Origin of the sequence: Paraburkholderia phenoliruptrix (assembly GCF_019511605.1) — a bacterium.
GTDB lineage: Bacteria > Pseudomonadota > Gammaproteobacteria > Burkholderiales > Burkholderiaceae > Paraburkholderia > Paraburkholderia phenoliruptrix_A.
This window is the reverse complement of sequence record NZ_JAEUAV010000002.1, coordinates 506,582-548,736: the sequence shown is the minus strand read 5'-3', so window position 1 is coordinate 548,736 and position 42,155 is coordinate 506,582. Positions and strand designations below refer to the sequence as shown.

Annotated in this window: 38 protein-coding genes and 1 rRNA gene (1 of these 39 cut by a window edge); 16 read left to right on the top strand and 23 right to left on the bottom strand. The window is 63.8% G+C overall.

Features of this window, described 5'->3' with window-relative positions:
• The 8 genes from JNB89_RS06160 to JNB89_RS06125 all read right to left on the bottom strand — a co-directional run.
• Positions 1–107: ribosomal RNA gene (locus tag JNB89_RS06160) — 16S ribosomal RNA — on the bottom strand; the annotation flags it as partial.
• Between the two features lie 510 nt (positions 108–617).
• The gene (locus tag JNB89_RS06155; RefSeq protein ID WP_220361633.1) at positions 618–1,193 is read right to left on the bottom strand and encodes a phosphonate degradation HD-domain oxygenase; all 576 of its coding nucleotides are present in this window, start codon (positions 1,191–1,193) and stop codon (positions 618–620) included.
• A gap of 233 nt (positions 1,194–1,426) precedes the next feature.
• Entirely contained in the window at positions 1,427–2,290 is an 864-nt protein-coding gene (gene phnV / locus JNB89_RS06150) for a 2-aminoethylphosphonate ABC transport system, membrane component PhnV (RefSeq protein ID WP_220361632.1), read from the bottom strand.
• Complete coding sequence (locus JNB89_RS06145) at positions 2,280–3,245, bottom strand: 2-aminoethylphosphonate ABC transporter permease subunit (protein WP_220361631.1); 966 nt, start codon at positions 3,243–3,245, stop codon at positions 2,280–2,282. The genes phnV and JNB89_RS06145 overlap by 11 nt, the downstream gene beginning before the upstream one ends.
• Entirely contained in the window at positions 3,223–4,332 is a 1,110-nt protein-coding gene (gene phnT, locus JNB89_RS06140; RefSeq protein WP_220361630.1) for a 2-aminoethylphosphonate ABC transport system ATP-binding subunit PhnT, read from the bottom strand. The genes JNB89_RS06145 and phnT overlap by 23 nt, the downstream gene beginning before the upstream one ends.
• Positions 4,333–4,446: 114 nt before the next feature.
• Positions 4,447–5,535, bottom strand: coding sequence for a 2-aminoethylphosphonate ABC transporter substrate-binding protein (phnS, locus tag JNB89_RS06135; protein WP_220361629.1), 1,089 nt, complete (start codon positions 5,533–5,535; stop codon positions 4,447–4,449).
• Positions 5,536–5,823: 288 nt separating this feature from the next.
• The gene (locus JNB89_RS06130; RefSeq protein ID WP_220361628.1) at positions 5,824–6,579 is read right to left on the bottom strand and encodes a DeoR/GlpR family DNA-binding transcription regulator; all 756 of its coding nucleotides are present in this window, start codon (positions 6,577–6,579) and stop codon (positions 5,824–5,826) included.
• 384 nt (positions 6,580–6,963) lie between these two features.
• Complete coding sequence (locus JNB89_RS06125) at positions 6,964–7,887, bottom strand: LysR family transcriptional regulator (protein WP_220361662.1); 924 nt, start codon at positions 7,885–7,887, stop codon at positions 6,964–6,966.
• 118 nt (positions 7,888–8,005) lie between these two features.
• Between JNB89_RS06125 and JNB89_RS06120 the strand changes: the two genes are divergently transcribed.
• Genes JNB89_RS06120 through JNB89_RS06105 form a run of 4 tightly spaced genes read left to right on the top strand, consistent with a single transcriptional unit; the run spans position 8,006 to position 10,691 of the window.
• Positions 8,006–8,890 (top strand): intradiol ring-cleavage dioxygenase, encoded by an 885-nt coding sequence (locus tag JNB89_RS06120; protein WP_220361627.1) that lies wholly within the window; start codon positions 8,006–8,008, stop codon positions 8,888–8,890.
• The gene (locus tag JNB89_RS06115; RefSeq protein ID WP_220361626.1) at positions 8,887–9,210 is read left to right on the top strand and encodes a Dabb family protein; all 324 of its coding nucleotides are present in this window, start codon (positions 8,887–8,889) and stop codon (positions 9,208–9,210) included. Before JNB89_RS06120 ends, JNB89_RS06115 begins: the two co-directional genes overlap by 4 nt.
• Positions 9,197–10,267, top strand: coding sequence for a maleylacetate reductase (locus JNB89_RS06110; protein ID WP_220361625.1), 1,071 nt, complete (start codon positions 9,197–9,199; stop codon positions 10,265–10,267). The genes JNB89_RS06115 and JNB89_RS06110 overlap by 14 nt, the downstream gene beginning before the upstream one ends.
• Positions 10,268–10,301: 34 nt before the next feature.
• Positions 10,302–10,691: a DoxX family protein gene (locus tag JNB89_RS06105; RefSeq protein WP_135895791.1), complete on the top strand. Its 390-nt coding sequence runs from the start codon at positions 10,302–10,304 to the stop codon at positions 10,689–10,691.
• Positions 10,692–10,828: 137 nt separating this feature from the next.
• Here JNB89_RS06105 and JNB89_RS06100 read toward each other — a convergent pair whose 3' ends face one another.
• The 4 genes from JNB89_RS06100 to JNB89_RS06085 are packed head-to-tail and all read right to left on the bottom strand — an operon-like array spanning position 10,829 to position 15,934.
• Complete coding sequence (locus tag JNB89_RS06100) at positions 10,829–13,078, bottom strand: xanthine dehydrogenase family protein molybdopterin-binding subunit (protein ID WP_220361624.1); 2,250 nt, start codon at positions 13,076–13,078, stop codon at positions 10,829–10,831.
• Complete coding sequence (locus tag JNB89_RS06095; RefSeq protein WP_135895789.1) at positions 13,075–13,539, bottom strand: (2Fe-2S)-binding protein; 465 nt, start codon at positions 13,537–13,539, stop codon at positions 13,075–13,077. Before JNB89_RS06095 ends, JNB89_RS06100 begins: the two co-directional genes overlap by 4 nt.
• A 59-nt stretch (positions 13,540–13,598) precedes the next feature.
• Positions 13,599–14,966: an MFS transporter gene (locus JNB89_RS06090; protein ID WP_220361623.1), complete on the bottom strand. Its 1,368-nt coding sequence runs from the start codon at positions 14,964–14,966 to the stop codon at positions 13,599–13,601.
• Positions 14,963–15,934, bottom strand: coding sequence for an amidohydrolase family protein (locus JNB89_RS06085; RefSeq protein ID WP_220361622.1), 972 nt, complete (start codon positions 15,932–15,934; stop codon positions 14,963–14,965). Before JNB89_RS06085 ends, JNB89_RS06090 begins: the two co-directional genes overlap by 4 nt.
• A gap of 208 nt (positions 15,935–16,142) precedes the next feature.
• On the opposite strand from JNB89_RS06085, the gene JNB89_RS06080 reads away from it, so the two are divergent.
• Positions 16,143–16,652: a MarR family winged helix-turn-helix transcriptional regulator gene (locus JNB89_RS06080; RefSeq protein WP_041729354.1), complete on the top strand. Its 510-nt coding sequence runs from the start codon at positions 16,143–16,145 to the stop codon at positions 16,650–16,652.
• On the opposite strand, the gene JNB89_RS06075 is transcribed toward JNB89_RS06080, so the two are convergent.
• Positions 16,609–17,658, bottom strand: coding sequence for an AraC family transcriptional regulator (locus JNB89_RS06075; RefSeq protein WP_220361621.1), 1,050 nt, complete (start codon positions 17,656–17,658; stop codon positions 16,609–16,611). The two genes, JNB89_RS06080 and JNB89_RS06075, sit on opposite strands and share 44 nt — an antisense overlap.
• Positions 17,659–17,715: 57 nt before the next feature.
• On the opposite strand from JNB89_RS06075, the gene JNB89_RS06070 reads away from it, so the two are divergent.
• Both JNB89_RS06070 and JNB89_RS06065 read left to right on the top strand, forming a co-directional pair.
• A complete protein-coding gene (locus JNB89_RS06070; protein WP_220361620.1) occupies positions 17,716–18,765 on the top strand; it encodes an SDR family oxidoreductase in 1,050 nt (349 codons plus the stop codon).
• A 168-nt stretch (positions 18,766–18,933) separates the two neighbouring features.
• Complete coding sequence (locus tag JNB89_RS06065) at positions 18,934–19,407, top strand: RidA family protein (protein ID WP_220361619.1); 474 nt, start codon at positions 18,934–18,936, stop codon at positions 19,405–19,407.
• A 143-nt stretch (positions 19,408–19,550) separates the two neighbouring features.
• Here the strand turns inward: JNB89_RS06065 and JNB89_RS06060 are convergent, their stop codons facing one another.
• The 6 genes from JNB89_RS06060 to JNB89_RS06035 form a co-directional block, all read right to left on the bottom strand.
• Positions 19,551–20,399, bottom strand: a complete 849-nt coding sequence (locus JNB89_RS06060) for an isocitrate lyase/PEP mutase family protein (RefSeq protein WP_220361618.1) — start codon at positions 20,397–20,399, stop codon at positions 19,551–19,553.
• Positions 20,400–20,547: 148 nt separating this feature from the next.
• Positions 20,548–20,973: an OsmC family protein gene (locus JNB89_RS06055; RefSeq protein WP_013343058.1), complete on the bottom strand. Its 426-nt coding sequence runs from the start codon at positions 20,971–20,973 to the stop codon at positions 20,548–20,550.
• 377 nt (positions 20,974–21,350) lie between these two features.
• The gene (locus JNB89_RS06050; protein WP_135895782.1) at positions 21,351–21,905 is read right to left on the bottom strand and encodes a carboxymuconolactone decarboxylase family protein; all 555 of its coding nucleotides are present in this window, start codon (positions 21,903–21,905) and stop codon (positions 21,351–21,353) included.
• A 140-nt stretch (positions 21,906–22,045) separates the two neighbouring features.
• Complete coding sequence (locus JNB89_RS06045; RefSeq protein ID WP_220361617.1) at positions 22,046–23,374, bottom strand: aspartate aminotransferase family protein; 1,329 nt, start codon at positions 23,372–23,374, stop codon at positions 22,046–22,048.
• A 31-nt stretch (positions 23,375–23,405) separates the two neighbouring features.
• Positions 23,406–24,461, bottom strand: coding sequence for a C45 family autoproteolytic acyltransferase/hydolase (locus JNB89_RS06040; RefSeq protein WP_431026579.1), 1,056 nt, complete (start codon positions 24,459–24,461; stop codon positions 23,406–23,408).
• A 105-nt stretch (positions 24,462–24,566) separates the two neighbouring features.
• Positions 24,567–25,421, bottom strand: coding sequence for a MurR/RpiR family transcriptional regulator (locus JNB89_RS06035; protein ID WP_013343054.1), 855 nt, complete (start codon positions 25,419–25,421; stop codon positions 24,567–24,569).
• A gap of 172 nt (positions 25,422–25,593) precedes the next feature.
• Between JNB89_RS06035 and JNB89_RS06030 the strand changes: the two genes are divergently transcribed.
• Together JNB89_RS06030 and JNB89_RS06025 are read left to right on the top strand one after the other, a co-directional pair.
• Positions 25,594–27,162 carry a sensor domain-containing diguanylate cyclase gene (locus JNB89_RS06030; RefSeq protein WP_220361615.1) on the top strand — a complete coding sequence of 523 codons (1,569 nt, stop codon included), beginning with the start codon at positions 25,594–25,596 and terminating at the stop codon, positions 27,160–27,162.
• Between the two features lie 244 nt (positions 27,163–27,406).
• A complete protein-coding gene (locus JNB89_RS06025; protein ID WP_220361614.1) occupies positions 27,407–27,706 on the top strand; it encodes a hypothetical protein in 300 nt (99 codons plus the stop codon).
• A 186-nt stretch (positions 27,707–27,892) separates the two neighbouring features.
• Here the strand turns inward: JNB89_RS06025 and JNB89_RS06020 are convergent, their stop codons facing one another.
• Positions 27,893–30,175: an amylo-alpha-1,6-glucosidase gene (locus JNB89_RS06020; protein ID WP_220361613.1), complete on the bottom strand. Its 2,283-nt coding sequence runs from the start codon at positions 30,173–30,175 to the stop codon at positions 27,893–27,895.
• Positions 30,176–30,604: 429 nt separating this feature from the next.
• Here JNB89_RS06020 and JNB89_RS06015 point away from each other — a divergent pair, with 429 nt between their 5' ends.
• Positions 30,605–31,006, top strand: a complete 402-nt coding sequence (locus JNB89_RS06015; protein ID WP_135895778.1) for a hypothetical protein — start codon at positions 30,605–30,607, stop codon at positions 31,004–31,006.
• Between the two features lie 79 nt (positions 31,007–31,085).
• Here JNB89_RS06015 and JNB89_RS06010 read toward each other — a convergent pair whose 3' ends face one another.
• Positions 31,086–32,138 carry a rod shape-determining protein gene (locus JNB89_RS06010; protein ID WP_013343049.1) on the bottom strand — a complete coding sequence of 351 codons (1,053 nt, stop codon included), beginning with the start codon at positions 32,136–32,138 and terminating at the stop codon, positions 31,086–31,088.
• Between the two features lie 194 nt (positions 32,139–32,332).
• Positions 32,333–32,992: an alpha/beta hydrolase gene (locus tag JNB89_RS06005; protein ID WP_013343048.1), complete on the bottom strand. Its 660-nt coding sequence runs from the start codon at positions 32,990–32,992 to the stop codon at positions 32,333–32,335.
• A gap of 414 nt (positions 32,993–33,406) precedes the next feature.
• On the opposite strand from JNB89_RS06005, the gene JNB89_RS06000 reads away from it, so the two are divergent.
• Together JNB89_RS06000 and JNB89_RS05995 are read left to right on the top strand one after the other, a co-directional pair.
• The gene (locus JNB89_RS06000) at positions 33,407–34,993 is read left to right on the top strand and encodes a DHA2 family efflux MFS transporter permease subunit (protein WP_220361612.1); all 1,587 of its coding nucleotides are present in this window, start codon (positions 33,407–33,409) and stop codon (positions 34,991–34,993) included.
• A 136-nt stretch (positions 34,994–35,129) separates the two neighbouring features.
• Positions 35,130–36,044, top strand: coding sequence for a glutaminase (locus JNB89_RS05995; RefSeq protein WP_220361611.1), 915 nt, complete (start codon positions 35,130–35,132; stop codon positions 36,042–36,044).
• 131 nt (positions 36,045–36,175) lie between these two features.
• Here the strand turns inward: JNB89_RS05995 and JNB89_RS05990 are convergent, their stop codons facing one another.
• A complete protein-coding gene (locus tag JNB89_RS05990; RefSeq protein WP_220361610.1) occupies positions 36,176–37,054 on the bottom strand; it encodes an NmrA family NAD(P)-binding protein in 879 nt (292 codons plus the stop codon).
• Between the two features lie 354 nt (positions 37,055–37,408).
• On the opposite strand from JNB89_RS05990, the gene glmS reads away from it, so the two are divergent.
• The 4 genes from glmS to JNB89_RS05970 form a co-directional block, all read left to right on the top strand.
• Positions 37,409–39,247, top strand: coding sequence for a glutamine--fructose-6-phosphate transaminase (isomerizing) (gene glmS, locus JNB89_RS05985; RefSeq protein ID WP_135895773.1), 1,839 nt, complete (start codon positions 37,409–37,411; stop codon positions 39,245–39,247).
• A 133-nt stretch (positions 39,248–39,380) separates the two neighbouring features.
• Positions 39,381–40,913, top strand: coding sequence for a N,N-dimethylformamidase beta subunit family domain-containing protein (locus JNB89_RS05980; protein ID WP_220361609.1), 1,533 nt, complete (start codon positions 39,381–39,383; stop codon positions 40,911–40,913).
• A gap of 480 nt (positions 40,914–41,393) precedes the next feature.
• Positions 41,394–42,131, top strand: coding sequence for a helix-turn-helix domain-containing protein (locus JNB89_RS05975; protein ID WP_135895771.1), 738 nt, complete (start codon positions 41,394–41,396; stop codon positions 42,129–42,131).
• An 11-nt stretch (positions 42,132–42,142) separates the two neighbouring features.
• Positions 42,143–42,155 carry the 5' end (the start) of a hypothetical protein gene (locus JNB89_RS05970; protein ID WP_220361608.1) on the top strand. Its footprint extends 248 nt past the window's final position, so only the first 13 of its 261 coding nucleotides appear in the window; the start codon lies at positions 42,143–42,145; the stop codon falls past the right edge of the window.

Genomic DNA, 42,155 nt, shown 5'->3' with positions numbered 1-42,155 from the left:
CCCGTTCGCCACTCGCCGCCAGGCCGAAGCCCGCGCTGCCGTCCGACTTGCATGTGTAAGGCATGCCGCCAGCGTTCAATCTGAGCCAGGATCAAACTCTTCAGTTCAAACCTGTTACTGTTTTCGGGCTCTTTCGAACCCGGTCGCTCACTCAACGTACTGACGAATGATCTTTCCATCTTCCGACAGAAAAACCTTCCTTTCATTACTGTGTGAGACTTGATACTTTCGCTTTGCGCCAGACTCCGAAGAACCCGGCTCGCGTCGCGCATCAAGCGCCCACACTTATCGACTGCTAGTTTTTAAAGATCGGTCCGCATACTCCGCAGCGCCTGCTACAACCACCCGGCACTGCTTCGTTCTGCGTTACTGCATCAGCAGCAGAGAAGCGAGATTATGAAGAACTTCCGCCGCACCGTCAACAGGTTTTTGCTACTGCCTGAACCTGCTACCGCCGCTGGAAGCCTTGCCACCACTGGCTTTCCCGCTTCCCGTGCCCCGGCGTCCGGAGCACGAAAGAGCGAGATTCTAGCGAGCCTCGAGACACCTTGCAAGCGTTATTTCGACCAGCGCGAGCCGTGCAGGAATAGCGCGAACGATCCGGCACGGCAACCGGACTACGTCGCTCGAAACCGCGCAATCGAGCTTTTACTCATGACGCGTTCGACCACGCCCAGGTAGTGACTGAGATCCCGCGTTGCGCGATCCGGTTGTTTCGCCTCATCGTCCCATTTCCGCAGACGCAGCGCGTCGTGCGCGTAGGCCTGCTGCAGAAACGCGTCCGCTTCGTCGCGACTGAATACGCCGCCCTGCAGGGCCAGACTGCGCAACGAATCGGCGGAAAGCTGGCGGATATACGTGTCGTCGATGGCACAAAGGCAGCGTTTGGCGTCCACGTGCAGGCGGATTGGCTCCAGTACCGCGTCCGGTAGCACGGCTCGCAGAAACGGCAGCGCAAAGTACTGATGCAGATCGTCGACGCCCCGCTCCGTAGGCGTATCCCCTTTCCGATTGAGCAGATGCCCAAGATCATGCAAAAACGCGGCGACGACGAGTTCGTCACCAGCGCCGGCTTCCTCCGCCAACGCGCCGGTCTGCAATGCATGCTGGAGTTGCGTAACCGGTTCGCCGCTATAAGCAATGTCGCCGTATTGCTCGAACAGGAAGCGGATGTCGCGTATGGTCAATGCCACGCTGGTGCTCCACGGTAATCGAAACGTATCCAGTGGATAACAAGCTTCGTCGCGCGATTGCCGTCGTGATACTCAAAGCTGTCACCGCAAGCCCGCACACATTCGGCCGGCCGCAAGATTCCGCGAGATCCGAAAAGGTTTGCCCGAAGCCGCTCATCGTCGAAAAAGCCGACACTCACCGACAAACGGCAGCACACACCGACAAACGCCGGCAGCAAAACCAGCCGCCCCGCTCAATCGCGCCGCCGCCGCGGCACACGCGCTGCGATCAGAATCAGCGCCGCGAGCGACACCAGCAGCAGTATCAGCGACAACGCGGACGCCGGCAGGTAGTACCCACGCTCCACCTGACCGACGACGACAATCGGCACCGTCGCAAACCCCGGCGGATAAACGGTCAGCGTTGCACCCAGCTCGCCGAGCGACAACGCGAAACCCAGCGCGAGACTAGCGCGAATCGCCGGCACCAATTGCGGCAACACGACCCGGCGCAGCACCATCGACGCAGGCGCGCCAAGGCTCGCCGCTGCTTCGCGCAGCACCGTCAGTTCGGGGCGCAACGCGGCGGCCGCACAGCGGTAACAGAACGGCAGCACCAAGGCGAGCTGCACCAACACCACGATCGCCGCCGAGCTCGACAGATCGACCGGCCGCTTGTGATACGCGATCAGCACCGCGAGCCCGAGCACTACGCTCGGCACGCCATTGGGCATCATCGCGATGGTGTCGACCCACGCGCCGAGGCCGCGCCGGTCCCGTCCTTCGAGCGCAAGCGCCAGCCACAGGCCGAGCATCGTGCCGAGCACCGCGACGCCCATGCCGATTCCGAGGCTCGTCGTCAGCGCGTCGAAGTCGCTCGATGAGAGCCGCTCGAACCAGCGTGTGCTGAAACCGTCAGGCAGAATGGTGCCCGACCAGTGAGCGGCCACGCTCGAGAGCGCAACCACCACCACCGGCAACACGAACAGCCAGAAACACAACAGCGCAACGAGGCCGAGGAACAGACCACCAAGCAACCGCGCGACCGCACTCCGGCGCACCGGCCGCGCTTTCACGTGCATGACCGGCGGCAGCGCATGGTCGAACTCATCGGCCATGACCCGCTCCTCTCAGCGCGCGACCGTTGACCTGGCGATACAGCGCGTACAGCGACAAAGACACGAACAGCATGACGACCGCGCCGGCGGCGGCCGTCGGCAGATCGAGGTCGACGGTGGCCGAACTATAAATGGCGACTGGCAGTGTGATGAGATGCGCACTGCCGAGCACCAGCAGAATCCCGAATTCGTTGAGCGTGAGAAGAAAGCACAGAATGGTCCCCGCCGCGATGCCTGGCCAGGCGAGCGGCAGAATCACTTTGAACGCGACCATCCACATGCTTGCGCCCAGACTGCGGGCCGCTTCGATCAGGCGCATATCGAGCGTGGCAAACGACGCCAATGTAGGCCGCACGACGAACGGCGCATAGAACACCACTTCTGCGAGAATTACGCCGCCCGCGCCGAACAGGAAATCGAGCGGCGCCTGCAGATGAAAAAGCCGCTGCAATGCAATGCTGACCGAGCCTTGCGAGCCGTACAGAAAGATCAGCGTAAAGGCCACCAGGAACGATGGAAACGCGACGAACAGTTCGAGAAAGCGCGTGACGATGCGCGCGCCCGGAAACGGCTTGAAGAACAGCAGCGACGCGAGCGTCACGCCGAGCAGCGATGCGAGCCCCGCGCTCGCCAACATGATCCACAGCGTCGTGCCGATTACGCCGCGAGTCTGCGGATTGCCGAAAAACCCCGCATATGCCTGCAGGCTGACGCCTTGCGGCCCGTTCAAGCTCAGCGCCACGAGCCGCACGAGCGGATAGACCACGAGCGGCCCGAGCACGAACAACGCGATGAACAGCAGATGCCATTGCGCCCTGCGCTCGCGGCGCCTCGCCGCGAGGCGGTGCGAAGCGACGCTCGCGCGGCGGCGAGCATCGTTGTCGTCCGCGGCGGCGGCGGCGGCGGTCAAGGCGGCAACGGCAGCCGGCGCCTCAGGGCTTGATAAGGACGACATCGTCTGCCTCGTAACGCAGGGAAACACGCGCGCCTTTCTCCGGCGTCATGCCGTGACCGCGCTGCGTCGTGACGAGCACCGGTTCGCCGGGCATTGCGTCCAGTTCGACCGACACCGACAACACGGCGCCATACCATTCCACCGAAGCGATCGCGCCGTGCAACTGCCCCTGCCCGAGCGGCACGAGGCGCAGCGCTTCAGGCCGCAGGCACGCGAGGCGCTCACGCTCGCTGTAGCGCACATCGTCCATGCCGAATGCGACGTGCGGCGGCAGCAGGTTCGCCGCGCCGAGATAGCGTGCGACAAACGCGTCGTTAGGCGTGTCATACAACTGCTGCGGCGTGCCGAGTTGCGCGATGCGGCCATCGCGCATCAGCAGCGTACGGTCCGACAGCACCAGTGCATCGTCCTGATCGTGCGTCACGCAAATGATGGTGAGGTTCGGCAGCCGCTCGTGCAGCGCCTTCAGTTCCGAGCGCACTGAGGCGCGCAGATTGGCGTCGAGCGCGGAGAGCGGCTCGTCGAGCAACAACACGTCCGGCTCGATCACGAGCGCGCGCGCGAGGGCGACGCGCTGCTGCATGCCGCCGGAAAGCTGCGCGGGCATCACGTGGCCGGCATCTCCCAACTGCACCAGTTTGAGCGCGTCCGCCACGCGTCGCGCGATTTCCTTTGACGATATGCGGCGCGCGCGCAAGCCGAACGCAACGTTCTCGAACACCGACAGATGCGGAAACAGCGCATAGCTCTGAAACAGCAGGCCAAGGTTGCGCTTGTGCGGCGGCACATGGGTGAGATCATGCCCCGCAACGCTTAGCGTGCCCGACGATTCGTCAGCATTAATGAAACCGGCAATGAACCGCAGCAGCGTGGTCTTGCCGCAGCCGCTGCGGCCTAGCACGGTGAGCAACTCGCCGCGCCGGATCGACAACGACAGATCGTCGAGCACGATACGCGAGCCGAAGCGCACGCTCAGATGGTCAATCTGCACGCCGCCGGGCACAACGGGGCCCGCGGCGTCATCCGCGTCCTGCGATTGCGGCGAGACGCGGAGCGTGCCGCGATGTGCAAGACTTGCAGAGTTCACCCGATTCATCCTCCAGGCAGGATCGATGCGTGCGCAACGAAATAGCGGTTCACGAACGATCGCGACGACGCTGGATACCTCGACTATCCCGTCGACCAAACAGCGAGGAGCAACTTACTTCGGCTTGACGACTTCAATCTGCTTGCCTGAGGAGCCGATCACGTCGTTCTTCCACCGTGCGGTCCAGTTGGCTTTTTTCGCCATGACCTGATTCCAGTCGACCGGAATCAGCTTCACCCCCGCAATCGCCTGCTTGACCGTTTCGCCGTTCTTGCCGGCGAGCGGCACGTCACTGCGGCCCGGAATGCCGAAGATGTCCGGCACCCTGGACTGCACTTGCGTCGACATCAGATAGTCGACCAGCTTTTTGCCCTGCTCCTGGTTCGGACCGTTCTTGATCAGACCAATCGCGTAGGGCAACTGGAACGTGGTCGGCTGGCCGCCAGGCGCCGCAGCGAGAAACACGGGCTTGAGCGACAAACCGCCGTTGGCCGCGTCGTCGAGGTCCATCTGCAAGTCGCCGTTGGCAAACGCTATTTCGTTGCGCGAGAGCAGCACGTCGAGGTAGCCGGTACCCTTGGTGTGGAATCGGGCGCTTTGCTCCAGCTTCTTCAGATAGTCAAAAGCCTTGTCCTCGCCCATCAGCGACGATGTCAGAATGATCACGGCCATGCCGTCGCCCGCCGTCGCCGGATTCGAATAGGCGATCTTGCCGCTGTAGTCCGGATGCAGCAGATCGGCAAATGTTCTAGGTTCGTTTTTCGTAACCTCGGGGTTGATCGCGAACGAGAAGTAGTTGTTCACGAAGGTCGCCCACGCGCCGTCGGGCGCCTTGGCGATTGCCGGGACGTTCTTGTAATTGACGCTTTGATACGCCTGCAGCAGGCCGCTTTGCTCCGCCTGCTGGATGAACGGCGGCAGCGTCACGATGACGTCGGCCTTGGGCTGATCTTTCTCGATGGTCGCGCGGTTCACGACTTCGCCGCTGCCCGCCGTCACGATGTTGACCTTCACACCTTCTTTCTTTTCGAAAGCCGGCAGCACGTCTTTGTAAAGATTTTCGAGGCCGTCGGCGGTGTACAGCACCACGGCATCGGCCGCGTAAGCCTGCATGGCCGCGCCGCCGAAGACCGCGGCGGCGCCGAGCGCCGGCAACAGTTTGCGCGCGAGACCCGTGGTCTGAGCGGAAGTCGTCCTTGTCATGTCGCTTCTCCGAAGGCAAAAAACCTGACGGCCGGGAGGAACCCCGATACCTGTTGTGATGGCATGGCCCGCGGAGCACGACTGCCCAGGCACATGACATTCGCGCTATCTGCCCGGCGCGAATGTGAGTCGCGAGAGAATCACAGGTTTAAGTGACAAGGCTATGACTAGTGGGTCGAACGGGAGAGGCGACACGCGTCGCAAACAGTGGTCGGGGAAGAACGGTGAGCGCAGTGAAGCCTGAACGGCGCCGCCATGCCGCCTGGCTGCGCGTGCCACACGCACCGCCTACACAACTACGATCTCGGGGCCGTGCGCGGTGATCGCTCTCGCGAGCGAGCGCTCGGGCGCCTGCTCGGTTACCAGATAACGCGCCGACTCGATGCCGTTGATACGCACCGGTGTGACGCGCCCGAACTTCGAATGATCCGCGACGATCACCACTGTGTCCGCCGCGGCAATCATGCGGCTGCGCACTTCGGCGGCCATTCGGCTGTAGTCGGTAAGGTAGCCGTCAGGCGAGATTCCGCCTGCGCCAATGAAAGCGAAATCCGCGTGGTACTGCGTGAGTTGATGCACTGTGTCGAGCCCAAAGGTGGCGTCTTCGATATCGGAGAGCTCGCCGCCCAGCAGCGTTACGCGGTTCTCGTTGCGCCGGCCGAGCAGCAGCGCAATGCGCCAGTCGTTCGTATAGATCGACAGTCGGTGCCGATCGAGCAAGGCTCGCGCGACGGCCTGCGTGGTGCTGCCCGAGTCGACGATCAGTGACGCGCCATCCGGAACGAATTCGGCCGCGCGTTCGCCGATTGCGCGCTTCGCACCCGCGTTCGCGGCCTCGCGCGTGTCCAGATCGGGCTCGCGCCGGTCGCTGGAAAGCGCGCCGCCGTGCGTCGTGACGAGCAGGCCGCGCCTGGCCAGCGCGTTCAGATCGCGACGAATGGTCTCGCGCGATACGTTCAGTTCGCGCACCAGCTCAGCCACGGAGAGTGCGCCGTTTTTGGCGACTTGCGCCAGTATGTATTGGTGACGTTGTTCTGCCAGCATTCAGGACGTTTCCTTCGTCATTTGCTATGAGGTGCGTCGAGCGGGTACTCATGCATCAAAACCCGCCCGCAACGGCTGACAGCGCTCATGGCCGACGTTCGCCCGTCGACGGACGGATGCGTCAGCAGATACCGGCAGAATGGCCCGCCGCGGCTATGCGTCTGAATTGGCCAAATGGCAGGACGTTCAAGCGCGCCGTGACGCTGGCGAAGACCTTGCCGCCCACACGCAGCGCATCCAACCGCCTCCGGGCGGCTTTGTCGCCGGAATCATACACGGTGCGGCAGCTCTGCGAGGGCTTCCTCACACGCCACATTGAAAGGCACCGGCGTCTCATGACCAGAATTGCGCCTATTGCACGTTTGCCGCCTCCTTCCGTCACACTTAAGCGCCACGCAGGTTCCACGAGGTCTGCAAACCGGCCGACTCCATATGCTCGCGCAGCGCCTGCGCGAATACCCGAATCTTCGCCGGCTGATGCCGTCGGCTCTGGTACGCAAGATTGATGATGAGCGGCGGCAACTGCCAGTCCTCGAGCAGCGGCACGAGCCGCCCTGCGACGATGTCGTCGCGCACGATGTAAAGCGGCTGGATCAGAATGCCCATGCCCGCACGCGCTGCCGCGCAGATCACCTGCCCTTCGTTCGATTCGAACACGGGCGCGATGCGTACCTCTCGCGACTCGTCGCCTTTGCGCAGATGCAGCACGTACGGATCGGTCGCGAGCGCATACACCAGAAGGTCGTGCGAGGTGAGCGCTTCGGGCGTGTCAGGCCAGCCGCGGCGCGCCACATAAGCCGGCGACGCGGCGAACACGCGGCGCGTCTGCGCGAGCTTCTGCACCATGATCCCAGAATCGCTTTCATGCTCGCGCGTGCGCACCGCAACGTCGATGCCCGCCTCGATGAAGTTCGGATAGCGGTTGGCCGCTTCGATGTGAACGCGCAACTCCGGATTGCGCTCGCGAAACCGCGGCAGCCACGGCGCGATGTGCAGCAACGCAAACGACACCGAGCACGTGACGCGCAACACGCCGCGCGGCCGCGTACTCAATTCGGCCGCCGCGGCATCTGCGTCGGCGGCTTCGGCAATCAGCGCGCTGCAGCGGCGGTGATACTCGCGGCCCGCGTCGGTGAGCCACAGGCGCCGCGTGGTGCGCTCGACCAGCCGCACGCCGAGCCGGTCTTCCAGCTTGCTCAGCATCCGGCTCGCCGCTGCGTTCGACAGGCCGAGCCGCTCGGCCGCGCGTGTCATGCTGCCAAGATCGGCGGTCAACACGAAGAATTCCATCTGTGCGAAGCGATCCATCATCGACCCTTAATTCGAGTGCCGCTTTTTCCGCCGCGCGGAACAATGTTTTCCACGACGATCATATTTCTCGAAGTGCGGCACGATTACAGTACCGGAACATTTGCGGAGGAGACCCATGCTTGATATCAACGAAGACACCATCACCCAGGCCGTGCTCGCGTCCATGGCGCGCTGCAGCGACGAGCGCCTGCGCACCGTCATGACGAGCCTCGTGCAGCATCTGCATGCATTCGCGCGCGACGTGAAGCTCACCGAGGACGAGTGGTTCCATGCCATCCGTTTTCTCACCGAGGTCGGCCATATCACCGACGACCGCCGGCAGGAATTCGTGCTGCTGTCCGACACGCTCGGGCTCTCCATGCTCGTGACGACCCAGAATCACCGCAAGCCAGCCGCGTGCACGGAAGCAACCGTACTCGGCCCATTCTTCGTGCCCGACGCGCCTGAATACGCGCCTGGCGACGACATCGCGAACGGCGCGCTCGGCGCGCCCTGCTTCGTCAGCGGGAGCGTCGTCGGTATCGATGGCGAGCCGGTGGCCGGTGCGCAGCTCGACGTTTGGCAATCGGACGAACACGGCTTCTACGACGTGCAACATGCCCCGGACGCCGCAGGCCGCATCGAGCCGCGAGCGCGCGGCCGTCTGCGCACCGCTGCGGACGGCACGTTTCACTTCCGCTCGATCCTCGCGGAGGCTTATCCGATTCCGCACGACGGCCCGGTCGGCAAGATGCTGGAGGCGCTCGGCCGACATCCGTGGCGGCCCGCGCATCTGCATTTCTGGATTCAGGCCGACGGTTACGAGCCGTTGATCACCCACGTGTTTCGCAACGGCGATCGCTACCTCGACTCCGACGCGGTGTTCGGCGTGCGCTCGTCGCTGGTGGTCGACTGGAAGCGGCACGAAGCGGGCGTCGCCCGCGACGGCACGCCGATGAACGTGCCCTTCTACACGGTCGATTACCGCTTTGTGCTGAACCCGCGAGGAGACAAAGCATGATCCGCCATGTCGTGATGTGGAAGCTGCGCGGCGACTCGCCCGTTGAGCGCGAGGCTGCGCGCCGGCTCGTGAAGACGTCGGTAGAAGCAATGGAAGGCGAGATTCCCGGCATGCTGTCGATCGAACTTGGACTGGATACGAGCGGCGTCGACTATGCATGCGACGCAGTGCTCGTCGCCGACTTCGAATCGCAGAGCGCGCTCGACGGCTATGCGACGCATCCGGCGCATCTGCGCATGAAAGCGGCGCTCGGCGACATTCGCGTCGCGCGTTTCCAGGTCGACTATGAAATCGGGGACACGCGTCATGCACACTCATGAGTTCGTCTACACCGGCCGGGCCGCGCGCGTCGTCTTCGGTGCAGGCAAGCGCGCGACGATCGGCGACGAAGTGCGTCTGCTCGGCGCCCGCCGCGCACTCGTTATATGCGGTCTGGAGCAGCGAGCCCTGGGCGAATCGTTGTCGGCAGCGCTCGAAGGCGCGAGCGCAGGCCTGTTCGATCGGGCCGCGATGCACGTACCGGCCACGCTGGCTCGCGAGGCGCGCGAACTTGCCGGGCAACTGCGCGCCGATTGCCTGATCGCAGCCGGCGGCGGGTCCGCCATTGGCCTTGCGAAAGCTGTCGCCTTGACCAGCGGATTGCCGGTGATCGCCGTACCGAGCACTTACGCAGGCAGCGAAATGACGCCGATCTACGGCATCACCGAGGGGGGCCTCAAGCGCACGGGCAGCGACTTGCGCGTGCTGCCCCGAACCGTCGTCTACGATCCCGAGCTGACGCTGAGTCTGCCCACCGCGCTGTCGCTGACGAGCGGCATCAATGCAATCGCGCATGCCGCCGAAGGCTTGTATGCACGCGATGCGAATCCGGTGACGAGCCTGTTCGCGCACGAGGGCATTACTGCCCTCGCCCGCAGTCTGCCGACGCTCGCGCGCGAGCCGTCGAACCTCGACGCGCGTGCCGATGCGTTGTACGGCGCGTGGCTGTGCGGGTCGGTACTCGGCTCTGTCGGAATGGCGCTGCATCACAAGCTCTGTCATACGCTCGGCGGCAGTTTCGATCTGCCGCATGCGCCCACCCACACGGTCGTGCTCCCCCACGCGCTTGCGTACAACGCGAGCGCTGCGCCGCAGGCGATGGCGCGGATTGCCGACGCGCTGGGTTGCGACGATGCGCCCGCGGGCATCCATGCACTCGCGCGCGAGCTCGGGGTGCCGGTGTCGCTCGCCGCACTCGGCATGCGCGAGGCCGACCTCGACCGCGCCGCCGACCTCGCTTGCCAGAACGCGTACTGGAATCCGCGCCCGCTCGAACGTGCGCCCATTCGCGCGCTGCTGCAACGGGCGTTCGACGGAGCGCCGCCCGCGCTGTCCTGATGTTTCACTGTCCACCTATAAGACAACTTCGACGATGAATACGCTCTCCATGCATCCCGCCAGACTGCGCATTGCCTGTACGCTGATGGCGGCGCTCTTTCTGATTTCCGGCATCCGCAAACTGCTCACGTGGTCGGCGACAGTCGGCTATTTCACGAAACTCGGCCTGCCGATGGCCGAAGCGATCGTGCCGCTCGTCATACTGCTCGAGATCGGCGGCTCGCTGGCTCTCATCTTTGGCTGGCGCGTGCGCGAAGTCGCGGCGATTCTCGCCGTCTATACGCTGATGACCGCGTTCGTCGCGCATCGCTTCTGGGACGCCGATCCGGCGCAGTTCAATCCGCAACTGAACAACTTCTTCAAGAACATCGCGATGGTCGGCGGATTTCTACTGCTGATCGGGCCGCGGTCGCGCAGCGAGTGATTGCTCAGCACGCGCGCTTGTCATGTTCAGTAGGCTAACGGCCAATTGACCTTAGAGCGCGGCGCCGGTCGATCCGGCGCCGCGCTGCGAAATGCAAACCGCGTTTGAACCTCCTTTAAACCGCGTTCAATCCGCCTTCAAACCGCGGCGAATGCCGCCTTGACCCGCTGCGGCGTCATCGGCAGATCGCGCACGCGGCCGCCTGTCGCCGCCGCGACTGCATTTGCCAGCGCCGCCGCAGCCGGGCCCACCGAGAACTCCCCCGCACCTAGCGACGGCATCTCCGGCCTGTCGATCAGCACAATGTCGACAGGCGGAACGTCTTCGAACGTGAAGATTGGATAGTCGGCCCAGCCGCGCGTCGTGATTTCGCGGCGGTCGAAACTCACGCGCTCCTTGAGCGACCAGCTGAGCGCCTGCAGCACGCCACCTTCAATCTGGTTTCTCGCGCCGTCCGGATTGATGACGCGACCGAGATCGGCCGCAATCGTGACGCGTTCGATTCTGACCGCGCCGCTCTCGCGTTCCACATCCACGTCCACCACCACCGCCGCATACGCCTGAATGCTCTTGTAGCGCGAATACGCGAGACCGCGCCCGCGTCCCGGCGGCAACTTTTCGTCCGCGCGCCAGTTCGCTTTCGCGAGCGCAGCATTCAGCACGGCCAGCGCACGCGGATCGCTCAGGTGAGCGCGGCGGAACGCGGCTGGATCAGCGTTAGCGGCGCTCGCAAGTTCGTCCATGAACGACTCGATCGCGAAAATGTTGCCGAACGCGCCGAGCGTGCGCAGCGAACTCGTGCGGATGGGCGAATCGAGCAGCAGATGATTGACCACGCGTTGCCGCGGCAACGCATACACCGACACCGCGTTGCGATCACCGTTGCCGTACGGCTGAGGAATGCGCAGGAACGGGGATGGGGTGAATGGCTTTTGCAGATGCCACGCTGCGAGCAGATTGATGCCGCCGGGCTGCCCCGGCCGCGCCGCGTGCGTGTTGCTCCACACTTCGTACTGCCAGTCGGCGATGCGGCCCTGCGGCGAGAGCGCGGCCCGGATGCGCATGGACATGGCAGGACTGATCGGCGCCCACGCAAATTCGTCGTCGCGCATCCATTGCAGCTTCACGGGCCGGCCCGCGACTGCACGGGCGAGCAGCGCCACGTCGAGTGCTACGTCGTCCGCGCCGTTATGGCCGTAACAACCCGAGCCCGGTACGTGCACGACATCGACCGAGTCGACTGGCATGCCGAGCACCGTCGCAAGATCGGCGCGCAGCGGGTAAGCCCCCTGCGTGTGCGACCACACGGTCATATGCGCACCTGTGAACCATGCAAGCGCACACGAAGGTCCAATCGAAGCCTGCGACAGATACGGCCGCGAATAGTCCGCTTCGATCCAGCGGACGTCCGCCGGCACCGGTACGTCCTGACCGGTTGCCGCTGCAACCGTGTCCTCGCTGCGCCAACTGCGCAGCGCGGCCGGCAATGCGTCGACATCGGGAAGATCGGCGTGCGCGTCGTTCCAGCGGGCAGCGTTCGCGAGCACCGCGCGCGCGGCGATCGCCTGTTCTTCGCGTTCGGCAGCGAGCGCGAGGAAATCGCCGTCGCGGACCACTGCGACGACGCCCGGCATGGCCCGCGCCTTCTCCAGATCCACGGCGATCAGATTCGCTCCCGCACGAGGCGGGCGCACCACGCGCCCGAACAGCATGCCGGGCAGGCGCATGTCCTGCACGAACGCGGCGCCGCCGGTGAACTTCGCAGGCAGATCGATGCGCGGGATCGAATGGCCAATCAACCTGTAGTCGGCGGGCCGCTTGACGGGCGCATCGGCCGTTACCTCGCGATCCAGCAGCGAGCGCTCGCCGCGCACGAGATCGGCGTAGGGCACGCTGCGGCCATCGGGCGCGTGGACCACGCCGCCGCGTACGCTCAGGACATCGGCGGCGACGCCCAGTTGCCGCGCCGCCGCGCCGACCAGCACCGCGCGCGCCTGCGCACTCGCAGCCTGCAGAGCAGCGCCGCTTTGCTCGACCGACTGGCTGCCGTATGTGTAGCCCTCGTTCGGACTGCGGGACGTGTCGGCGGAGACGATCGTCACGCTCGAAAAATCGACGTCCAGTTGCTCCGCGGCGATTTGCGTGAGCGCGGTCAGGATGCCCTGCCCAAGTTCGGCCTTGCCTGTGAACACGGTCACGCGGCCCCGCTCGTCCACGCGTATCCAGCCGGTCAACCGCGGGTTCGCGCGAAAGCTGACCGGCGCAGACGTCTGCGCGGGGCAAGCGAACGGCGCGAGCGAAAACAGCGCCACCAGCGCGCCCGCCTGTTTGCCGAAGCGGCGGCGCGACGCGGAAAAGCCTGGCGATCGTATCTCGAAGGCGTTCATGCGCGCATTGCCTCCGCGGCCCGCAACACGGCGCGCACAATCCGGTTGTGCGCGCCGCAACGGCACTTCTGTCCCGCAAGCGCGCTACGCACGGCCTGCTCGTCGGGGTGCGGATTCGCGTCCAGCAACGCCTTGGCCGCCATCAGCATGCCGCTCGAACAGTAGCCGCACTGTGCCGCCTGTTCGTCGATGAAGGCCTGCTGCAACGGATGCAATTGCCCGGACGTGCCGAGCCCCTCGACGGTCGTCACGGCCTGGCCGCGCACCGCGCCGACCGGGAACACGCAGGAACGCACCGGCGTCTTGCCGAGCATCACCGTGCACGCCCCGCATTGCGCCTGTCCGCAGCCGAACCTGACGCCATTCAGCGCAAGGTCGTTGCGCAGCACGTACAGCAGCGGCGTGTCGGGCGACGCGGGAACCGTGCGCCGTTGCCGATTCACCAGCAGCGAAATCGTCATCGGAATACTCCAGTGGGAAAGAAAGAAGTACGACGGCGAGGCGAGCGGCGCAGGCGCGCTCAGACTGCTTCCGTCGAAGGCTTGCGCGTCAGCATGAGGCGGCGGTCACGCGACATTGCGTACAACATGAGGGACGACAGCAAAGCCGGAATCGCCGCCGCGCAGAACAGTTGCTGCGCGCTCCAGTGCAGTTGCATCAGCGCGCCGGCAACCAGCGGTCCGACAATCGAACCGGCACGGCCGATGCCTAGCGTCCAACCCACGCCGGTCGCGCGCAGCGTGACCGGATAAAGCGCCGCCGAGAGCGCGTTGTTTGCCGGCTGCCCGCCGACAATCGCAAAGCCGCTCGCTGCGACGACCGCCAGCAGCATCGCCAGTGAAACCGCAGCGACGTGGCTGATGGACAGGATAGTGAGCGTCGCGATCAGACAGGCAGGCACGAGCACGCGAAAAAAACCCCAACGGTCGATCAGCGGTCCCATGGCGAGCGTGCCGATCACGCCGCCTATCTGCAGCGTCGTACCGATAATGGCCGCATCGGCGACGCCGTAGCCGAAGTCCGTCGCAATGGTCGGCAGCCAGTTCGCGAGAAAGAACAGGTTCAGCAGGTTCATGAAGTTGACGCCCCACGCGAGCAGCGTGACCCGCGCGCGACCGTCGGCAAACAGCGCCGCGACCGGACTTCCGTCATGCGTGCGCAGCGGTGCGACAAAGCGCGCGGACGCAGCGACGTGTACGGAAGGCGCGACGCGTTGCAACAGCGCGGCGATGCGTTCGGCCTGCGCGCCGCGCGCAATCAGAAACTGCATCGACTCGGGCAGCGCGAACGCCATCGCCGCGGCGATCAGCAGCGGCACCGCGCCGCCGAGCGCAAACACCGCGCGCCAGCCGGCAAGCGGAATCAACACCGCCGACACGACGCCGCCGAACGCCGCGCCTAACGTGAAGCCGCACGACACCCACATGGTGAGCGTTGCGCGTTTGCGGGCCGGGCTGTACTCGCTCACGAGCGCGACCGCATTGCCCATGATGCCGCCAAGGCCGCAGCCGGTCACGAAACGCAGCGCAAGCAATTGCGCGAGCGAGCCGGCGAACGCGGTTGCAATCATCATCGCGCCGACGAATGCGGTGCAGCCAAGCAGCACCGGACGACGGCCGATCCGGTCGGCGAGCGGCCCCATCGACAGCGCGCCGATCAGCATGCCGACGAGACTCGCGCCGAACACCGGCCCCATCGCCGCGCGCGACACGTGCCACGATGCAATCAGCGCGGGGGCGACGAAGCCCATCGACTGCACGTCGAATCCGTCGACCACCACGCACAGCGCGATCAAAACCATCAACCGCTTCTGGAAGGCGCCGACCGGCTGCGCGTCGATGGTGGCGGCGACGTCGATTGCATGCGACTGTTGCTCGCGCATGTTCATGCGAGACCGAACAGACGGCGCGCGTTGTCCCGGCCGATCTTGCGCCGGTCGTTCTCGCTGATTTCGCAGCGGTCGAACCAGCGCGCCGCGTCCTCGTGCTTTTCAAACGGATAGTCGACCGAGTACATGATGCGGTCGCTGCCGACTTCGAGCATCGTCGAAAGCAGTGTCGGTGTGCGGAAATTGCCGCTTGTCGTGATGTACACGTTCTCGCGCAGGTAATCGCCGATCTCGCGTTCGCACGGCATGCCGCGGCGGCCCTTGCGCAGGATGTGGTCGATGCGCCAGACGTTGGACGGAATGCCCTCGCCGAAATGGCCGAGGATCATCTGCAACTGCGGATGGCGATCGAAGAGCCCGCTCGACAGCAGACGCAGCGCATGCATGCTGGTTTCCGCGGCAAACGCCCACGTCGGGCCGGTCAGCCAATGCGCGCCGTCGAATACCTTTGCGTGCGTCAGCAGCGGATCGCGCGGATGCATGTAGAACGGCTTGTTCAACGCGGCAGCGCGCGCCCAGAATCCTTCGAAGCGCGGGTCGTCGTAGTAGACGACGGTGTCTGCGTCGCCAACCTGCGAAAAGCCGTTCACCAGAAAGCCGTGAAATCCCAGTTCGTTCACGCAGCGCTCCAGCTCGCGCGCGGCGAGTTCGGGATCCTGCATCGGCAAGGCGGCGAAGCCGCCGAAGCGCTTCGGATGGCGGCTGATCTGTTCGGCAAGCACGTCATTGGCGCGGCGTGCCACGTCATAGGCGCGGCCGGCATCGGGAATCGCCTGCACGGCCGGCGAATTCAGCGACAGAATCGAATACGCGGTGCCCCACTCTTCCATCTGCTCGAGGCGCTGCTGCTCGAAGTCGAGCAGATTCGCGCGCAGCGTCGTCCACACTTGCGCACGCGCATATACCTGTGAATCGCCGATGGTCTGGTCGATGGCGAAGTGTTCTTCCAGCGCAATCTTGTCTTTCATAGCATGGCTCTCACGGAAATTTACTTGAAAAATCATCTAAATTTCCGGCCAGTATATATTTGATTTTTCAACTATGAATCAGGGAATACCCGCGTGACGCTCGGCTCCACCACTGTCGTTAAGTCCGGAGTAAACGCGACAAATAGCCGAGTTTGGCCGTCCCGTAGCCGATGGTATATACTTGCAACTTCAACTATTACGCCGCGGTATGAATATGAAGAGGCCGAACCCGCCGCTCATCGAGCACGACCTGGAACGCGCAATTCCCTACCTCGTCGCGCGTGCGGGCAGTCGTATGGGCGGTTCGTTTTCAAAAGTGCTGCGCCACTATGGCCTGTCGCTGAGCGAATGGCGCGTGTGCGCGTCGCTCGGGCACCGCCCGCATCAGCGCCTGTCGGAACTGGTAGACCGTGCCTGCGTGGACATGTCCGCTCTGTCGCGGATCGTCGATCGACTCATCGCGCAGGGTCTGGTGCTGCGCGAGAAAAGTTCGTCGGACGGGCGCGCCGTGCAGCTATCGCTCACCGCCGAGGGCGCGAAACTCACGCGCAAGATCGTGCCGCTCGCGAAGCACTTCGAAGTGACTGCGTTGAACTGCTTTAGTCAGGTGGAAATCGACTTTCTGCGGGATCTACTGGAGCGCCTGTACGCGAACGCCGAATCGCTCGAGCATTTCACTGAGGTTCCAATGGAAACGGCTGCGGACTCGAACCGTTAACCGCCTGTTGCGAGCGAACGCTGCTGCGTCCCTGGTTGACGTCTTCCGACGCAGCGTTCCGTGCGACCTGCCGGTATGCCTTCGGCGAATGTCCGGTCATGCGCTTGAAGGCGTGACTGAAAGCACTTTCCGACGAATAGCCAAGCGACTGGGCCACCACGGCGACCGGCGCGTTTTCCTCGCGCAAGCGGCGTTGCGCCAGACGCATGCGCCATTCGGCGAGATAAGCGAGTGGCGCGACACCGGCGCTCGCCCTGAAGTGCGAAGCGAACGTGGTCCGTGACATTGCGCAGGCGCTGGCAAGTTCGTCCAGATGCCATGAGCGTGCCGGATCGCCGTGCATGAGGCGCAGCGCGGGCGCAATGCGCGGGTTGCCCAACGCGCGCAGCCAACCTGTCATGGGACTGGATGTTTGCAGGTGAGCGCGCAGTATCTGAATGAAGAGTAGCTGCGACAGCTGGGCCGACACGAGTTGCGCGCCAGGCAAATCGGCCGCGCGCTCCTCCACAAGTTGCTCGAGAAGCCACCGGAACTTTGCTGCCTGCGGCGATGTGGCCGGTACGTGAATCCACGGCGGCAGAACGCCTGACAGCAAGCTGCCGCTGGCCGGATCGAGCAGCACGTGTCCGCCGATCTGTGCGAAGTCATCGCCGTTGCCCAGTGTGACCGTGGACCTCCCTGCGCCCGAGAACAACGCCATTGCGTCGACGGGCACAACAGAAGGATCGCTCGCGAGCACAAAGGACCGTTTCGCCGTCAGAAGACCTACATCACCGCTTCCAAAACAGAAGGGTTCGTCGTTGCCGTCTATAGAAACCCAGCATGTGCCTTTCACCACGGCAAAGAATTTGATCTTGTCCGGTGCCGGAAAACGGATGGCCCACGCGCCGCCGGCCGAGAAGCCGCCCGTCGCCAGCGATTCGGCATTTGTGAATTTGAGGATGTCGGAGAAGGGATCGCCACTCATGATCGTACGGTCGCGCAAGTAAATCGCACTATAGAGCATTAACAATCCGCAGGTCGGGTCTTAATCTTCCGGTTCTTCGTCCGGGACATTCACGACATGAACAGCAATAGCAAAGACGTATCCGTTCTCGTCACCGGCGGTACGGGCTTCATTGCACAACACTGCATCCTCGCGCTGCTGGATCGCGGGTATCGCGTGCGAACCACCGTCCGCTCGCTGACGCGGCAAACGCAGGTGCGCGAACAACTCAACGCAGGTGGAGTCGAGCCGGCGGATCGTCTGTCGTTTGTTGCAGCCGACCTCGCTTCCGACGAAGGCTGGCAAGAAGCAGTTGCCGGCTGCGCCTACGTCATGCATGGAGCGTCGCCGACGCCCACCGGAACGCAGACGAGCGAAGACGACTGGATCAGGCCCGCGGTGCAAGGCAATCTGCGCGTGCTGCGCGCCGCACGCGACGCGGGCGTGCAGCGCGTGGTTCTGACCTCCGCTTTCGGTGCGATCTGCGCTGGGCACGGGCCAATGAAGCGGCCCTTCAACGAGAGCGACTGGAGCGACCTGACGAAACCCGATGTGTGGCCTTATCAGAAGTCGAAGACCTTGGCGGAACGCGCGGCCTGGGACTTCGTCGCGCGGGAAGGACGGGGTTTGCAACTGTCTGCAATCAACCCTGTCACGGTTGTTGGACCTGTGCTCGGCGCGGACTATTCACACTCCATTCGCCTGATCAGAGGCATGCTGAACGGCCAGCCCGGCAATCCGCGGATCAACTCGGGCTTCGTCGACGTGCGGGATCTGGCCGATCTGCATGTGCGCGCCATGACCCACGAAGCCGCTAGCGGTGAGCGCTTCATTGCCATTGCTGGCGAAAGCATGTGGCTCGCCGACGTCGCTCAGCTTCTGAAAGCACGCATGGGGCATGCCGCACGCCATGTATCCACGCGCGTGCTGCCCAACTGGCTGGTGCGCCTCGGCGCCCTCAGGGATCCAGCGTTGCGAGGGTCCCTGCCGCTGCTCGGCCTGAATCTGAACGCCACCAGCCAGAAGGCCATCGACCTGCTTGGCTGGTCGCCGCGCCCGCGTGAGGAAGCTATCGTTGCCACGGCTGAAAGCCTCGTGCGGCTGGGGCTCCTGCGCGATACAAACTAACGATCCCACGCACACAACCGCTATTCGCTGGTACCTTTGTGCCGGTTGGACGACATGCGGCCCTACGCCCGGCAAGGTCCTCCAAGCTTTTGCTTACGGTTGCCACTCAGCGGCTGCCACTCAACGGTTGCCACTGAGCGGTTGCCACCTTTTACGCACGGAGATTTCATGTCTGAAACCACAAGCGCCCGTCTCGCGACTCTCGGGCTGGTTCTTCCTGAGCCCATCGCGCCGCTCGGCTCATATCGCACCGTATCCATCATCGGCAACCAGGCGCACGTTTCCGGCCTTGGGCCCTTCGAGAACGGCGCGCCTGTCACAGGCGTCGTCGGCGAAGATATGAGCCTTGAACGCGCTCAACATTGCGCGAGGCTGACGATGCTGATGATTCTCGCTTGCCTCGACGAACAGTGCGGACTCGATCGCGTCAGGCGCTGCGCGCGGTTGACTGTCTACGTGCGTGCATCGGCGTCGTTCACCCAGCATCCAAAGGTAGCGAATGGCGCGAGCGACCTGCTGCTGGACCTGTTCGGCGCGGACCTGTTGCCGGCCCGCAGCGCCATCGGCGTGCACACGCTGCCCATGGGCATTCCGGTAGAAATCGACAGCGTGTTCGAGTTGCACGGCGATGCAGCCCGTTGATAGCTCGTCTCATCATGCGCCAGGCGTTGCGCCAGCCAGAATCATGACGATGGAATGCATATGCATGTGCGGGTCGCCAGCGCACGCATCGCATCGGCACAATCGGTTCGCTCACTGAGCTGCGAAACGAATACCGCTGACGCTCAGCGCGGCGTCGGCCACCGCTGCTCGGCCGTAGCAAAGAGCTGATTGAGCTCGTTGCCGCTCGCCGCGTCCTTCGTGTAATTGAAAGTGCCCTGATCGCGTATCTCGTGCGCGGCGCGCAGGAAGGCGCCGAGCGCCGCGCGCGCCAGCGAGCCCCCCACGCTCACGCGACGCACGCCCATTGCGCGCAATTCGTCGAAGCCGAGCAACACGCCCTGCAGGCCCATCAACACATTGACGGGGCGCTCGAGCGCGTCGACCACGGCGGCGATTTCCTCGCGCGTTCTGAGGCCGGGCGCGTACAGCACGTCCGCGCCGGCCTGCTCATAGGCCTGCAGGCGGCGAATCGTGTCGTCGAGGTCGGGGCGGTCAGCCAGATAGTTCTCGGCGCGCGCCGTTAGCGTAAAGGGGAACGGCAGCGCCCTCGCCGCTTCTACCGCGGCGCGCACGCGCTCGACGGCGGCCTCGAACGGATAGAGGGGCTCGTCGGCGCGGCCGGTTGCGTCTTCTATCGAGCCGCCGACCACGCCCACCTGCGCGGCCATGCGGATGGTCTGCGCGCAGTCTTCAGGGGCGTCGCCAAAGCCGTTTTCCAGATCAGCGCTGACGGGCAGATCGGTCGCGCCCGCAATTTCGGCGAGATGGACCATCATCTGCGCGCGGCCCACTGCGTTATCCGGCAGGCCGCGCGAAAACGCATAACCGGCGCTGCTCGTCGCAAGCGCCTTGAAGCCGGCCAGCGCAAGCAGCCGCGCCGAACCGATGTCCCACGGATTAGGAATGACGAAGGCTTCTGGCGCGCTGTGAAGCGCCCGGAATTGCTCGGCTTTTTCGGCTTGGGTGGTCATCGCGATGGCACCGGTGAGCGCCGCGCCGGCGCGAGGCCGGCACTGCGGCGCGGGTTGTGCGGAAAGACTTCACGAACGGCAAGGCGGGCCAAGCGCCGCAACGCGCAGCACGCCCGCCCGCCGCCAGGCTGTTGACCTCGAGTCCAACTCAGGTTTCGAGCTTCGCGTCCATCGTGATGGTGGCGTTCAGCACCTTCGAGACGGGACAGCCGGCCTTGGCGTCGGCGGTGGCCTTGTCGAACGCGGCCTTGTCGCCGCCGGGAATCTTCACCGCCACGTCGAGATGCACGGCGGTGATCGCAAAGCCGCCGCCTTCCTTGTCGAGCGTGACCGTGGCAGTCGTGCCGATACGTTCAGGCGTAATGCCCGCCTTACCCAGTTCCGCCGACAGCGCCATAGAGAAGCAGCCCGCATGCGCAGCCGCGATCAGTTCTTCGGGGTTCGTGCCGATGCCGTCCGCGAAGCGCGTGGAAAACGAATATTGAGTCTCCTTGAGGACGCCGCTGTCGGTGGAAATGGAGCCCTTGCCGTCTTGCAGACCGCCTTGCCAGACTGCTGATGCCTTGCGCTTCATCGTTCTCTCCTGTTTGTGCCCTGCTTCGCGCCGCACGACTGATGCGGATGCCCGCCGCAGCGGTCCAGCCCGGATGGTTCGCGGCTTGTGCATCGGCCGTGTGTGCGGCGCAGTGTGACGGGCGCGGACGTGGACCGACCTTCATCATAGGCGCTTTGGTGTGTGAATGCCGTGACGGTGCCACGCCAAGTGCGCGGGTCAATGGGGGGCATATGGCGTATGTGCGGCAGATGCGGCAGATGCGGCACGCGCGGTACATACCGTAGATGCTGCACATGTCGTCAGATGCCGAGCATGCCGCATCCGCCGGGCATCTTCCAGGCATCTGCCAGATATCCCACACCTACCGCGGCAAGTCGCCATGCCCGCAGACGCACCTACTCCGCGAAGGGCAGACTCTCCTGGCCGATGGCACGCATCTCAAACACGTTCAGCGTCATCGCGACGAGCGCGTAGTAGCCGAGAAGCCCCACCAGGTTGATCACCACCTGGTGCCCGAAGCGCCCGAGCGCCTTCTCATATGTCGCGTCGGACACCCGCCGCGTGTCGTAGAGTTCGCTTGCGAAGTCGTAGACGAGCGCGTCGTCGGGATCGGCGAAAACAGGCCGCCGGCCCGCGCGTATCGCCTCGGCGTCGGCCTCGCGCACGCCGGCTTCGAGCGCTATCGGATAGTGGATGTACCACTCCGCCTGCGCCTGCCAGCGCGCCGCCGTGACCAGAATGGCGAGCTCGGAAAGACGCAGCGGCAATCCGGTGCGATAGCGGCAGAACGCGCCAAGGCGCTGCGCCTGCTGCGCAAGCTCCGGGCTATGAATCCAGCCGAGAAACGGTCCGTTCAGGTTGCCACGCGGGCCGGACAGAATCTCGTCGAGAACCGCCTTTTGCTCAGGCGTCGCGTCGGTTATCTGGAAAGCGGGCAGACGTTCTGTCATCGCGGTCTCGCAAGTCGAGGGTGAGTGGGAACAGCAAAAATTAAAAGTAAAAGCAAAGCGCGGCGCCTGCAAGGGAACCGCCGACAACTGTCGCATGCACGGCTTCCTTGCGTTGAGCCTGGATCGCGCTTATATCGCGCTCAGATCGCGCTCAGCGCGCCCTGAATCGCCTCAGCCAGACGGCTCACGATTTCGTCGATGTCGCGCGCCGTGCAGATAAACGGCGGCGCGAGCAGCACATGATCGCCGATCTTGCCGTCGACCGTGCCGCCCATCGGATACACCATCAGGCCCCGCGCGAATGCTTCGCGGCGAATCGCGGCGTGCAGCTTGAGACCCGCGTCGAACGGCGCGCGGGTCTCGCGGTTCCTGACCAGTTCGACGCCGACGAACAGCCCGCGCCCGCGCACGTCGCCGATGTGCGGATGCTGCGCGTAATGCTCGCGCAACAACCCCCGCAATTGTTCGCCACGCGCCAGCACGTTGGGCAAGAGATTTTCTTCGTCTATCGCGCGCTGCACCTCGAGCGCCGCCGCGCAGGCACTGGCGTGGCCGATATAGGTGTGGCCATGCTGAAAGAACCCCGAGCCGCCTACGATGGTCTGATAAATCCGCTCGCTGACGAGCGTCGCGCCGATGGGCTGATAACCGGCGCCAAGTCCCTTTGCGATGGTCAGCAGGTCGGGCGCGACGCCATCTTCCTCGCATGCATACAGATAACCGGTGCGGCCCATGCCCGACATGATCTCGTCGAGAATCAGCAGCACGCCATAACGGTCGCACACCGCGCGAATCTTGCGGAAGTACTCGCGCACCGGCGGCACCGCGCCCGCGGTTGCTCCGACCACCGTTTCTGCGACGAAAGCCGCCACCGTGTCCGCGCCCAGCTCCAGAATTTTCTGTTCGAGTTCGTCGGCAAGACGCTGCGCGAATTCAGTTTCGGTCTCGTCGGCACGCTGCTCGCGATACGCGTAGCACGGGCTCACGTGATGCGCTTCGATCAGCAGCGGCAAGAACGGTTCGCGCCGCCACGCGTTGCCGCCAATGGCGAGCGCCCCGAGTGTATTGCCATGGTAGCTCTGCCGCCGCGCGATGAAATGACGACGCGCCGGCTCGCCCTTCTCCACGAAATATTGCCGCGCGAGCTTCAGCGCGGCCTCGATTGCCTCCGATCCGCCCGACACGAAGTACACGTGCCCGAGACCAGGCGGCGCGCGCTCGATGAGCCGGTCTGCGAGTTCCTCCGCCGCCTGCGTGGTAAAAAACGACGTGTGTGCGTACGGCAGTTGCTGCGCCTGCCGCGCGATCGCGTCGATGACGCGCTGATTGCTGTGGCCAAGGCACGAAACGGCGGCACCGCCGCAGGCGTCGATGTAGCGCTTGCCGGTCGAGTCGATAATTTCGATGCCGTCGCCGGCAACTGCAACCGGCAATGACTGCTTCGGAGAACGATGAAATACGGTGGACATGACTTTCACGTGTAAGAGAAGTTGGCCGCGTTCAGCATGCGGATGCCGGTGACGTGCGCGGAATGAACGTATCGGCAACGCGCCGCCCGCCGCACACCACCTGCATGGACACTCCGGCGGCGCCAAGCTCGAAGAGCGCCGTGGCCAGCGTGTTCTCTGCGTCGGGATCGAGCGGGTCTTCGCGATAGATCGGCAGGCCCGAGGGCTCGCGGTCGTGCAGCATCGCGAGCAGGGCTTCTTTCGTCAGCGGAAAAGCTGCGGCTTGCAACAATGCATTCACGCGACTCTGCCTGTCGCGCGACGATTCAGTGATGATCTGCGCCTGCGTTTCGCAGCCTGGATGAATCATATGGTTCGCATGACCGGCGCGCGTGCCGATCTCCACCACAGAACAACGCTGCGCGGTCACTTCGACGCTAACCATGCGCGGCTCCTGCGACCAGCCGATCGTGTGATGAAAGCCACTCGCGGCCGGCGCAGCGCGCAGCGTGCGCAGCGCTTCGTCGAGCGAATGCGTGTCGAGTACGGCCCGCGCGAGAATCATGCGCGGCACACCGGCGGCGGGCGTGCAAATGCGCAAATTGTTGATGGTCTGCACGAGGCCCGCGCGGTTCGCAGCAAACGTGTGCCCCGGCAACGAGCCTGGGTAATAGAAGCTCACGAAGCCCGGCTTGCCAACGGGTTGCACGTCGACCAACGCACAGCGCTCGCGCAGGAACGGGTCGCCGTCTTCGTTGTGGGCGATCAAGCGGGTGGCGCCTTCCACCGCGGCGAGCGTCGTGCAGCCGTCCCGCGCGTGGTGGACCAGTTCGCCCCGGCAGTTCCACAAGAAGAGGTCTTCCGCCGGCCAGTGCAGGCCCGCGGCCATGCCGTCGAGCTCGGCCAGCAGTGCGGGGAAATGAAGGCGGGCGGCGTCGCGCAATGCCTGCACGTAGGGCGCGCCGCGCCAGCGGCTCACCGCGCGCCATGTGCTGCTCTGCTCCATGTAAGCGGAGAACACGGGCCGCGCCAGTTCGCCCAAACGGTAGCCGATCTCGTACGGCTCGCCCTTCACCGCAAACAGTTCCAGATTTCGTATCGATTCCACGGCGCCGCGTCCATTCAACAATTGGAACGTATTTATACGCCGCAACAACATATGTTGTCAAACATGGCGCGCCGACACCACCGGCGATCCCTACACCGACTGCGCTCAGGATACGTATGCGCCTTTGGCGTGCAACGACTGTTCGACGATGCTCAGCTGTTCGACGGCGTCCGCGCCCTCGAGCGCGAGCAGATGCGCAACCAGCGATTCCGCAATGGCGGTGGCTGCCACGAGCGAGGGAAAAAACGACGGGCTCTCGTGCGAGAAGATCAGCACCTTGTCGGCATTCAACGCGATCGGCGAGACGGCGCTGTCGGTAATGGCAACGAGCTTGCTGCCCTTTTCGAGCGCCGCTTCCGCGACGCGCGCGGCTTCGACGGAATACGGCGCGAAGCTGATCACAATCGTGGCGCTGTCGCGCTGCACCGTGCGCAATTGCATTTCCAGCGTGCCCGCCTCGCCGTTGAGCAGCGACACCGACGGACGGAACAGCCGGTAGCCGTACACGAGCCCGAAAGCGACGGAGTAACAGGAGCGGAAACCGGCAACATGCACGTGCGGCGCACGCCGCAGAAGTCGCGCCGCTTCGACGATCACGCGGCCGTTGTGCGCGGCCGTCACTTCGAGATTGTGTTGCTGGGCGACGAGCAGGTCGTTGGCGAGCGCTTCTTTCGCTTTGACCAGCGAGCGAGCGCGGCTGGTGAGCGGCTCGGGCCGCGTGCGCAGGCGCGCGACGAACAGGTTGCGCAGCTCGTTCCAGCCGGGAAAGCCCAGCTGCTGCGAAAGGCGCACGAGCGACGCCGGTTGCACCTGCGCGCGCTCGGCGACCTTGCGCATCGACGAGACCGCGACCTCGTCCGGATGGTCGAGCAGGAAGCCCGCGCCCATCTGGAATTGCGGACTGAGTTCGGCAAAGCGCGCCCGGATCAGGGCGGCAAGCTGGTCGAAACTATCTGGCATGCAGGGGATGCGGAGGGCGCGAAGGGTTGAGAGGACGACAACAAATGTTACCACCGGGGGCAAGGGCGAAACGTCAGGCGCGGCGTACTCCGGGGAAATCCTCATAAAGAACCCCTGCATTGCGCCGTTAAGACAGGGAACCTAGCTCGGCCCCGCCCCATCGAGCGGCACCATGGCAGTCAATCTTTCCGTTTCCGAGTCGATTCTCACGACTCCGCCCGAATTGGGCACAGCCGTTTCGCACACTCTCCGCGCCCGCCTGTTGTCGACGCTGTTCGACAATCGCTGGCCGCTTGTCATGTCCATCATCGCGAGCACGTTCGTCGCCGTGATGGCGTATGTGCGCCTGCATCAGCCGTGGGCCACGGTTTGGCTGTGCGCCGATCTGTGGCTATTGCTAGGACGCCTGAGCATCATTCACGCGTATGCGGTACAAGGTCGCAAAGGGCCGCTCAGTCCGGGTCCGTGGGCAGCCGCCTATGCGCCGCTGTGCGTCGCGACGAGCCTGCTGCTCGGGCTCGGAACGATGGCCTGCGTCAGCACCGCCGACACCACGCTCGGATCGCTCGCCATCATGGTTGCAGCGGGCATTCTCGGCGGCGTGGCCTCGAGAAACGCCGCGGTTCCGCGTCTCGCGATCGCACAGATTTGCGCGGTGTCGATACCCATCGGCATCGGTGCCCTGCTCTCGCCCACCGACGGGTCGTGGATCCTCATACCGCCTTTGCTTCTTTATGTGGCCGCGATGGCGTCGATTGTGCGGCGCCACTACCGCGGCCTCGTCGCGCTGATGATCGCCGAGCAGAATCACGCCGAACTCGCGGCGCGTTTCGATGCCGCGCTGACTCATATGCCGCACGGCCTCTGCACGCTCGACCGCGCCGGCAAAGTGGTCATTGCGAACAGCCGCACCGCGCAACTGTTCGGCACGAGCGTCGACATGCTGATGCTGAACTTGCCGCTGCCTGAGTTTCTCGCGCACGCCGGCTTCGCGCAGTTCGACGACACGCTGCGCGAGCACTTCGTCGAAAAATGCGCGGCCTGGCTGCGGGAGAAACAGCGTCCACTCGCGCTGGAACTGCGCAACGGACGGCAACTGGAACTACGGCGCAACCCAGTGCCCGACGGCAGCGCCGTCGTCATCATCGAGGATGTGACCGAACGCCGGCAAAGCGAAGCCAAGGTGCTCTATCTTGCCCGCCACGATTCGCTGACGGGACTCGCGAACCGGCGCGAACTGCGCGAGCGTCTGGAGAAAATCCTCGTGAATGTCCGCTCCGGCAGAGCGACGCAAACCGCGGTCCTGTACCTCGATCTGGACGGCTTCAAGCTTGTCAACGACAGGCACGGCCATAGCGCGGGCGATGAAGTGCTGGAGACGGTCGCGGCCCGCCTGCGACAGACGCTTCGCCACGGCGAGATGGCGGCGCGCCTTGGCGGCGACGAGTTCGCCGTGATCGTCGAAGATGCGACGTTGCCCTCGATTGTCGCGATCGCGCAGCGCGTGATTCGTGAAGTAGCCAAGCCGTATCCGCTCGCGGCAGGCGTCTCGATCAGCATTGGCACGAGCATTGGGATTGCATTGGCGCGGGAACATGAACCCGTCGACGATCTCATCAGACGCGCCGACGAGGCAATGTACAGCGCGAAAAAAGCGGGCAAAGGCACCTATCGGATTTCCGGCGACGACGGCGAGCGGCAGCCGGGAGCCGACTGCGATGCAAGCGTGGGAGCGATGTAGGCGTGCGAGAAGCGCAAGCCTGTCATTGCGCAAGCCGCGTGCCGCTTGTCGCAGCCCAGGAGGTTCCACCCCGCCTGCCGGGCACTTCAGCCAAGCGGAAAAATGGAGTGTTTCCCCCTGATTGACCCGTCCAGCAGCGTGCGCTAAGAATTCCGTATGCATACCGGACAGGCTGTCCGGGGCCGCCCGTTCGTAAAGCCACATCAAGCCGCGCGGGCGTAAAGCTCAGGTGGAGGACGCCGTCATGCACACGAGACTTGTCGCCATCGCGGCATCGGCTTTCGCGTTTTCTGCAACGGTCTGCGCGCAGGGGACCGGCGCGGCTATCGGGACCGGCCACCAACGTCCGGACGGCAATTCGGCAGGCGCCGCAAAGCCGCGTGTGCCGCCTGCCGCGCCCGCCTCGGCCGCGACCACCGGCAATGCGTCGCTGCTGCCCGGCGCGGGCATCATCGTCGCGCCGGAGGACGGCAGCCGGCCGCCGCGCCCGGAGGCGTCGCCGGGCACGCCGGCCAATCCAAGCGGACTCAAGAAGCCGGACTGAGCATGAGAGCCTGCGTGTGACCGACCGAGCGCCATGGCCAGCGCGTGGGCGCCAGAGCATCACGGTCTGCGCATAGGAGCCTGAACGACAGCGCGTGCGCAAGCGAGCCCGAGCTCACAGCCGGTCATCGGCCCGACGTCAACACCGGGCCTCGCTCCGTGCCTGAATACTCGAACAACAGAGCCCTCACAACAGCGCGACTACCCTCACATCGCCCTGTTCCGCGGAGGCCACCACCTTGTCGCCGATGCGGCGGAACGTGATGGACACCGATGCGTCGCCTACCCGCAGGTCGCCCACTTCCAGCCAGTCGATGCCTTCAGGCAGCATCGGCTGCTCGATCAGGACCTCGCGGCGTTCGGCGTCGATCGTAATGCCGAGACACGCCTCCAGCATCATGAATGGCGAACCTGCCGCCCACGCCTGCGGCAGGCAGGCGACCGGATAAGCGGTAGGCGGCTCGCCGCGCCGACGCGGGAACCCGCAAAAGAGTTCTGGCAAGCGCATGTCGAAGTTGACTGCCGCCTGGAACAGCGCTTGCAGAAGGCGCACCGCCGCAGCCTTGCCGCCGTATTGCGACAGACCGCGCGCACAGATCGCGTTGTCGTGCGGCCAGACCGAGCCGTTGTGATACGCCATCGGATTGAAACGCGACTGGCTCGCGGCAAGCGTGCGTACGCCCCAGCCGGTATGAAAGAGCGTGGAGTCGAGCGCACGCACCACCGCTTCGCCGCGCTCGCGCGAGGGCAAGCCGAAAGCCAGCAAATGGCCCGCGTTCGACGCCATTACGCGGCACAGTTCACCATGCCCGTCGAGCGCGATGCCGTAGAAGCCCGACTCTTCCATCCAGTACTTCTCTTCCACGCATTCACGCAGCTTCTTCGCCCGCGTCCTGTATTGCGCGGCCGCGTCGTGCAGACCGCGCAGCTTGGCGTGGTGAGCCATCGTGTCGAAGGCGGCGCTCGCATACGCCTGCACTTCGACGAGCGCAATCGGTCCATCAGGAAAGCGGCCGTCGGCATGGAACACGGAGTCGTGACTGTCTTTCCAGCCCTGATTGGCGAGGCCGCCGTCCGACTCGCGCTGATAATCGAGCAGACCATAACGGTTCTTGTCGCACACGCCCGCGACCCAGCCTGCCGCCCGCTCGAGCGCGGGCCACAATTCGTCGATCAGGCCGAGATCGCCCGTGCGCGCCGCATAGGCGCCCGCCAGCACGATGAAGAGCGGCGTGGTGTCCACGCCGCCGTAATACAACGCGAACGGCACTTCGCCGGTGGCGGCCATTTCGCCCTTGCGCATCTCGTGCATGATCTTGCCCGGCGCGGCATCGCGAAACGGCGAATTCTCGTGCGCCTGATGCTCGGCGAGAAAACGCAGCACGCCGGCAGCCAGTTGCGGCTGCAACCATAGCGTCTGCAACGACGTAATCACCGCGTCGCGGCCGAACGGCGTGGAGAACCACGGAATGCCCGCATACGGGTATGGACCGGTCGCGAGATCCGTGGTCAGCAAGCCAAGGTCGGCAAGCGAACGGTCGATCCACGCGTTGAAAAGCGGATTGCTCGAGCGGACCCGCGCGGTCACGCGCCGCCGCTCGCGCATGACAAGGTGCGCGTCGACCAGCGCCGCGCGCACTGCGGCACGGCCCACGCGCGGCCGCTCGGTATCGATCTGCGACATGTGCGCTTCGCTGAGCGGATGGGTCGGCGACGACACGCCGGCGCTCGGTGCATCGGGCGACTTTGCCACGACCTGAACGGCGACCGACAGATAAATCGACACGCACGCCTGCGCGGGCAGCTTGACGGTGTAATCCGCGCGATTGGCGAACAGCTTGTCGGGCTGCGGCGCAAAAGCGATCTGCACGTTGCGCGCCACGTCGTCGAGACCGACGTAGCCGAGCAGCACTTCGTCGTTCTCCACGCGCGCCGCCTCCACCCGCCCTTGCCGCGCGCGCTTGAGGCCACGGACCTCGAACATGTCGCGAAAGTCGCTATCGAACGAAATGGACAGCGGCACGATGGCGTCGCTCGTGCCGTAGTTGGTGAGTTCGATTGCCTCGTTGAGCACCGTGCCCGACAGCACGCGCACGCGTTCGACGTGGATCACGCCTTCCGGCGTGCTGTCGCCGCCAAGCGGCGGCAAGGGGCGGTTGGTCAGATGCGCGGTAAAGGACGTGTTGTCGCTGCTGACGCTGCCCGAGAGCAGCGAGGGCGCGCGGCCGCCGAAGGTCAGGCGCAGCTGCGAAAGCACACGGGTATCGTTGACGAACAGGCCGTCGTCGTGGCCGGTAATGTCGCCAAGCGGATCGTTGACGATGAACGTGTCGCCCGACTTCAGCACGTGCTGCGTGGCGCTGGCAACGTTGAGATTTTCCGTCGGGATGAATGCGCCGTCCGGCTCGGATTCGCGATGGTCGATTCCGCCCGAGTGGGACAGGCCGCCGAGGGCTTCAGGCTGCTGCATCAGGGTCGCTCCTATGGTTCGCTGCTGCGTATGCTTCGACTGCGGTGGCCGCCGGGCGGCGCAAGGACGTGCCCGGCCGCGCCCGGTCGCTTCCGATTGTAGAAGCTCTCGACTCGTCAGACGAACTTATCACGGGGGAGTTTCGGTTTTTTTCAGTGGCACAGGACGTGCAGTGCCGCGGGCAATCGGGCCGCCCGCCGCGCCCCGATCGCGCGGTTGCGGCAGCCGTCTTGCGGGCTGCCGCGCCTGCTTAGCCGGGCACATGCGTACACTGGCCGCAACAATGTTTTGCCCGGCAAGCACTGAGTGAGCACGAGGCGTTCTGCGATACTGGATTCGTGTCCCGCTAGCCCGGCGGACATGTCGCTGTGTTTGGCCCGCTGTACAGGCGGGCCTTTTTAATCGGCCAGAAAAACAGGAATGACCCGTATGAACGCCTCACTCGAAACGCTTTTCCCGGACCACGTCCATGCCGAAGACAGCGCCGTCAGCGCGCTGAACCATCAGGACATCGTCGTCGCGTTGTCGGCGGCTTTGAAGACGCAGAACGTGGCGGTGCTGCACATGCTGTACCCGCGCACCGACGCGCGCACGCATCGCAGCCTCGATGCGCTCGTCGACGTGCTGCATGGACACGGTCTGCACGAAGTGGCCGACCTGATTGCGCATGAAGCACACTATCTGCTGTTCAAGGACCCAGTGAAGGCGTGGAAGGCTTTCCACGAGATTCGCAACGACTCGCTCGCGATCGGCGTGCACCTCTACTATCACGGTCTTGTCGGCGAAGCGGCGGAGCGCGCGCTCGACACGGACGCGCATCGCAAGCACTGAGCGAGACGCGGGCACGCGCCGGCGCCTCATGTAGGCGATTCGAAGGCTAACGCGCGCAAGGTTGCGATTTGCCGTTCGCTCACTGGCAGGCAAATTCGTCCAGCAGACCGCTCGCGGCCGCCGCGCCCGCGCCGCGCACGGCGCACGTGAGCGGTTCGTCGGCCACGCGCACCTCGAGGCCGATTTCATGGGTGAGACGCCGCTCCAGGTTGGCGAGCAGCGCGCCGCCGCCCGTCAGCACGATGCCGTTGTGCGCGATGTCGGTGACAAGCTCGGGCGGCGCCATTTCAAGCCCGCGCTTGACCGCGCCGATCACCTGACGCAGCGGCCCTTCGATTGCGTCCGCGACATCGTGGTTGCTTAGCTGGACCGTGCGCGGCAGGCCGTCGTCCACACTGCGCCCAGTGGCGTTCATATGCTCGGCGGGCACGTCGCGCACGGCGGTGCCGATGTTCTTTTTCACGTGTTCCGCGGTCTGCTCGCCGAGCAGCACGCCGTACAGATTGCGCACGTAACTGACGATCGCCATGTCGAAGGCGTCGCCGCCCACGCGAATCGAACCGCTGTACGCGGTGCCGCCGAGCGTGAGCACGCCGACTTCGGTCGTGCCGCCGCCTATGTCGACCACCATCGAACCGGTTGCCTCCGCCACCGGCAGACCCGCGCCGACCGCCGATGCCAGCGATTCGCCGATCAGGTTCACCTTCCACGCGCCGGCCGACACGGCGGCTTCGGTAATCGCGCGGCGCTCGACCTGCGTCGCCCCGGCCGGCACGCATAGCGTGAAAGCAGCGCGGCGGCTGAACAGTTGCCGCGGCCGTGCCATGTCGACGAATTGCCGGATCATGTGCTCGGCAGCGGAGAAATTGGCAATCACGCCGTGGCGCATGGGCCGCACGGCTTCCAGGTTGCGCGGCGCGCGGCCGAGAAGCTGGCGCGCCTCGGCACCCACCGCCGCCACGCGTTTCGGGCCGCTCGACTGGTCCTTCTCGAAACAGACCACCGACGGCTGATTCAGCACGATGCCGCCGTCGTCGGTATAGATGAGGGTGTTGGCCGTGCCGAGGTCCACGGTCACGGCCTGGCGGAACAGTCGATCGAAAAGCGGGTGATGCGGCGTCGGTCTGGCCATAAGGAGGCTCTGTTGTATCGCTCGGTAGCGTCGCCCGGCTGCGAAGCCGGCTCATGCGCGACAGTGTGGAAAATGCGCCCCGGTCACCCAGACCGCGGGCATTGCGCAGTCCCGCGGCGGCGTGATTTTCGTGCTATGAGCAGTTAACGGCAAGCCGATCAATAACTTTAGCGGCGCTTTTCGCGCGGACCGTGTCAATCCCGCGACAATGCGCCGAGCGTGCGCTCCAGCGCGGCCTCGCCGAGCGCGACGCCGTCCGCGCTGATCGTATGGCCGACGCCCGGCAACGCGTAGGCATCGACCGTGTAGCCCGCCGCGCTGAACTGGTCGGCGGCGTATTCGAGCTCCTGCACCCCGATCACCTCGTCCTCCTCGCCGTGAATCAGCGTGAGCGGCGTGCCATTGCGCGCGGTCACGGGCGAAGCGAGCCGCCCGGAGTATGCGACGACGCAGACGGCGCCCTCCGCGCTCGTCGCCGCATGATGCAGCGCCATGATGGCCCCTTGCGAAAAACCGACCAGCGCAAGGCGTCCGAAAGCAAGCTGCCAATGCGCGAGCTCGGCTTCGAGCATGCTGCGCAGGGCCGCGTAGGCAGCACTTGCACGCGCCTCGCGATTGCCCTCGCTGATGTCGCGCAGACTGAACCACTGGCGGCCGCCGAAACCGCCGTCGAAAGGGTCGGTGCCGTCGAGCGACGTAAAGGCCACGTCCGGCAGACGCTCGCTCCAGATGTCCGCGAGCGGCATCAGATCCCGCGCATTGCTGCCGACTCCGTGCATCAGCACGACAAGCCCCTTCGCAGGCGAGTTGAGCGGCGCACGCCGCCAGCCGTGTTCGAATTGCTCCCAGGCCATATTGCTGTTCCTTCGCTTCAGTGAATCGCGGTTGATGGCGGCCGGCCGCACGCTGACCGATGCGCTGCCATCGCTGCTATCGGCGCTATCGGTGCTATGCGGATTGGTTCGGCCTTAACCGCGAGCATACGCTGTCAGCCTCGCTCGTGTCGCTCGTGTCGCGTGGGGCTGCCCGGCCCGGCGACGTCGCAACGCGAATGCGGGTATGCTTTTGCGAGCATCCGGCGGACCCGCGTGCACGGCGCATGCACAGGCTCATGCACGTGCACAGCCACGTGCTCACGCGTAGTGGCGTGCATTCGGGGCATGCATTCGGGGCGTGCATTCGCTCCCGCAGCACCGGCAAGTGCCGGCAGCACCCACAGCGCTGCGCGCAGCGCGGCAGGTCCGCAGCAACCAATACCGGAGAATGTCTTGAGCCAACCTACCCCCGCGGCGTCTCCAGCGCCTGCGCCCGCTACGCCCGCTCCTCCGCCGCCGCTGCAAGGCGGCCAACTGGTGCTCGCGACCATCGCGGTCGCGCTCGCCACCTTCATGAACGTGCTCGACACGTCGATCGCAAACGTCGCCATTCCCACCATTTCGGGCAACCTGGGCGTTTCCGTCGACGAAGGCACGTGGGTCATCACCGTATTCGCCGCGGCGAACGCCGTCTCCATTCCGCTCACCGGCTGGCTCACGCAGCGTATCGGCCAGGTGAAACTCTTTGTCGGCGCGATCCTTATGTTCGTGCTCGCGTCGTGGCTCTGCGGCATTGCGCCGACGCTGCCGGTGCTGCTGCTCGCGCGGGTGTTCCAGGGCGCGGTGGCCGGCCCGCTGATCCCGCTGTCGCAAGCCATTCTGCTCGGCTCGTATCCGAAGGAGAAAGCGTCGACCGCGCTCGCGTTATGGGCAATGACGGCCACCGTGGGTCCGATCGCCGGTCCCGCGCTGGGCGGCTGGATCACGGACAGCTACAGCTGGTCATGGATCTTCTACATCAACATTCCAGTGGGTCTGTTCGCCGCCGGCGTCACCTGGATGATCTATCGCACTCGTGAGTCGCCCACCCGCAAGCCGCCCATCGACGTGGTCGGGCTGGGCCTTCTGATCACCTGGGTTGCTGCACTGCAGATCATGCTCGACAAAGGCAAGGACCTCGACTGGTTCGCGTCGCCGGTCATCGTGATTCTCGGCCTGACCGCGCTCGTCAGTTTCGCGTTCTTTCTCGTGTGGGAACTGACCGAAGAAAATCCTATCGTCGATTTGCGGCTTTTTCGCGAGCGCAACTTCCTCGGCGGCACGATAGCCATTTCGGTCGCGTATGGCGTGTTCTTCGGCAACCTGGTGCTGTTGCCGCAATGGATGCAGGAGTACCTGAATTACCGTTCTGTCGACGCGGGCCTCGTCACTGCACCGCTCGGCATCTTTGCGGTGATCCTCGCACCGGTGATGGGCCGCGTGCTGCCGCGCTCGGACGCCCGCATCATTTCGACCATGGCTTTTGTCGGCTTCGCAATCGTCTTCTATATGCGTTCGAAGTACGTGATCGAAATCGACACCTGGCATCTGGTGCTGCCCACGCTGTTGCAGGGCATTCCCATGGCGCTCTTTTTCGTGCCGCTCACGTCGATCATTCTGTCGGGGCAACCGCCGCAGAAGATTCCGGCGGCAGCCGGCCTGTCGAATTTCGTGCGCGTGTTTTGCGGCGCAGTGGGTACCTCGGTAGCCGGCAACGCCTGGAACAACCGCACCGTGTTGCATCACGAACGGCTAACTGAACGCGCTTCCGTCAACAACCCGTTGTTCAATCAACAGATCGACTCGACTCAGTCTCTACTCCATCTGAACACGCAATCGGCGCACGCGCTCTTTGATTTCAACGTCACTACGCAGGCCGCGATGATGGGCCTGAACGACATCTTCTTTGTGTCGGCGGTGATCTTTATTCTGATTATTCCGCTCATCTGGATCACGCGGCCTGCGAAAGGCGGCGGTGGAGGCGCAGCGGGCGCGCATTGACGACCCCACTGGCCGAGGCCCGGGCGGGACGCGCAGCGGCAGTCGCGCAGCGGTGGACAACAGCCGCCGCGCGACGCCTGCCTGAACCGTTCGAGCGCCGCTGCCAGTAGAATCGCGGCTCCACTGAGTGAGCCTTATGAACTACGCATCCATCCTCGAACAGATTCATCGCGACCTGCGGCCTTATCTGGGCATGGGCAAAGTCGCCAATTACATTCCGGAACTGGCCAAAGTCCCCGCCGACAGCTTCGGCATGGCAATCATCACGGCGTCGGGCGAAATCTTCCGGGCGGGTGCAGCGGACACGCGTTTTTCCATTCAGAGCATTTCGAAGCTGTTCGCCTGCACCATGGCATTCCGCCTGCTGGGCGATGCGCTGTGGCAACGTGTGGGCCGCGAGCCGTCGGGCAACGCATTCAACTCACTGGTCCAGCTCGAAGCGGAGCACGGCAAGCCGCGCAATCCGTTCATCAACGCGGGCGCCTTGATCGTTACGGATGTACTATGCCGGCGCTTCGTGCAGGCGGAAACCGCGCTCGTGGAATTCATGCGCCGCTTAACAGGCGAAACGAGCATTGACTACGATTCGCGCGTTGCTCAATCAGAGTTGCAGCACGCGCACCGCAATCGCGCAATGGCGCATTTCATGGCGAGCTTCGGCAACATGGAAATGCCGCCAGAAGTAGTGGTCGATGCATATTGCCGCCAATGTGCAATTTCAATGAGTTGCGTGGAATTGGCAAAAGCCGCGCTCTTTCTCACCCACCACGGTGTCGTGCCATCCACCGGCGAGCGTATTCTCGACACCAGCTCCGCGAAACGCCTTTCGGCACTCATGCTGACGTGCGGCACTTACGACGCTGCCGGCGACTTCGTATATCGCGTCGGCCTGCCGGCTAAAAGCGGCGTGGGCGGCGGCATTGTCGCTGTGCTGCCCGGAGAAATGGCAGTGTGCGTATGGTCACCCGGGCTCGACGCAAATGGCAATTCATTGGCCGGCGTGCTCGCACTCGAATGGTTGACGACCTATACGGGAAAGTCGATCTTCTAATGGTCAATGCGCGGCACCGCACAGACATGACGGCGAAACGGGGCTAGCGAATAGCGCGGCAGGGTTCGTTCTTTCGGCGAAAGTACTCCTGCCGCGCCATTGCTTACTTACCTGTAGCGAATTACGTTGGTTCAACCCGTCCGCTTGACGAGCTCGGCCAACACGGTCTGGAAGGTGGTTTGGCCTGTCACATGCTCGTTTGCACCGCCCTCGAAATCGATCCATCCTGAGTTGAAGCCGTCGAGCATTTCCATGCGCGGCGCCGGCCACGCCGTGCCTTGCGACTGAAACAGCGCTTCCCACTGATCGCGCGGCACCGTCCGGGCTTGCACGTCGCGTTGCAGCGCACTGCCAAGCAGCGCCGCTATGTCATGTTGCGTATAACGCTGCGGCCCCTCAATTTCGATAACGCGCCTTCCCTGCCACGACTGCGTGAGCGTGCGGGCGACGACACGGCCGATGTCCTCGGTGGCAACCATCGGATAAGCGCGGTCGAGCGGTTGTAGAAAGGCCGGCATGACGCCCGTGCCGCGCGCCGGCGCAATGTCCCATAGCGAGTTTTCCATGAACCACGCGGGCCGCATGATTGCGGTGGACATCTGCAGATCCGGCAAGCCGGCGAGTGCTTCTTCCAGAATGTGCACCTGCGTAATGAGCCCAAGACCCGCCTCACGTTCCCCGCCAACCGAAGACAACACCGCCACTCGTTGCGGCCGCGCGTCGCTCAGCGCTTTCTTCAGCACTTGCGCGGCGGCATGCGCATTCGGATAGCCGGGCTGCGGCGCAAAGTTGGGCGCCATCATGACGAACACGCCCGTCATGCCGCTAAACGCAGCGGTTAGCGCAGTGGTGTCTTCAAACGACGCGATGACCACTTCCGCACCGCACTCCCGCCACTGAGCCGCCTTTGTCTCGTCGCGCAACACCGCGCGCACCTTGTGCCCGCCTGCCAACAACGCCCGTGCAGCCGCCCCGCCCACCTGTCCCGTCACACCGGTAATCGCATACATGTTCGAACGCTCCTTGAAAAATTCATACGGTAGTGCGGTGCATTTTCAAGGTTTCATCGACATTTCGCGAGAGCATCAATGTCATTTACTTAATGACGAACCAGCATGACCATGTTTCATAGCTGTTGCGTGCGAAAGCAACCTGCTCATTTACCGGACAACCGTTCAACATTTCGCGCCGCTGCGCGCGCGCATGAGCTCGCGGTGTTTATGCTTGGTTGCAATGCAACAGATTCAATAGGCCGCTTCAATAGGCCGTTTTTAATAGGCCGTTTCTAGCAGCCCGCTTTTAACAGCCCGCTTCTAGCAGCTCTTTAGGCCGGTCCGAATCGCAGCGAAATGAGGAGATCTTCCATGTGCGGAATCGTAGGAGCAGTGGATCGCCGCGACGTCACCTCCATGTTGACCGAAGGCTTGCGGCGGCTCGAATACCGCGGCTACGACTCCTGCGGGATCGCCGTCGTGCAGCAAGGTGCATTGCGGCGCGTGCGCAGTGTCGCGCGAGTCGCGAATCTCGCAGCCGAAGTTGCCGAAGCCAGGTTGTCCGGAATGATCGGTATCGCACATACAAGATGGGCGACTCATGGTGCGCCTGTCGCGAGAAACGCGCATCCCATCTTTTCCAGCGACGAAATCGCCATCGTGCATAACGGCATCATCGAGAACCACGAGTCGTTGCGAGAAGAACTCGAAGCACTCGGTTATGTGTTCGAGTCCGATACGGATACCGAAGTTGTCGCGCACCTGATTCATCAGATGTGGCAAAGGCAGCCGGCGCAAGGAGCGGACAATCTGCTTTCCGCTGTCCGGCACGCGCTCGACCGCCTTCATGGCGCCTATGCAATTGCAGTGTTCGCGCGCAATGATCCGGGCCGTGTAATCGGTGCGCGGGCGGGATCACCGCTCGTCGTCGGTCTTGGAGAACATGGCAATTATCTGGCCTCGGACGTCATGGCGCTCGCGGGCACGGTCGAAAATTTCATCTATCTGGAAGAAGGCGATATAGCGGAATTGACGCTGCATGGCGCGCAGATCTTCGATCGCAGCGGCAAGCAGGTGGAGCGCGAAGTCAAGGTACACCGCTCGAGCACGGGCGCGGTGGAACTTGGTCCGTACCGGCACTACATGCATAAAGAGATCTTCGAGCAACCGAGTGCCATTGCGGACGCAATCGAAACCGTGCATACCGTTACCGCCGATCTGTTCGGTCAGGGCGCGCGGCACGCGTTCCGCGAAATCGACTCAGTACTGGTAATCGCGTGCGGCACGAGTTATTACGCCGGCATGACAGCCAGGTACTGGCTGGAATCGCTCGCCAAAGTACCGACTCAAGTGGAAGTTGCAAGCGAATACCGGTATCGCAGCAGCGTCCACAATCCGAACACGTTGGTGGTGGTCGTTTCGCAGTCGGGAGAAACGGCGGATACGCTCGCTGCTCTGCGGCACGCTCAATCCCACGGTCACCGGCATACGCTCGCCATTTGCAACGTTGCCAGCAGCACGATGATGCGGCAGGCAGAGCTTCAGTATCTGACAAGCGCGGGACCGGAAATCGGCGTTGCTTCGACAAAAGCCTTCACTTCGCAGCTTGTTGCGTTGTTTCTGTTGGCATTGACGCTCGGCAAGCAGCGCGGGCGCCTTACCGCGGCGCAGGAAAGCGAGTTTCTGGAGCAATTGCATCGGTTGCCGGGGAAACTGAACAGCGTGTTGGCGCTGGAAACGCAGATCGTCGCGTGGGCAGAAACTTTCGCTCGCACCGACCACGCGCTCTTTCTCGGCCGGGGGCTGCATTACCCCATCGCGCTGGAAGGCGCACTGAAGCTGAAGGAGATCTCGTACGTGCACGCCGAGGCCTATCCCGCCGGCGAATTGAAGCACGGCCCCCTTGCGCTCGTGACAAGCCAGATGCCCGTCGTGACCGTGGCGCCTAACGATGCGCTACTCGACAAGCTCAAGTCGAACATGCAGGAAGTAAGAGCCCGCAGCGGCCAACTGTACGTCTTCGCCGATGTCGATTCGCGTATTGCGGAAGCCGACGGGCTCCACGTTATTCGCATGCCCGAACACTACGGCAGCCTGTCGCCGGTTCTGCACGTCGTGCCGCTGCAACTACTCGCGTATCACACCGCATGCGCACGCGGCACCGACGTCGATAAACCGCGCAATCTCGCGAAGTCCGTGACAGTCGAATGAGGCGTAGCGCACAGATGCGCGCGGAGCATCTCTGTATAAGCAAAGGGTTGCGCGACGTGAATCGCGTGCCGCAATGCAATCGGAACTCATTGGTTGGGCCGGTGCCCGGCAAATTCGCGCAAGGAAAGCGAACATGCAGCTCTATCCGATTCATCCGAGTTTTACTGCGGGAGCCTCTTTCGAACTTGCAGTGCAGCCGAACCGGCGCTTTAGCATCGCCATTTATCAGCAACAGGACGACGACGCGCTGACCAGTCTGTGTGGCGTCATCGTGACAGGCAAGAACGACGTGAGCGCCAATCTGGTGGACGGCAAGTACGTGTTCGAATCGGCTGGCAATAGCGCGCCGATGCGCTTCGACGAAAACTGGAACTGGCCCACACTCACGCTGCGGCCGAACGCGTCGGGCCTGCACAGCGGCGCATATGTGGCGATTGCGTATGAAGTCGACGCCGCGGGCAAGCCTGCCGATGAACTCGGGCGCGCGTGCGCCGCGCATCTGTCGGTGTTCGCGGCGCAGCCGCACAGCGACAGCATGGCGCTGGTGATCGCCCGTCCGCGCACGCCCACGGCGGCGTTGGCCTACATCATTCCGACTGCAACGTACCACGCGTATAACTCGACCGGCGGCGGGAGCTTCTATGACGACCGCATCCACCGTTATCGCGCGGCAAATCGCGTCAGTTTGCGCCGCCCGGGCGGTGGACTGGGCGCACGTCTCGGTGAGCCGGTAGACCCGTACGACACGCGCTCGATGCGCCAGCAATTCGCCCATTGGGACGCAAAGTTCATACGCTGGCTGCGCAAGGAGCGCATTGCCTGTGACTTCTATACAGACCTGGATCTGCACAACGCGACCACACTCGATCTCACACATTACCGCTGCATGCTGAGCGTCGGTCACCACGAGTACTGGAGCGAGGAGATGCGCGCACATGTCGCGTATTTCGTCACCCAGGGCGGCAGCGTCGCGGTTTTCAGCGGCAATACGTGCTACCGGCCTATCCGGTTTATCGGCTCGGAGCCCGGCCAGCCGACCGAAATGCGCAAGCTCGCCGAAAACTGGGACGTACTGAAGGAACAGATTGACCTGGACCCGCGCGTAAGCGGCAATGAAAGCAATCTGATAGGACTGACTTATAAGCACGGCGGCGGCCACTGGGGCACGTGGTCGCGCTGGCGCAGACGCTGGGTCAAGTGCGAGCGTCAGGCCATCGGTTTCACCGTCAAACAACCGGAACATTGGGTTTTCGCCGGTACTCAATTGCAAAAAGGCCAGACATTCGGCGCGGAAGACAGGCTCGTCGGCTATGAGGCCGACGGCATTCCACCCGACTGGCCCGACGATGCATTCGAAACGCTGGCGGTCACAGATCAGCTTACTGGATGGGAAATGGGCGGTGCAGGCGCGATCGGTATATTTCGTCCGCTGTTGCGCGACGGCCGACGCAGTGCCGGAGAAGTGTTCAACGTAGGCACGACCGACTGGGCACGGGCACTAGGCGACAGCGCGGCGAAGTGCCACAGCGTGGTCGAGCAGATCACCCGTAACGTGCTGCGCAAATACACCGGTACTGAAGAGACAAGCGCATTGCAGCAGAGCTACGCGCGGCAAGAAACAGCCGATGCCGCCGGAGAGGTCGCACTGCACACCGATGCTGGATGACAGGTCCGCTGTGAGGTGATGAAAGCACTGACGGTTGCGCGCACGCCGATGTCGCATTCGCAGAATAAGCCAATTCCGCGAATGCGAATAACTGTCTATTACGTTACTTCGTATTACTACGTATATCTTTCCATGTAAGGCGCATAGCGAGCGAGTACTGCCGAAGTTCCTGCCGACAAAGCGCCTTTTTTCAAGGTACTTAAGCTGAGTTTCCGGCGGCCCGTGGCATGCGCTCGTTCATCGCACGGCATGTCATAACGCACGTCTGCGTTGTCAGCCAAGGTTGGCCGGTGAAGGCTGAATTTAGGTGAGCACGCAACTAGCCTTACAGCTATCCTTCCATTCAAAACAAAGCGAAGAAAGATTGCGTAAGTATTGTACTTGCCGACGCCCTCTTCGCTCCTGCCCGATAAAAAGCACTGTCATACCTGACCGGCATTCAGGCAATAACGCACGACACTCTGAACACCAGGAGACAGCATGAATAAACTCGGTCCGGCTAGTTGCCTCCTACCAACGGATAAAGCAGCACAAGTACATCGTCTAATTAATACGAATGTACACATTGATATCGTTTCGAGCCGCGAGCTTCAATCCGGCGAAAACGAATTGCGTCCTGAACGACTTGCTGCCGCAAACGCTGCGTCCATTCATCGCGCGCGCAAAGGCGCTGACAAGCTGCAGATGCTGATTGCGCCGGATACGGATGCAACGCTCGCTTCCATTGTCAGGTCGAGTCTGGATTGTCAAGACCTGATTGCTCCGGTATGGATCGTAGACCACACAGATCACGGCGCTGTCATTGCACGGCCTGCCGAAATACGTATCACGTTTCTTCCGCACGCAACTCACGCAAATCCGGCAACGCCGGGCAAGCCGCAGATGGAAGGCGACAGGATGCACGCCTGCGCTCAATGGCTCACTGAGAACTGCGAACACGACATTTCCATCGCCGACGTGGCCCAGAACGCGGCGATGAGCGAGCGGACTTTCCTGCGCCGCTTCCGGCGGCAGCTCGGCACCACGCCTTCCGAGTACTTGCTGAAAGCCCGCCTCGAACGTTCCTGCCGGCTGCTCGCCGAATCGGATCTTCCCGTCGACAAGATCGCCCGGCGCAGCGGCATGGGCAACGGATCGCAGCTCGCGAAGCTATTTCGCAAGCGCTTTGGGGTCTCGCCAACTGAGTACCGGCGCCGCGGCCGCACAGGTTCTGCCTGAGTGAGAGCGACATGGAGGAAGGTC

Excerpts from the sequence above, each read along its gene's own strand:
- JNB89_RS06045 (WP_220361617.1), bottom strand. The coding sequence starts at position 23,374 with ATGTCCACCGTATTTCATCGTTCTCCGAAGCAGTCATTGCCGGTTGCA.
- glmS (WP_135895773.1), top strand. The coding sequence starts at position 37,409 with ATGTGCGGAATCGTAGGAGCAGTGGATCGCCGCGACGTCACCTCCATG.
- JNB89_RS05990 (WP_220361610.1), bottom strand. The coding sequence starts at position 37,054 with ATGTATGCGATTACCGGTGTGACGGGACAGGTGGGCGGGGCGGCTGCA.
- JNB89_RS06060 (WP_220361618.1), bottom strand. The coding sequence starts at position 20,399 with ATGACCACCCAAGCCGAAAAAGCCGAGCAATTCCGGGCGCTTCACAGC.
- JNB89_RS06115 (WP_220361626.1), top strand. The coding sequence starts at position 8,887 with ATGATCCGCCATGTCGTGATGTGGAAGCTGCGCGGCGACTCGCCCGTT.
- JNB89_RS06070 (WP_220361620.1), top strand. The coding sequence starts at position 17,716 with ATGAACAGCAATAGCAAAGACGTATCCGTTCTCGTCACCGGCGGTACG.
- JNB89_RS06095 (WP_135895789.1), bottom strand. The coding sequence starts at position 13,539 with ATGACGATTTCGCTGCTGGTGAATCGGCAACGGCGCACGGTTCCCGCG.
- JNB89_RS06010 (WP_013343049.1), bottom strand. The coding sequence starts at position 32,138 with ATGGCCAGACCGACGCCGCATCACCCGCTTTTCGATCGACTGTTCCGC.
- JNB89_RS06015 (WP_135895778.1), top strand. The coding sequence starts at position 30,605 with ATGAACGCCTCACTCGAAACGCTTTTCCCGGACCACGTCCATGCCGAA.
- JNB89_RS06130 (WP_220361628.1), bottom strand. The coding sequence starts at position 6,579 with ATGCTGGCAGAACAACGTCACCAATACATACTGGCGCAAGTCGCCAAA.
- JNB89_RS06025 (WP_220361614.1), top strand. The coding sequence starts at position 27,407 with ATGCACACGAGACTTGTCGCCATCGCGGCATCGGCTTTCGCGTTTTCT.
- phnV (WP_220361632.1), bottom strand. The coding sequence starts at position 2,290 with ATGGCCGATGAGTTCGACCATGCGCTGCCGCCGGTCATGCACGTGAAA.
- JNB89_RS05995 (WP_220361611.1), top strand. The coding sequence starts at position 35,130 with ATGAACTACGCATCCATCCTCGAACAGATTCATCGCGACCTGCGGCCT.
- JNB89_RS06050 (WP_135895782.1), bottom strand. The coding sequence starts at position 21,905 with ATGACAGAACGTCTGCCCGCTTTCCAGATAACCGACGCGACGCCTGAG.
- JNB89_RS06110 (WP_220361625.1), top strand. The coding sequence starts at position 9,197 with ATGCACACTCATGAGTTCGTCTACACCGGCCGGGCCGCGCGCGTCGTC.
- JNB89_RS06020 (WP_220361613.1), bottom strand. The coding sequence starts at position 30,175 with ATGCAGCAGCCTGAAGCCCTCGGCGGCCTGTCCCACTCGGGCGGAATC.
- JNB89_RS06100 (WP_220361624.1), bottom strand. The coding sequence starts at position 13,078 with ATGAACGCCTTCGAGATACGATCGCCAGGCTTTTCCGCGTCGCGCCGC.
- JNB89_RS06090 (WP_220361623.1), bottom strand. The coding sequence starts at position 14,966 with ATGAACATGCGCGAGCAACAGTCGCATGCAATCGACGTCGCCGCCACC.
- JNB89_RS06105 (WP_135895791.1), top strand. The coding sequence starts at position 10,302 with ATGAATACGCTCTCCATGCATCCCGCCAGACTGCGCATTGCCTGTACG.
- JNB89_RS06065 (WP_220361619.1), top strand. The coding sequence starts at position 18,934 with ATGTCTGAAACCACAAGCGCCCGTCTCGCGACTCTCGGGCTGGTTCTT.
- JNB89_RS06145 (WP_220361631.1), bottom strand. The coding sequence starts at position 3,245 with ATGTCGTCCTTATCAAGCCCTGAGGCGCCGGCTGCCGTTGCCGCCTTG.
- JNB89_RS06030 (WP_220361615.1), top strand. The coding sequence starts at position 25,594 with ATGGCAGTCAATCTTTCCGTTTCCGAGTCGATTCTCACGACTCCGCCC.
- JNB89_RS06085 (WP_220361622.1), bottom strand. The coding sequence starts at position 15,934 with ATGAAAGACAAGATTGCGCTGGAAGAACACTTCGCCATCGACCAGACC.
- JNB89_RS05975 (WP_135895771.1), top strand. The coding sequence starts at position 41,394 with ATGAATAAACTCGGTCCGGCTAGTTGCCTCCTACCAACGGATAAAGCA.
- JNB89_RS06005 (WP_013343048.1), bottom strand. The coding sequence starts at position 32,992 with ATGGCCTGGGAGCAATTCGAACACGGCTGGCGGCGTGCGCCGCTCAAC.
- phnS (WP_220361629.1), bottom strand. The coding sequence starts at position 5,535 with ATGACAAGGACGACTTCCGCTCAGACCACGGGTCTCGCGCGCAAACTG.
- JNB89_RS06055 (WP_013343058.1), bottom strand. The coding sequence starts at position 20,973 with ATGAAGCGCAAGGCATCAGCAGTCTGGCAAGGCGGTCTGCAAGACGGC.
- JNB89_RS06075 (WP_220361621.1), bottom strand. The coding sequence starts at position 17,658 with ATGCTCTATAGTGCGATTTACTTGCGCGACCGTACGATCATGAGTGGC.
- JNB89_RS06125 (WP_220361662.1), bottom strand. The coding sequence starts at position 7,887 with ATGGATCGCTTCGCACAGATGGAATTCTTCGTGTTGACCGCCGATCTT.
- JNB89_RS06120 (WP_220361627.1), top strand. The coding sequence starts at position 8,006 with ATGCTTGATATCAACGAAGACACCATCACCCAGGCCGTGCTCGCGTCC.
- JNB89_RS06080 (WP_041729354.1), top strand. The coding sequence starts at position 16,143 with ATGAATATGAAGAGGCCGAACCCGCCGCTCATCGAGCACGACCTGGAA.
- JNB89_RS05980 (WP_220361609.1), top strand. The coding sequence starts at position 39,381 with ATGCAGCTCTATCCGATTCATCCGAGTTTTACTGCGGGAGCCTCTTTC.
- JNB89_RS06035 (WP_013343054.1), bottom strand. The coding sequence starts at position 25,421 with ATGCCAGATAGTTTCGACCAGCTTGCCGCCCTGATCCGGGCGCGCTTT.